General features: G+C 49.3%; 41 protein-coding genes. 18 read left to right on the top strand and 23 right to left on the bottom strand.

What is annotated here, in order from left to right:
* The 4 genes from tuf to rpsL all read right to left on the bottom strand — a co-directional run.
* The coding region (gene tuf / locus NSMM_RS12340; protein WP_090287872.1) for an elongation factor Tu at positions 1–989 on the bottom strand (989 nt) is incomplete at its 3' end.
* Between the two features lie 31 nt (positions 990–1020).
* Entirely contained in the window at positions 1021–3069 is a 2049-nt protein-coding gene (gene fusA, locus NSMM_RS12335) for an elongation factor G (RefSeq protein WP_425412376.1), read from the bottom strand.
* A 134-nt stretch (positions 3070–3203) separates the two neighbouring features.
* Complete coding sequence (gene rpsG, locus NSMM_RS12330; protein WP_090287868.1) at positions 3204–3674, bottom strand: 30S ribosomal protein S7; 471 nt, start codon at positions 3672–3674, stop codon at positions 3204–3206.
* A 73-nt stretch (positions 3675–3747) separates the two neighbouring features.
* Positions 3748–4125, bottom strand: coding sequence for a 30S ribosomal protein S12 (rpsL, locus tag NSMM_RS12325; protein WP_090287866.1), 378 nt, complete (start codon positions 4123–4125; stop codon positions 3748–3750).
* 359 nt (positions 4126–4484) lie between these two features.
* On the opposite strand from rpsL, the gene NSMM_RS12320 reads away from it, so the two are divergent.
* Entirely contained in the window at positions 4485–5036 is a 552-nt protein-coding gene (locus NSMM_RS12320) for a L,D-transpeptidase (protein ID WP_245654799.1), read from the top strand.
* A gap of 155 nt (positions 5037–5191) precedes the next feature.
* Here NSMM_RS12320 and NSMM_RS12315 read toward each other — a convergent pair whose 3' ends face one another.
* Positions 5192–5629 (bottom strand): Hsp20/alpha crystallin family protein, encoded by a 438-nt coding sequence (locus NSMM_RS12315; RefSeq protein ID WP_090287862.1) that lies wholly within the window; start codon positions 5627–5629, stop codon positions 5192–5194.
* Positions 5630–5853: 224 nt separating this feature from the next.
* A complete protein-coding gene (gene hemF, locus NSMM_RS12310; RefSeq protein WP_090287861.1) occupies positions 5854–6759 on the bottom strand; it encodes an oxygen-dependent coproporphyrinogen oxidase in 906 nt (301 codons plus the stop codon).
* Between the two features lie 145 nt (positions 6760–6904).
* Here hemF and aroC point away from each other — a divergent pair, with 145 nt between their 5' ends.
* Positions 6905–8077: a chorismate synthase gene (gene aroC / locus NSMM_RS12305; protein ID WP_090287859.1), complete on the top strand. Its 1173-nt coding sequence runs from the start codon at positions 6905–6907 to the stop codon at positions 8075–8077.
* Positions 8078–8102: 25 nt separating this feature from the next.
* Here aroC and NSMM_RS12300 read toward each other — a convergent pair whose 3' ends face one another.
* The 4 genes from NSMM_RS12300 to NSMM_RS12285 all read right to left on the bottom strand — a co-directional run bounded on the left by NSMM_RS12300 (position 8103) and on the right by NSMM_RS12285 (position 13377).
* Complete coding sequence (locus NSMM_RS12300) at positions 8103–9542, bottom strand: sensor histidine kinase (RefSeq protein ID WP_090287858.1); 1440 nt, start codon at positions 9540–9542, stop codon at positions 8103–8105.
* A gap of 11 nt (positions 9543–9553) precedes the next feature.
* Positions 9554–9955 (bottom strand): response regulator, encoded by a 402-nt coding sequence (locus tag NSMM_RS12295; RefSeq protein WP_090287856.1) that lies wholly within the window; start codon positions 9953–9955, stop codon positions 9554–9556.
* Positions 9956–10133: 178 nt separating this feature from the next.
* Positions 10134–12647, bottom strand: a complete 2514-nt coding sequence (locus tag NSMM_RS12290) for an ABC transporter permease (RefSeq protein WP_090287854.1) — start codon at positions 12645–12647, stop codon at positions 10134–10136.
* 13 nt (positions 12648–12660) lie between these two features.
* On the bottom strand, positions 12661–13377 hold the full coding sequence (locus NSMM_RS12285; protein ID WP_176753960.1) for an ABC transporter ATP-binding protein: 717 nt from the start codon (positions 13375–13377) through the stop codon (positions 12661–12663).
* On the opposite strand from NSMM_RS12285, the gene NSMM_RS12280 reads away from it, so the two are divergent.
* Positions 13376–14056 (top strand): arylesterase, encoded by a 681-nt coding sequence (locus NSMM_RS12280; protein WP_245654798.1) that lies wholly within the window; start codon positions 13376–13378, stop codon positions 14054–14056. The genes NSMM_RS12285 and NSMM_RS12280 overlap by 2 nt on opposite strands.
* Positions 14057–14171: 115 nt before the next feature.
* Positions 14172–14894, top strand: a complete 723-nt coding sequence (phoB, locus tag NSMM_RS12275) for a phosphate regulon transcriptional regulator PhoB (protein WP_090287850.1) — start codon at positions 14172–14174, stop codon at positions 14892–14894.
* Between the two features lie 24 nt (positions 14895–14918).
* Here the strand turns inward: phoB and ppx are convergent, their stop codons facing one another.
* The 3 genes from ppx to rpiA all read right to left on the bottom strand — a co-directional run bounded on the left by ppx (position 14919) and on the right by rpiA (position 18024).
* Positions 14919–16439, bottom strand: a complete 1521-nt coding sequence (gene ppx, locus NSMM_RS12270) for an exopolyphosphatase (RefSeq protein ID WP_090287848.1) — start codon at positions 16437–16439, stop codon at positions 14919–14921.
* Between the two features lie 44 nt (positions 16440–16483).
* The gene (gene phoU, locus NSMM_RS12265; RefSeq protein WP_090287846.1) at positions 16484–17191 is read right to left on the bottom strand and encodes a phosphate signaling complex protein PhoU; all 708 of its coding nucleotides are present in this window, start codon (positions 17189–17191) and stop codon (positions 16484–16486) included.
* 173 nt (positions 17192–17364) lie between these two features.
* Positions 17365–18024 (bottom strand): ribose-5-phosphate isomerase RpiA, encoded by a 660-nt coding sequence (gene rpiA, locus NSMM_RS12260; RefSeq protein ID WP_090287877.1) that lies wholly within the window; start codon positions 18022–18024, stop codon positions 17365–17367.
* 251 nt (positions 18025–18275) lie between these two features.
* Here rpiA and mutL point away from each other — a divergent pair, with 251 nt between their 5' ends.
* Together mutL and NSMM_RS12250 are read left to right on the top strand one after the other, a co-directional pair.
* Positions 18276–20099: a DNA mismatch repair endonuclease MutL gene (mutL, locus tag NSMM_RS12255; RefSeq protein WP_090287844.1), complete on the top strand. Its 1824-nt coding sequence runs from the start codon at positions 18276–18278 to the stop codon at positions 20097–20099.
* A 36-nt stretch (positions 20100–20135) separates the two neighbouring features.
* Positions 20136–20582, top strand: coding sequence for a universal stress protein (locus tag NSMM_RS12250; protein WP_090287842.1), 447 nt, complete (start codon positions 20136–20138; stop codon positions 20580–20582).
* A gap of 52 nt (positions 20583–20634) precedes the next feature.
* On the opposite strand, the gene secA is transcribed toward NSMM_RS12250, so the two are convergent.
* Entirely contained in the window at positions 20635–23373 is a 2739-nt protein-coding gene (gene secA, locus NSMM_RS12245) for a preprotein translocase subunit SecA (protein WP_090287840.1), read from the bottom strand.
* Between the two features lie 107 nt (positions 23374–23480).
* Positions 23481–24398: a M23 family metallopeptidase gene (locus tag NSMM_RS12240; RefSeq protein ID WP_090287838.1), complete on the bottom strand. Its 918-nt coding sequence runs from the start codon at positions 24396–24398 to the stop codon at positions 23481–23483.
* A gap of 25 nt (positions 24399–24423) precedes the next feature.
* Between NSMM_RS12240 and NSMM_RS12235 the strand changes: the two genes are divergently transcribed.
* On the top strand, positions 24424–24879 hold the full coding sequence (locus tag NSMM_RS12235) for a DciA family protein (protein ID WP_090287837.1): 456 nt from the start codon (positions 24424–24426) through the stop codon (positions 24877–24879).
* A 53-nt stretch (positions 24880–24932) separates the two neighbouring features.
* On the opposite strand, the gene NSMM_RS12230 is transcribed toward NSMM_RS12235, so the two are convergent.
* From NSMM_RS12230 to NSMM_RS12220, 3 genes are read right to left on the bottom strand one after another with little or no spacing between them, the layout of a single operon-like run.
* Complete coding sequence (locus tag NSMM_RS12230) at positions 24933–25580, bottom strand: DUF2959 domain-containing protein (protein ID WP_090287835.1); 648 nt, start codon at positions 25578–25580, stop codon at positions 24933–24935.
* A gap of 30 nt (positions 25581–25610) precedes the next feature.
* Positions 25611–26582 (bottom strand): hypothetical protein, encoded by a 972-nt coding sequence (locus NSMM_RS12225; protein ID WP_090287833.1) that lies wholly within the window; start codon positions 26580–26582, stop codon positions 25611–25613.
* An 11-nt stretch (positions 26583–26593) separates the two neighbouring features.
* A complete protein-coding gene (locus tag NSMM_RS12220; RefSeq protein ID WP_090287831.1) occupies positions 26594–27547 on the bottom strand; it encodes a diacylglycerol/lipid kinase family protein in 954 nt (317 codons plus the stop codon).
* 428 nt (positions 27548–27975) lie between these two features.
* On the opposite strand from NSMM_RS12220, the gene NSMM_RS12215 reads away from it, so the two are divergent.
* From NSMM_RS12215 to NSMM_RS12195, 5 genes are all read left to right on the top strand, one after another.
* Positions 27976–29919 (top strand): ATP-binding cassette domain-containing protein, encoded by a 1944-nt coding sequence (locus NSMM_RS12215; RefSeq protein ID WP_090287829.1) that lies wholly within the window; start codon positions 27976–27978, stop codon positions 29917–29919.
* Positions 29920–30031: 112 nt separating this feature from the next.
* Positions 30032–30358 carry a c-type cytochrome gene (locus NSMM_RS12210; protein WP_245654797.1) on the top strand — a complete coding sequence of 109 codons (327 nt, stop codon included), beginning with the start codon at positions 30032–30034 and terminating at the stop codon, positions 30356–30358.
* 24 nt (positions 30359–30382) lie between these two features.
* Complete coding sequence (locus NSMM_RS12205; RefSeq protein ID WP_090287827.1) at positions 30383–30709, top strand: c-type cytochrome; 327 nt, start codon at positions 30383–30385, stop codon at positions 30707–30709.
* Positions 30710–31076: 367 nt separating this feature from the next.
* Positions 31077–32072, top strand: coding sequence for an efflux RND transporter periplasmic adaptor subunit (locus NSMM_RS12200; RefSeq protein WP_218121115.1), 996 nt, complete (start codon positions 31077–31079; stop codon positions 32070–32072).
* Positions 32069–35185 (top strand): efflux RND transporter permease subunit, encoded by a 3117-nt coding sequence (locus tag NSMM_RS12195; RefSeq protein WP_090287823.1) that lies wholly within the window; start codon positions 32069–32071, stop codon positions 35183–35185. Before NSMM_RS12200 ends, NSMM_RS12195 begins: the two co-directional genes overlap by 4 nt.
* Positions 35186–35261: 76 nt before the next feature.
* Here NSMM_RS12195 and NSMM_RS12190 read toward each other — a convergent pair whose 3' ends face one another.
* The 4 genes from NSMM_RS12190 to NSMM_RS12175 all read right to left on the bottom strand — a co-directional run bounded on the left by NSMM_RS12190 (position 35262) and on the right by NSMM_RS12175 (position 38581).
* Positions 35262–35537, bottom strand: coding sequence for a hypothetical protein (locus NSMM_RS12190; protein ID WP_218121114.1), 276 nt, complete (start codon positions 35535–35537; stop codon positions 35262–35264).
* 252 nt (positions 35538–35789) lie between these two features.
* Positions 35790–36566 (bottom strand): CbbQ/NirQ/NorQ/GpvN family protein, encoded by a 777-nt coding sequence (locus NSMM_RS12185; RefSeq protein WP_090287816.1) that lies wholly within the window; start codon positions 36564–36566, stop codon positions 35790–35792.
* Positions 36567–36573: 7 nt separating this feature from the next.
* A complete protein-coding gene (locus NSMM_RS12180) occupies positions 36574–37932 on the bottom strand; it encodes a cbb3-type cytochrome c oxidase subunit I (protein ID WP_090287814.1) in 1359 nt (452 codons plus the stop codon).
* 196 nt (positions 37933–38128) lie between these two features.
* The gene (locus NSMM_RS12175) at positions 38129–38581 is read right to left on the bottom strand and encodes a c-type cytochrome (RefSeq protein ID WP_090287813.1); all 453 of its coding nucleotides are present in this window, start codon (positions 38579–38581) and stop codon (positions 38129–38131) included.
* Positions 38582–38709: 128 nt separating this feature from the next.
* Between NSMM_RS12175 and NSMM_RS12170 the strand changes: the two genes are divergently transcribed.
* The 5 genes from NSMM_RS12170 to mazF all read left to right on the top strand — a co-directional run bounded on the left by NSMM_RS12170 (position 38710) and on the right by mazF (position 42077).
* Positions 38710–38898 carry a tautomerase family protein gene (locus tag NSMM_RS12170; protein WP_090287812.1) on the top strand — a complete coding sequence of 63 codons (189 nt, stop codon included), beginning with the start codon at positions 38710–38712 and terminating at the stop codon, positions 38896–38898.
* Between the two features lie 9 nt (positions 38899–38907).
* On the top strand, positions 38908–40728 hold the full coding sequence (gene uvrC / locus NSMM_RS12165) for an excinuclease ABC subunit UvrC (protein WP_425412375.1): 1821 nt from the start codon (positions 38908–38910) through the stop codon (positions 40726–40728).
* Positions 40729–40900: 172 nt separating this feature from the next.
* A complete protein-coding gene (locus tag NSMM_RS16200) occupies positions 40901–41197 on the top strand; it encodes a hypothetical protein (RefSeq protein ID WP_218121113.1) in 297 nt (98 codons plus the stop codon).
* 299 nt (positions 41198–41496) lie between these two features.
* Positions 41497–41739 carry an AbrB/MazE/SpoVT family DNA-binding domain-containing protein gene (locus tag NSMM_RS12160; RefSeq protein WP_090287810.1) on the top strand — a complete coding sequence of 81 codons (243 nt, stop codon included), beginning with the start codon at positions 41497–41499 and terminating at the stop codon, positions 41737–41739.
* Positions 41739–42077 carry an endoribonuclease MazF gene (mazF, locus tag NSMM_RS12155; protein ID WP_090287808.1) on the top strand — a complete coding sequence of 113 codons (339 nt, stop codon included), beginning with the start codon at positions 41739–41741 and terminating at the stop codon, positions 42075–42077. Before NSMM_RS12160 ends, mazF begins: the two co-directional genes overlap by 1 nt.
* 264 nt (positions 42078–42341) lie before the next feature.
* Here the strand turns inward: mazF and NSMM_RS15760 are convergent, their stop codons facing one another.
* Positions 42342–42506 (bottom strand): hypothetical protein, encoded by a 165-nt coding sequence (locus NSMM_RS15760; protein WP_176753958.1) that lies wholly within the window; start codon positions 42504–42506, stop codon positions 42342–42344.
* Positions 42507–42711: 205 nt separating this feature from the next.
* Here NSMM_RS15760 and NSMM_RS16195 point away from each other — a divergent pair.
* Positions 42712–42986 (top strand): hypothetical protein (locus tag NSMM_RS16195; protein WP_218121112.1); only part of this gene is annotated, 275 nt, incomplete at its 3' end.

The raw sequence follows: 42986 nt of genomic DNA, 5'->3' as shown, positions 1-42986 counted from the left end.
CGATAGCCAGCAAAGAATGGTGTGTGCCGACCACCCTCTTCCTTACTCAACACATAAATTTCTGCAGCAAATTTGGTATGCGGAAGAATACTGCCCGGCTTAGCCAGCACCTGACCACGCTCAACCTCTTCCCGCTTGGTGCCACGCAATAACACACCAACATTATCTCCCGCTTGCCCCTGATCAAGCAACTTGCGGAACATTTCCACGCCCGTGCAAACAGTTTTGATCGTAGGCCGCAACCCAACAATCTCTATCTCTTCTCCAACCTTTATGACGCCACGCTCTACACGCCCCGTCACCACCGTACCCCGACCAGAGATAGAAAATACGTCTTCAACCGGCATAATAAACGCGCCATCAATTGCACGCTCCGGCTCAGGTATATAGGTATCCAGCGCTTCTGCCAATTTGAATATCGAAGGTTGCCCAATCTCGCTCTGATCCCCCTCCAGCGCCTTTAACGCTGACCCAGTGATAATCGGCGTGTCATCGCCCGGAAAATCATATTTCGAAAGCAACTCGCGTATCTCCATCTCCACCAGTTCCAACAATTCGGCATCGTCCACCATGTCCGCCTTGTTCATGTAGACAATGATGTAAGGTACGCCGACCTGCCGTGCCAGCAAGATATGTTCGCGCGTCTGCGGCATTGGTCCGTCTGCTGAAGATACGACCAGAATCGCCCCATCCATCTGCGCCGCGCCAGTAATCATATTTTTTACATAATCAGCGTGCCCCGGGCAATCGACGTGCGCATAATGCCGATTGGCAGTTTCGTATTCAACATGAGAGGTATTGATGGTGATTCCGCGCGCGCGCTCTTCTGGCGCAGAATCTATCTGCGCATAGGATTTTATCTCTCCACCATATTTGTTCGTCAGCACCGTCGTGATCGCAGCAGTAAGTGTCGTCTTACCATGATCCACGTGTCCAATCGTCCCGACATTTACATGTGGTTTGCTTCGCTCAAATTTACTCTTAGCCATACTTTCCTTCCTCGTTTTATCTAGACAGGGCTTATTTTTTGTTGATAATCGCTTCAGCCACGTTTTTTGGCGCTTCTGTGTAATGCTTAAATTCCATCGAATAAGTAGCTCTTCCCTGAGTTGCCGAACGAAGAGTAGTAGAATATCCAAACATTTCAGCTAACGGCACTTCTGCTCTGATAACCTTAAAACCAGGCGTATCATCCATCCCCTGGATTATCCCTCTTCGAGAAGACAGATCACCAACAACATTACCCATAAAGTCCGCCGGAGTTTCAACCTCCACCGCCATCATCGGCTCTAAAAGTATTGCACTAGCTTTCCGCATTCCTTCTTTAAATGCAATTGAGGCAGCCATTTTGAATGCATTCTCGTTCGAATCAACATCATGATACGAGCCATCAAAGAGGGCAATTTTAACATCAACGACCGGATAGCCAGCCAGCACTCCATTCGTAAGTGAATCGACGAGCCCCTTTTCAACTGCTGGAATATATTCGCGCGGAACGGCACCACCCTTAATTTCATCTATAAATTCAAACCCCTTGCCCGATTCATTTGGCTCCATGCGCAACCACACGTGCCCGTACTGACCACGTCCGCCACTTTGCTTGACAAATTTCCCCTCGACTTCAACTTGCTTCTTGATTGCCTCTCGATATGCTACTTGCGGTGCACCAACATTTGCTTCCACACCAAATTCACGCTTCATGCGATCAACGATAATCTCCAAATGAAGCTCACCCATACCAGATATAATCGTTTGCCCAGACTCTTCATCAGTTCTCACTCTAAATGATGGATCTTCTTGCGCCAATCTATTTAACGCGATCCCCATTTTCTCCTGATCAGCTTTTGTTTTTGGCTCAACGGCCACATGTATCACGGGCTCCGGAAAATCCATTCTTTCCAGCGTTATTATGCTATCCAAAGAACACAATGTGTCCCCAGTTGTTACTTCTTTTAACCCAACTGCTGCTGCAATATCACCCGCGCGAACTTCTTTTAACTCTTCGCGCTGATTAGCGTGCATCTGCAATATTCGACCAATTCTTTCTTTTTTTCCCTTTACTGGATTAAATACCGTATCTCCGGATTTAACTATGCCAGAATACACTCGAAAGAAAATTAATTGCCCAACATATGGATCTGTGGCAATTTTGAATGCCAGTGCCGCAAAAGGCTCTTTTTCTCCCGGTTTACGCTCACTAACCTCACCATTTTCCTCTGTGCCCTGTATTGCACTCACATCCAGCGGTGATGGCAGGTAATCAATCACAGCATCAAGCATGGCTTGCACACCTTTATTTTTGAATGCTGTGCCACATAACATCGGAACAATTTCATTATTAACTGTTCTTGCGCGCAACCCCTGTTTAATTTCAGCTAGAGACAGATCGCCATGCTCAAGATATTTGTTCATCAACTCTTCACTTGCCTCAGCGGCAGTTTCTACCATCTTCTCGCGCCATGAATTTGCCTCTTCCAACAAATTCTCAGGTATTTCCTTTTCCTCGAAGTTAATCCCGTTAGACGCATCATCCCAGTAAACAGCTTTCATTTTTACCAAATCTATAACACCCAAAAAACCATCTTCCGCGCCTATCGGCAACTGTATCGGAACGGGCTGGGCTTTGAGTCGCGTATTTATTTGCTGATAAACACGCATAAAATTAGCCCCAGATCGATCCATTTTATTAACAAAAGCCAATCTAGGCACTTTATACTTATTGGCCTGCCTCCACACGGTCTCCGTCTGCGGCTGAACGCCACCAACCGCGCAGAAAACAGTGCAGGCCCCATCCAGCACTCGAAGTGACCGCTCCACTTCGATTGTAAAATCTACGTGACCAGGCGTATCAATAATATTAATTCGGTGCTCTGGATAGCTTCCTTTTTTCATTCCCGACCAGAAACAAGTAGTTGCAGCGGAAGTGATGGTAATACCGCGCTCCTGCTCCTGCTCCATCCAGTCCATTGTCGCCGCACCATCATGCACCTCGCCGAGTTTATGCGACACCCCGGTATAGAACAATATCCTTTCGGTGGTTGTGGTTTTACCGGCGTCTATGTGCGCCATGATGCCTATATTTCGATACCTATCTAACGGGATATGTTTTGACACAATTAATTCCTGAATATTTGCTTATTGCTACATTACACAGCGTTACTGCTAACTGGCATTAGCCCATAAAGTTCACACGCCACAAAAAATTAAAATCTGAAGTGCGAAAATGCTTTATTTGATTCAGCCATTCTGTGAATCTCTTCACGTTTTTTAAATGCCGCACCCCTATTTTCGGATGCCTCGATTAACTCTCCAGCCAATCTTAATCCCATTGACTTCTCACTTCTTTTTCTTGCTGCATCTCGCAGCCATCTCATCGCCAAAGCATTGCGTCTCACGGAGCGCACTTCCACTGGAACCTGATAATTTGCACCACCTACACGTCGACTCTTCACCTCTACAACTGGTCTTATATTCGACAACGCCTGGGTAAATACCTCCAAGGGATCTTTTCCAGTTTTTTTGCCAACCTGATCTAGAGCGCCATATATAATCCTCTCGGACACGGATTTTTTACCATGCGTCATTAGCACATTAACAAATTTTGCCAATTCGATATTATGATATTTTGGATCTGGCAAGATCTCTCTTTTAGGCACTTCTCTACGTCTTGGCATATTTATGCTCCAAATTTATTTCTTAGTACTAATTAAGTAAAAATTGCTGAATATTTCTTATATAATCAATCAGTTAATTACTTTTTGGTTTTTTTGAGCCATACTTGGAGCGTGCTTTCTTGCGATCTTTAACGCCAACCGTATCCAAACTTCCCCGAACGGTGTGATAGCGAACACCCGGCAAATCTTTCACCCTACCACCGCGAATCAGAACAACCGAGTGCTCCTGTAAATTATGCCCTTCTCCACCAATATAACTGCTTACTTCAAAACCATTAGTCAGCCGCACCCTCGCAACTTTTCTTAAGGCTGAATTCGGTTTTTTAGGAGTCGTTGTATATACCCTGGTACAAACTCCTCTTCTCTGAGGGCAACTTTCCAGTGCCGGAACCTTACTTTTGACTATCTTCGCCTTGCGTGGCTTTCTTACTAATTGATTAATGGTTGGCATTTCACGTCCTATTCAGGAGACCTTATCATGGCTATAATTCATTTTCTGGCTGCATCACGACTACAGGCTAACCACGCGCTAGCATTTATCTCGCGTTACTCTATAATCTACCAAGCGCTTTGACCTACTTTAAATCCAATCATATGCATCTTGTTTAAGCAGACAAATCGTCTAAAAGACTGCGGATTCTAGGGCGTTATTCTTTACATGTCAAGTTATGGCATTTATATTATGGCATTTATATTATGGAATTTATCTTTTAACGCTGCCTACTACCATCACTCCTCCTGATTTTATTTTTGCTTGTGGACATGTATACACATTTAGGACGAATCAATTTTTCCATCACGAGCAGATGTTTGGGGCAAATACTTTTTGCCTTTCTTCTCAACCTGCTTGTGTTCAATTTTGCCGCAGCCAGCAACCAAACCGAAACCTGGATTGAAGTTGACACATCCCGACTACAGTTAACCGTTATGAATGCAGGAAAAGTATCGCTATTAATTAGGGGCATCTCGATTGGTAGATTTGGTGCCAGCCGAATACGAATGCGCGGCAGCAATCTTACTCCAATCGGCACTTTCAGGATATCTTCAATCAGAAATAGTCAACGTTTTTACAAATTCTTTGGTATAGATTATCCCAATCGAAAAACTGCCGATCTCGCATTGCAGGCAAACCGGATCGACCTTGCAACATGGAAAAAAATAATCAAGGCCATCGACAATAACATGTCTGTTCCGCAAGATACTCCGCTAGGAGGGCATCTTGGCATCCATGGTATTGGAAAAGGAGATATTGACGTTCACCGTCGTTATAACTGGACCAACGGTTGTATTGCGCTAACTAATGAACAAATTAATCAACTGAATCGCTGGTTAAAACTCGGGATGCGCGTGACTATTTTTTAGTCATTTACATTATTTTTGGATTTCATAGTGAAGGAAAAAGTTCATGACTATGGGTCCTCAGTCTTAATGTGCCAATCTGCCGGACAAAAATGTATTTTTATCAAAAAAAGAAGATGGGGCTTGCAGGTCCCATCTTCTCGCTTTATCTTGTTAACTCACTCTGAAGCGGTCACGCTAATTTTCTTGGGTTGCACCGACTCCCGTTTGGGGATAGTAATCTCCAACACGCCATGTTTAGATGCTGCCGAGATAGCGTCAGGATTAGCAGTATCCGGGAGGCTGAAGCGGCGATAGAAAGACCCAAAAGTTCTCTCCACACGCTTATAACCTTCTTTTTCAGTTTTCGCTTCAGTCTGCTTTTCACCCTTGATGGTTAATACCCCATTTTCCATGCTGACATCAATTTCCTCCGGCTTAACGCCCGGTAAATCGGCATGTAGCACAAATTTGTCTGCTTCTTCCTTGATATCTACCGCTGGCGCCCACTCTGCAGTTGCCGAGGAACCATTTCCAGCCGCATCATCCCGCACTCTCTCCAGTTCACGTTGCAGCTGTGTCAGCAAACCCCAAGGCTCGTATCTTGTAACTGCCATGTCAACCTCCATATCGAAAAAAATTCATCAACAAGTCGCCCAAAAATTTATATTTCGACAACCTGCACCTAAATATTACCTGAGTATTGACAGAACGAATTCTCTGATTTCTACAAGACAGCTGATATTTTAATCAGGATGTTCAACCAACCTCACTTTAAACATGGGGCTGACCACACTATTTTCAAGTAGGCGCGCAAAACAACTTCTTTGATAGAGATAACTCAGCCTGTCTGCAGCCAATCCTTGCCAATCAGAAAGTCGCTGTATAACCTGGCTTCGGGAGTGTCTGCCTCGGGCGACCAGTTGTATCGCCATTTAACGATTGGTGGCAATGACATCAGAATGGATTCGGTACGTCCTCCAGTCTGCAATCCGAATAGCGTGCCACGGTCCCATACCAGGTTGAATTCAACATAGCGTCCGCGACGATATGCTTGGAAATCGCGTTCACGTTCACCATAAACAATGTCACAACGCTTTTGTACAATAGGCACATAGGCAGCTAAAAAATGATCACCGACATTTCTGGTGAGACGAAAACAGGTCGTAAAATCCGGCTGATTAAAATCATCAAAAAAAATTCCACCGATTCCGCGTGGCTCTTGGCGGTGCTTTAAATAGAAATATTCATCGCACCATTTTTTGAAACGCCGGTAGTAGTCTCCACCAATGGAATCAAGCGCACGCTGGCAGGCCTGATGAAAATGCACAGCATCTTCTTCAAAACCGTAATAAGGGGTCAAATCCATACCCCCACCAAACCACCACACCGGTTCAGCACCTTCTTTGATCGCCTCAAAAAAACGTACGTTCATGTGCACGGTAGGTGCATAAGGATTGCGTGGATGTAGTACAAGTGAGACACCAATAGCCTCAAATGCCCTACCGGCCAGTTCCGGCCGCGCGGCCGTCGCTGATGCAGGCAGACCACTACCATAAACATGCGAAAAATTTACACCGCCACGTTCCAGTATGTTGCCTTCCTCGATCACACAACTGGCACCCCCTCCCCCCTGTGGCCGTTCCCAGCTATCGCGCTGGAATTTCCCACCATCTATTTCTTCCAACCCGGATACGATCCGATTCTGCAAATCCAGCAAATACGCTTTTACCTCGCCACTATTCATATCCCCTCCTTGATGAAATTCTTTGTCATTTTACCTGCAAGCCTTGTCATTTTAGATGATCTTGTCCTGAGCTACGCGCGATTGGCGCAACCCATGACTTTTGCACCCATGATAAACTTCAAGGCTAAATTTTGAAGGAAAAGCAATGTCAGGCAATACAATCGGAAAACTTTTCAGCGTCACATCCTTTGGTGAATCCCACGGACCGGCGATTGGCTGTATCGTCGATGGATGCCCGCCAGGACTTACCTTGTCAGAACAAGATATTCAACAGGAGCTTGATCGGCGCAAGCCAGGCACGTCGCGGCATGTTACCCAACGCCATGAAACCGATCAGATAGAAATTCTCTCCGGAGTATTTGAAGGGCAAACGACGGGTACACCGATCGCTCTGCTGATTCGCAACATAGATCAACGCAGCAAGGATTACAGCAAAATTATGGATGTTTTCCGTCCCGGTCATGCGGACTACACCTACTGGCAGAAGTATGGCATTCGCGACTACCGTGGCGGTGGCAGGTCTTCCGCGCGCGAGACTGCTGTACGCGTAGCCGCCGGGGCCATTGCCAAAAAATGGCTGCACGAGCATCACGCCGTGATTATTCGTGGCTACATGGCACAACTTGGCCCAATTCACCTCTCTTTCAAAGGCTGGGAAGACGTCAATCAAAATCCTTTCTTTGCTGCAGACAATACGCGCGCAGCGGAGCTCGAAGCCTTCATGGACAATCTACGCAAATCAGGTGATTCAGTTGGTGCCAAAATTACGGCGATAGCTGAAGGCGTACCAGTCGGCTGGGGCGAGCCAGTGTATGACCGGCTCGACGCTGAAATCGCCTACGCCATGATGAGCATCAACGCTGTCAAGGGCGTTGAAATTGGGGCAGGGTTCGACTGCGTCGCACAGAAAGGCACCGAACATTCCGACGAAATCACCCCGGATGGGTTTTTAAGCAATCACGCTGGTGGCATATTGGGCGGCATCTCTACCGGGCAATCAATTATCGTCAATGTTGCCATCAAACCCACTTCCAGTATTCGCCTGGAACGGCGTTCCATCGACAAAAATGGGCAGCCTGCTATCGTGCAGACCCATGGTCGCCACGACCCCTGTGTTGGTATTCGCGCCACACCAATCGTGGAAGCCATGCTCGCGCTGGCACTGATGGACCACGCGCTGCGCCATCGTGCACAGAACGCCGATGTCGTCTGTAAAACCCCACGCGTACCTGCAAGTGCTTCCAGTCAGGACCAACCTGCCATCAACCAGCAACAGCCAATCCGAACCGAAGACCCGGAACCAGATGAGGCATCCTGACATTTCACATAACCTGCCACAGCCGTTAATCTGCATTCCCACCGGGAGGCAGTATGTTGTGAAATACGATGGTAAAGGTAGTGCCCAAATTGGGTGTACTGGATACTCGTATCTTAATGTTGTTGTTCCTGGCAGCTATCTTGACCAGAGACAGCCCGATCCCGCTGGATGATTTATTATGCACCACCGCTCTGGGCGAATAAAAATATTCATTAAAAATATTGGGCAGGTCTTTCTCTTCGATTCCAATACCTTGATCAGTAACAGTAATATTTCCTGTGGCGTCCTGGAAATTGACTGCAGATAATATCTCTACAGATGCATTGTCATAAGAATAGGTAAGCGCATTCGAAATGATATTCTCCAAAATAATCTCTAATTGCTCTGGAATGCCCACTACCCAGAAATCCTGGGTGGCGTGATCAAGCTTGATGTTCCTGGCATTCGCAACCGGTTCCAGCTTGTCAATAGCTCTTGCGATTACAGCCGCCACGCTAATCTGTTCCATCGTTTCTGGAGTATGCACAGATGCCTTTAACCGCTCCAGCCGGAGCATATCCAGAATCAGTCTTGACATACCAGCACCACGCTTATCTATTCTTGCCAGCACCTCCCTAATGTCTGAAGATACCTCCCCGCAGTAACCACCATTGATCAGATTAATCTTGCTGCGGATAGCATCCAATGGCGCCTTGAGCTGATGTGTCACCAGCATACCGTACTGGTCTTTGTTATATTGCGCTTGTTTCACCTGCTCCATCGCTTCCTTGAGATGCTGTTCATGCGCACGAACTACAATTGATAAACGCGACACCACATACCAGACAATCAGAAACAGTGAATTCAGTGACACCATCCATAGTAGAACCCGCCCCTTGTTCAGACTTTCATCCGGAACCACCTGCGCGCCAACCATAATAGATTGATAAACATAAATAAACATGCCACTTTCTGAGACAAGAACAATGGTGTACATCACCACTACAATTATCAGAACGATCAGACTCTCGATCGCAGAAAAGAAAATGCACGCCAGTGCAATATGCAGAATATAAAAAAATGGAGCTGGTGTAGCCGTACTGCCAACATAGTGCACAACAATCGACAGACAGATTAGGTCAACAATAATCTGCGCCCACAGATTGGCTGATGGGGAGTTATATCGAGAAGGTTTAACAAAATCAAGCGCATAAATATACGCAAAATTGGTGCCACTCAAAATAATACTGACAGCAAGCGGCCAGGTCTGATTTTCCTTTACTCCCAGCCAGGCAAGCGTTTCTGAGGCGGTTAGGAAGAATACCTGCAGCAAGATAAGCCCGGCAACAACGGTCCACCTGAAAATGATGAACCAGCGAATATTCTCAACCAGAATCTCATTGCTGAGTTTATGGCCTTTCTCTCTGGCGGCAGCAATATCGAACTGATGATTGCGATCGCTCCAGGAAAAATCGATTTCAGCCATTGCCAGTCATGCTAGGCAGAGCTATTCAGTTTACTGGGGTTACGATCGAGCCGATCGCGGATAATCGACAGCAATACGGCGGGCTCTACCGGTTTTTCGATGATACAAACCCATTCCTGCGATTTATCTACAAAATAGGGCAAGATCATGTCACCCAGAGACGTCATAAAAACGGCCTGCATTCCGGGGAACTGCTCATGCAGTTCCACATAGGTTTTCAGGCCAGCATCCATGGACTCGACCATAACGTCCAGAATCGCTAGATCTGGAATGGATTCCGGATTATTCAGTGCATTGATAAAATCAGCCGATGTGTGATAGCTATCGACCTCATATCCATTCATCGTCAGAATCCGTCTGACGGTATCACGAATATCAGGATCATCATCAATGTGCGCTATTTTTTGTGGCATGTCATCCCTCTGATTAACAAAATTCCTTGTGCAGTCTAGATCAACGAAATAAAAACTAGCTTTCCGGCGCCATCTACTCATCGGCACTTCAAAAAATACTAAACCTATCAAACCAGGCTAGCAAGCCTTTTTAACCAACAGACTTTTTAACCACCGGATGCAACTAGACTGAACTCAATTACCCGGCTTTGCGTAATGTCAACAATGGCGGCTGCGACAAGGTCGAACGCGTACCAATCAATCCAGCTGCGGTTACGCTGATCACACCTATCAAAATACCGATCAGCCATAGCCAAGGATTGGGGGTATAGGATAAATGCAGTGTGCGCTCACTGATAACATAACCGAGCACGCCGGAACCTGCCGCCGCAAAAATACCCGCCAGTCCTCCAAGAATCGCGAATTCGACAAGCCAGGCACGGGCAAGCTGGCGTTTTCTGGCGCCGAGTGTGCGGAAGATTGCCGCTTCGTATCTGCGTTCATCCTGAGTAGCGGCAATCGCAGCATACAACACGATGAAACCGGCCAGCAAGGTAAACATAAATACAAATTCAACTGCGCGGGCAACCTGAGCGATCATAGTCTGCACGCGTTCGATCATGCTGGCGACATCGATGATCAGGATATTCGGAAAAGCACGTACCAGATGCTGCATAACACCAACTTGAGATGGTGGCAGATAAAAGCTGGTGACATACGTGGCCGGATAATTATCGAGTGAGCCCGGGCGCAAGACTGCAAAAAAATTGACATGAAACGTATCCCAGTCGATTTTACGCAAACTGGTGATAGTCGCCGTAAAATCCTCACCAGCAATATGAAATGTCATCCGATCGCCTAGCTTTACACCAATAGTTTTGGCAAAATCTTCCTCCATCGACAATTCGTTGAAATCGGCTTCAGTAGACCGCCACCATTCTCCGGCAACGATTTCGTTATCCTGCTGGAGTTTATCCATCCACGACAGATTGAATTCACGCATGATGAACTGCTTAGCGTGAGGATTGTGGTCATAATCCTCGGGGCGCACCGTGCCATCGTTGATTCTGGTCAAGCGACCACGCACCATCGGAAACATCTCCGGCTGCGCAATTTCGTGCTGCTCGAAGAAAGTAAACAATGCTGGCTGCTGGTCGGGTTGAATATTGATCAGGAATCGATTGGGCGTGTCAGGTGGCAAACGGGTTTGCCAATCCTGCAGCAGATCGGTGCGAATCAAGGTGAGCGTCATGAGCGCCATCATCCCCAACCCGAGCGCGACTGCCTGCACCAGACTGGCTAGCGTGCGCCGCTTGACGTTAGCAAGACCGTAATGCCATGCGCCTGATCCTTGCGCACGCATCAACAACATCAGTCGGATGATTACCCAGCCAATCGCGGCAAATGCTGCGACTGCCAGCAGAAATCCCAGCATGATCAACAAACCAAGTTTTAGATCACCCGCTTTCCATATAAAAAGGGTAGACAACATAAGCAGTCCAAACGCATAGCCGGCAAAACCATGCAGACTGGTCATGCCCATATCACGCCGGATAACGCGCAGCGCTGGTACTTGCCGCAAATTCAGCAACGGTGGCAAAGAGAAACCCAGCAACAGCACCATGCCGGTCAACATTCCCTGCACCGCCGGTAACCCCCCTGGCGGCGGCAACACTGTACCCGCTAACTCGGCAAGCCAGCGGGACAGAAATTCCTGCGCAATAACCCCCAGCATACAACCCAATAAACTGGAGAATGCTCCCAACATTAGAAAATGATAGAGATACAATCGCAGCAGTACCGACTGGGTTGCGCCCAGACAGCGCATCACTGCGCATCCATCGAGGTGCCGCTGAATAAAACGGCGTGTCGCCAAAGCAACTGCCACGGCGGCGACAACCACACTCGCCAGCGCAGCCAGCCCCAGAAATTTCCCGGCCCGATCCAGTGCCGCACGAATTTCCGGGCGCGCATCCTGGATGCCTTCGACACTTTGACCTGGCACAAGTTGTGCCTCCAGCCAGCTTCGATAAGCGGCGACATCGGCAATTTCACCGGCGACTAGCAACTGGTAGCTGACACGGCTTCCCGGCTGAATAAGCTCGCTGGCAGCAAGATCCTTCTCATTGATCAACAATCGCGGATTCATATTGATGAATCCCACTGAATGGTCGGGTTCGCTTGCAACCAATTCGGTGACGGTCAGCTCAATCATACCGATTTCAAGCTTATCACCCAATTTAACATCCAGCGCCGCCATTGCTTTCTCATCGATCCAGACAGTTCCGGGAGCAGGAATGCCTTGGGCGACGCGCGCAGGCGACTGGGAGAGTTCGTCACCTTCTGCCAGCGAAGTCAGTTGTAGCTTGCCACGCAATGGATACCCCGGCGTGACTGCCTTGATGGCGCATAACAGGTTATTGTCTGCATAACTGACCATGCTCGGAAACCTGGTCAATGCAGCCGTTTTCAGGCGAAAACGCTTGGCCTGCTGCTCATATCCGGGAGGTAACACCTGACTGGAACTGACCAACAGATCACCGCCCAGTAATTGACTGCTCTCATTTACCAGAGCACGCTGCACCCGGTCGGCAAAAAAACCGACTGTGGTCACGCCGCTTACGGCAATGATCAGAGCCAGAACCAGAATGCGCAGTTCCCCGGCACGCCAGTCACGCAGCAACATTCGCAAAGAAAGCCGTAACAGGTTCATGTCGCCATCTCCTTCATGAGTGACTGACCATCCTGCCGGCCTCCAGTTTCACGATCCGCGCACAACGTTCGGTCAGCTTTTCATCATGCGTAACCAGCACCAGGGTGGTACCTTGTTCGCGATTGAGCTCAAACATTAGATCAATAATCTGCGATCCCGTGGCGGCATCCAGATTGCCGGTTGGTTCATCGGCAAACAGCAGTTTCGGCTGAGTGACAAACGCCCGCGCAATAGCAACACGCTGTTGCTCTCCCCCCGATAACTGCCTGGGATAATGTTTTGCCCGTTTCTCTAGCCCTACTCGCGTCAGCCAGTTGACGGCGGCATCACGCGCCTGACTCTCTCCGGACAACTCCAGCGGAAGCATGACATTCTCCAGCGCAGTTAATGCCGGTAGCAGCTGAAATGACTGAAACATGAATCCCAGTAATCTACCACGCAGCACAGCCCTCTCATCCTCATCAAGTTTAAATATATCCTGCCCATCGAGAAAAACGGTTCCCTGGGTTGGTTCATCCAATCCAGCCAGCAAACCCAGCAAGGTAGACTTTCCCGAACCGGATGCACCGACCACGGCAATGGATTCACCTGCACTTACTTGCAAACTAATCTCCTTCAAGATTGTCAATGTGGTTTCGCCGGTTTCTATCTCTCTCGTCAGTTCTTGAGCTTGTATGATAGGCTGACTTTTTGTTTGCACGGATTGCTCAATCGATAGATTTTTTGCCATGAAAAAATTTTTACTCATCGTAGGTTGGTTATTTATTACTTTAAGTTCTCATCCTGCCTGGTCTGCAACTGGTATCAAAATCATGATACTTGGAGACAGCTTGTCCGTTGGTTACGGTTTATCACCAAATTCCGGTTGGGTGGATTTGCTCCGGCAACGCCTGCAAACTCAGTCATCCAGTTATGAAGTGATCAATATCAGCATCAGTGGAGAAATCACTCTGGGTGGGCGCAAACGCATCGAGCAGGCGCTTACCATACATCAACCCGCTATTGTTGTAATTGCACTTGGCGGCAACGATGGTTTGCAAGGCAAATCAATCCAGTCGATATATGACAATCTGGAAACAATTGTGCTGACCTGTAAACAGCACAATGTCGTACCGTTGCTGGTTGGGATGCAATTGCCGCCCAATTATGGCATAAGTTACATTCGAAAGTTTCGTGATATTTTTCCCCGTCTAGCGCAACATCATCAGTTGCAGCTCGTTCCTTTCATGCTGGAAGGATTTGGTAAAAATCGTGAATTTTTCCTGGCAGACGGCATTCACCCCAATGAACACGCCCAGGAAAAAATCATGGAAAATATCTGGCCTACCCTCGCTTCTCTGCTGGAATCCATGCAGCCCTTGGTTGAGTATAAGGAATCCAGCATACAAACAGGACACATACCAGATTAGCCGGACATCTATTAAATGACTGTATCCGTATCATGGCGACACCGTTACGATGTCATAAATCTGTAAGATCTTCTTTATATAATTTAAATAATTTAACGTAAAGATGAGGCACTAAATGTCCGCGACAGTTCTGATTGTTGAAGATGAACCTGCCATTCAGGAATTGATTTCCTATAACCTGAGAAATACTGGCTATGTTGCGCTAAGCGCTGATACAGCAGAACAGGCCATCGCAATGGTCAATGAAATCCTGCCTGATCTGGTGCTGGTGGACTGGATGTTACCCAATATGAGCGGTATCGATTTTGTTCGTTTGTTACGCGCCAGACCGCGTACGCAACCAATTCCCATCATTATGTTGACGGCCCGTGCTGATGAAGCCGACAAAATTTCCGGACTGGAAATGGGTGCGGATGACTACATTACCAAACCCTTTTCGCCACGTGAATTGAACGCCCGTATCAAAGCAGTTTTACGTCGACGTATTCCAGAAGTATCAGATGAGGTAATCGAAATCGGCGGTTTGCGTCTCGACCCGACCACTCATAGAGTAACCGTCTCGGATATTCAGGAAGAGGCCCGCCCACAAGAAATCATGCTTGGCCCAACCGAATTTCGCCTACTGCATTATCTGATGGCACATATCGAACGCGTTCATTCTCGTGCCCAGTTACTGGATAGAGTTTGGGGAGACCATGTTTTTGTTGAAGATCGCACCGTTGATGTCCATATACGCCGGCTGCGCAAAGCACTGGAAATAGTTGAAAAAGATAATCTAATTCAGACTGTTAGAGGAACAGGCTACCGGTTCTCAGTCAGAAGTGAAGTCAGTTATTGACGTTTTCCCAACGCCGTGATGCAATCAGGAGATTTGCCGACCAGAGTAACTTTCAACATTAAAATCAATATTAACTTTAGCCCAGGCCTCACTTTCACTGACCAGTAGCGTATCGGTTAATGGGTAACATTCCAACCATTCCTGTGGAATAAGTAATCTACATTTGCTGCTTTCTATAGCCATCTCCATGCTCGGCAGTTCAATACTGGTACGGCTGTGATAGAAAATTGCCGCGAGGCGCAAAGCAACCACACGTGCAAAATTGATCGGATCACTAATAAATTCCCTGGTTTTGGTGAGCGAACCTCGCACTGCCAGCGCCAGTTGACCCAACTGCGACTGCTCCATTCTGGAAAAGCCAGGAATATCAGCATTATTCAAAATATAGGCCGAATGTTTGTGGAAGCCGGTATGCGCAACACAGATCCCAATTTCATGCAGGCGTGCTGCCCACGAGAGTATTTTCAAGGCATCCTCTGCCGTCTTCTCATCCGGATAATTTGCCAGCATTTGCCTTCCCAGCACGAGGGCGAGCGATTCAATCCGGTTTGCTTGTGCGGAATCGATGCGATAGCGCTGCATGAATTGCTGCACGGAAACTTCGCGCATATCTTCCTGGTGGAATCTTCCCAGCAAATCGTATAGAACACCTTCACGCAAGGCGCCAGTAGTGACAGCCATACGCGTAATTTTCAATTCGGTAAAAATAGCTGCCATGATGGCAAAACCGCCAACAATGACTTTCTCACGATCTGGTTGCAAACCAGCTAACCCAAGATTGCGACTGTCCCCCACTTTGATAAGGTGGTCGCGTAATCTGTCTAGCCCCATCGACGTGATGACTTCAGATTCGTCACCATCATTAAATTGATTCAGGCTGAGTATGCGCGCCAATGCGCGCGCGGTTCCTGATGCTCCATATGCTTCCTGCCAATGATCAAAGGAAAAATCTGTAGAAATTGCCTGTATTTCAGTTCTGGCGGCAAACTCTGCGCGCTTCATCGCACCCTTGCTGATTTTCCCATCCGAAAAAAAACGTTGGCTATAGTTGATGCACCCCATATAAAGGCTCTCAAGCTTACTGGATTCAAGACGGTTGCCGATGATAAATTCGGTTGACCCTCCACCAATGTCTATGACGAGCCGATTGTTGTCTGAAGCAGGAAGACTGTGCGCCACTCCCAGGTAGATCAATCTGGCTTCTTCATGTCCGGCAATAACCTCAATCGGGAAGCCTAGGGCTTGTTCTGCTTTTTCCAAAAAATCAGCTGCGTTCCTGGCGACACGCAAAGAATTTGTACCAACGACACGTACCGCGTGCTGTGATAGTCCACGTAACCTTTCGCCAAATTTTTCCAGACAGATCAATGCTCGTTGCTGGGAGGCCTCATGCAGAAACTCGTCTTCAGACAGGTCTGCTGCAAGTTGCACCATCTCTTTTAGGCTATCCAGCGGGTAGAGCTGTTTGTCTACGACTCTTGCTACCTGTAGATGAAAACTATTGGAACCCAGGTCAACTGCCGCCAAAGTCGAATACTCATGCATGAATCAGACGGCTGGAGTTTTTTGTGATTTGAGATGCGAAGGCATTACTCGTTGACCTCACGCTCGATTTCATCAGCAGAGATATGCCGCACATCCTTACCTTTGACCATATAGACCACATATTCAGACATATTTTTTGCGTGATCCCCTATTCGCTCTATCGCCTTGGCGACAAACAGAATTTCAATGGCAGTCGAAATCTTGCGAGGATCTTCCATCATAAAGGTAATCAACTGCCGAATAATTGAGCGAAATTCCTCGTCCACCTCGTCATCCTGACGCACAATTTTGGCTGACACGCTGGGATCCAAGCGGGCAAAGGCATCCAGGGCCTTATTTACCATGTCGATCGTAAGATTGGCGATATGCTTGATTTCAATAAAACGGGGGACTTTCAGGCGACCGGTATCGTAGATCAACTTGGCCATCCGGGCGATTTTGGCCGCCTCATCGCCAATTCTTTCCAAATCGGTGATGGTATTGATGACGGTCATGATCATACGCAGATCACCGGCCGTTGGCTGACGGCGAGCAATAATCTGGCAGCTGAGCTCATCAATTTTCACCTGCATGGCATTGACTCGGTGATCATTTTTTATGATCTGCTCAATAGCCTGTTCATCACCAGTGGATAGCGCCTCAACAGCCTGCTCGATTTGCTGTACGACAAATCCCCCCATTTGCAATACGCTGGTACGGACTTCTTCAAGATCGGCATCAAATTTTTTGGAAACATGCTCTTTTGTAATCATGCGAATCGCTCTGGATAGTCTAAATTATCAATAATAGGTAAGATTGATGACAAACTGATTGCAATTATCTTTCAACTGGTAGACCACTCATTCATGAAAAAATGGAATCAATCTGACAATGTCTTCCAGGAACTCAGGGCTTCAAACAAACCAGTTTGCTGGGAGCAAATATTTTATAGCTTGATGGTTTCAACACCTTGTTGCGTTCCCAGCAACAATAAATCCGCGCCTCTTCTGGCGAATAAACCATTAGTGACGACGCCGGCAATCTGATTCAAGGTGGTTTCGAGTTCAACTGGATTCGCTATATTCAGATTATGAACATCAAGAATTAAATTCCCATTATCAGTTGTAAAGCCAACGCGCAGCGCCGGCTGTCCGCCAAGCAGTGCAATTTCACGCGCCACATAGCTGCGCGCCATGGGAATAACCTCAACCGGCAGCGGAAAGTTCCCCAGCACATCAACCAGCTTGCTCTGGTCGGCAATACAAATAAATTTGCGCGCTACCGCAGCCACGATTTTCTCGCGGGTTAACGCACCACCGCCACCTTTAATCATATGCAGATGACGGGTAACTTCATCAGCACCATCCACATAAACCGGTAGATTATCAGCATTGTTCAGCTCAACCACCTCAATTCCGTGTTTTTTTAACCGTTCAGCTGTTGCTTGTGAACTTGCCACCGCGCCTTCAATCTGGTGTTTGATCGTAGCAAGCGCATCAATAAAATAATTTGCCGTGGAGCCCGTTCCCACACCAACCAGGCTGCCTTTTGGTACATATTGAATTGCAGCCTGCGCGGCCGCCTGTTTTTGTTCGTCTTGAGTCATATTGATTTGTAAGTTATGCTGAAGCATGCTTCTAAAGGACAGCTCCAAAAATTCAGATTTGTAAACATTCCTTTTCGGGATTGCCTGTTTATTGGTTTCGATATCTGATGTTGCTGCATACCTGCTCTACTGTGAATCCCATCGCCTGATCAGAGCGTATCATAACTTGGTATCAGTTTTGTAATTAATAAGCACGGATTAAGTTAGCGTAACTGAAATAAACATGAATATATCCCATCGACCGAATTTTCATGAGTACTATTAAGCTGCTTCCCGATGGCCTGATCAGTCAAATAGCGGCCGGGGAAGTGGTTGAACGTCCAGCTTCCGTTCTGAAAGAATTGATGGAGAACTCGATCGATGCTGGTGCAACTGAAATCTCTGTGGAAATCCATCAAGGCGGTTTTAAACAGATAAGGGTTACCGATAATGGCACGGGAGTCGCTGCAGAAGAATTACCACTGGCGCTGATGCGGCACGCAACTAGCAAAATTGGCAGCCAGGAAGATTTACAGAATATTACCAGCCTGGGCTTTCGTGGTGAAGGACTGGCCAGTATTGCCTCGGTGTCTAATTTGTCGCTCATCAGCCGCCACCTGACCGGAGAACACGCCTGGCAAATCCGGACAGAAGGAACACGCTTACTGCCCGTCGAGCCAGCTGCTCATACAGTTGGCACCACAGTGGAAGTAAGTGATCTTTTTTTCAATTTACCGGCACGCCGCAAATTTCTCAAAACTGAGTCAACTGAATTTGCGCATTGCGAAGCAGTCTTTCAACGTATCGCGCTATCACACCCCGGCGTAACTTTCCGTCTGCAGCGGAATGGGAAACTACGTGGCCACTATCCAGCGTCGGAAATCCGCTCACGTATCTCGGCCATATTGGGTGAAGAATTCACACAAGCCGCCATATGCTTCGATGAACCCTCCGCCGGCCTCAGCTTATGCGGCATGTTAGCGTTACCCGCTTATTCCCGCGCAACCAGCGACACACAGTACTTTTTCGTCAATGGCCGCTTCATCCGCGACAAACTGGTAACGCATGCCTTACGTGAAGGCTACCGGGACATACTGCATCACGATCGCCACGCCGCTTTCGTGCTGTACTTTGATATTGAACCGGGACAGATTGATGTCAATGTGCATCCAACCAAAATAGAAATCCGCTTTCGCGAAAGTCGAGCGATTCACCAATTCATTTATCATGCTGTCAGCAAGACACTGGCGTCTCAACACGGTCTGGATACCAACGTGCCCATGACGCCTAAACCACTCAGCTCAATCCCGCTCAGCCAGACCGGTGAACAGCAACAGACCGCAGATCACCAACCAGCTCAGCATAGCTTCAAAGGCAGCTACTACCGGCAACAAAGCTTGCCGATCAGAACGATTGCACAATCACCCTCACCATTCTACGAAACCCTATTTGGCAACAAGTCCGAAGCAGCTGCCATTCGTGACGACAACCCACCCGCACAGGAACAAGCTGCCCCGCCTTTGGGTTTTGCCATTGGTCAGCTGCATGGCATTTACCTACTGGCGCAAAATACGAAGGGATTGATCCTTGTAGATATGCATGCAGCACATGAACGTATCGTTTACGAACAGCTGAAAGCCTCGCTGGATCAACATAAGCTGGCCGTGCAGCGTTTATTGATACCCGTAACGTTTCATGCAGACAGTTTAGACATAGCAACCGTTGAAGAAAGTCAGCAGCTTTTGCAGAATCTGGGTTTTGAGATAGCAATGCTATCCGCCACCTCCTTGGTAATCCGCACCATACCTGCTATGCTGCAGGGGGCTAATATTGAGAAACTGACACGGGATGTGCTGCAGGAAATCCGAGAAGGTGATCCCAAACTGCTGCTGACTGCGCAACATAATGAATTGCTGGCCACTATGGCATGCCATAGCGCCGTGCGGGCTAATCGCCAGCTAACTCTGGCCGAAATGAACGCCTTACTGCGACAAATGGAGCAAACTGATCGCGCCGATCAATGCAATCATGGACGTCCTACCTGGTTTGAAATCAGTCTGGCAGAACTTGATAAAATGTTCATGCGCGGCAAGTAATCTCGGTTTCATCAATAACTGTTTTCGGGAGACAACATGTTTCAAAAAATTCTGGTACCAGTCGATGGTAGTCCAACCTCAAAACGCGCCCTGCAGGAAGCAATTGTGTTGGCAAAACTCACCCACGCACAGGTTGCACTCGTTCATATCTACACCGATATTGCTTATCTAGTGGATGAAGGCTACATCAACTACGAAGAATTGCAGAAAACCGTACAACTCGCTGGCGAGAAAATACTGACCGAAGCTGCCGAATCCGTTCGGCAGGCGGGCCTGATAACACAAACAAAATCAATCTCGGCTGGCAATCAGAAGATTGCACAAGCAATCATTGCCGAGGCAGAATGCTGGCAGGCTGACTTAATCGTAATCGGTTCACATGGCCGTTCAGGGCTCACTCGTCTGCTGCTTGGCAGTGTAGCGGAAGGCGTTACAAGAAGTTCATCAATACCAGTATTACTGATTCGCGGCACTGGAAATTGATTTGAGCGATTCGAATGTCGTTTCAAATTTATTAAACAGGCCTACTGTTACACTACTCAAGCTTGCCATGACATTGCTTGTATTTCTTCCCTGACCCACACGGACAGGGATCATTGCGCCCGACCTTGTCATTCTTGCGAACATAAGGTTGTGTCTTGTTTTCCACATCATCCTGTTTTTCTGCTGTCGGCGCATCTTCACCCACTACTTCTTCATAGCTGGCATGATGGTACTGTACATTTCCTGGAGCAGGTGCTTCGGCTACAGCATCCACTTGTTGTTCGCTTCTGATCTGTACTGTCAGCAAGATTCTGGTCACTTCCGCTTTAACGGATTCCAGCATTCCGGTAAATAACTCGAAAGCCTCGCGTTTATATTCCTGCTTGGGATTTTTTTGTGCGTAGCCCCGCAAATGAATACTTTGCCGCAAATGGTCCAACGCTGCCAGATGTTCACGCCAGTGACTATCAAGCGTATGCAACATCACCACTCGTTCATAGTGCTGCATCAACGCCGTGCCTGCCTGCATCACCTTATTCGCATAAAAAGTGTTAACCGCCTCAATAATACGCTGCCGCAAGCTTTCTTCGTGTAAATCATGGTCTTCGTCCAGCCACTGCTGAACAGGCAAATGGAGATTGAATTCAGCTGTCAGCGCTTTCTCCAGTCCGGTAATATCCCACTGTTCTTCAATACTCTGTGACGGCATATACAAACTGACAAGCTCGTCGATGACACTTTCCCGAATGGCGCTGATGGTATCGGAAATATTCTGGTCTGCCTCCAGTAACTCGCTGCGCTGCTGATAAATAACCTTACGCTGGTCATTGGCAACATCATCGTACTCCAGCAATTGTTTACGAATATCGAAATTGCGCGCTTCAACCTTGCGTTGTGCATTTTCAATTGCACGGGTCACCCAGGGATGCTCAATGGCCTCTCCTTCCGGCATGTTGAGTTTGGTCATGATACTGGCGACACGATCCGAGGAAAAAATACGCAGCAGCGAATCTTCCAGTGACAGATAGAAGCGGCTGGAACCAGGATCGCCCTGTCGGCCTGAACGTCCTCGCAACTGGTTATCAATACGGCGAGACTCGTGTCGCTCCGTCCCAATAATATGCAATCCACCCAGCTTGATTACTTCGTCATGCCGGATTTGCCAGGTATCCTGTATAGCCTTGATGCGCTCAGCTTTGGTTTTATCATCGAGCGTTGCATCAGCCTGAATACGATGGATTTCAGGTTCGGGATTCCCTCCCAACACAATATCGGTGCCGCGTCCGGCCATGTTGGTCGCAATCGTGACCATTTTTGGCTGACCCGCCTGAGTAATGATATCCGCTTCACGGGCATGTTGTTTGGCATTCAGAATCTGATGCGGCAGTTTTTCCTGATTCAACAAATCTGACAGCAATTCATTGTTTTCGATGGATGTCGTACCGACCAGAACGGGTTGTCCACGTTCATAACAATCCTTGATATCTGCGAAGATTGCCTGATATTTTTCCTTGGCAGTACGAAATACCTGATCCATGCGATCCTCACGAACCATCGAACGATGTGTCGGAATCACCACGGTTTCCAGCCCGTAAATTTGCTGAAATTCAAATGCTTCTGTATCCGCCGTTCCTGTCATGCCTGCAAGTTTTTTATACATGCGGAAATAATTCTGGAAAGTGATGGAGGCCAGCGTCTGGTTTTCTTTCTGGATGGCAACATTCTCCTTCGCCTCTACCGCCTGATGCAATCCCTCCGACCAACGCCGCCCCGGCATTAACCGACCGGTGAATTCATCAACGATAATGACTTCATTATCCTGCACCACATAATGCTGATCACGATTGTATAAATTATGCGCACGTAATGCTGCATTGAGATGGTGTATCAGATTGATATTTGCCGGATCATACAAACTGGTTCCCGCAGACAACAATCCGGCTTCACTTAGTAATGCCTCAGCATGTTCAAATCCCGCCTCGCTTATCAGCACTTGTTGAGTTTTCTCATCCACACTGAAATCACCCGCACTTTTCTCATTTTCCTGTTTGATCAGCTTCGGAATGAGTCTGTTGATTTTGGTATAAATTTCAGTATCACCTTCCGCCATCCCGGAAATAATCAAGGGTGTGCGCGCTTCATCAATCAGGATTGAATCCACTTCATCGACAATCGCAAAATTAAGGGGTCGCTGCACCCGCTCGACAACATGCCCCACCATGTTGTCGCGCAGATAATCAAAACCATATTCGTTATTGGTGCCATAGGTGATATCCGCTGCATAGGCAGCCTGTTTGTCTTCCTGCGGCATCTGTGACACCACGACGCCAACCGTCAGTCCCAGAAAACGATAGACCTGCCCCATCCACTCGGCATCACGCCTGGCGAGATAGTCATTGACCGTCACAATATGGACACCCTGACCAGATAAGGCATTCAGATAGGTCGGGAGCGTTGCCATCAGCGTTTTACCCTCACCCGTGCGCATCTCGGCTATCTTGCCCTCATGCAGCACCATGCCGCCGATCAGCTGCACATCAAAGTGGCGCATACCCAATACGCGTTTGCTGGTCTCGCGCACCACCGCGAATGCTTCCGTCATCAACTGGTCCAGCGTTTCTCCATTCGCCAGTCTGTTTCTGAACTCATCCGTTTTTTCATGCAACTCGGCATCTGTCAACACGGCAATGGCCGACTCAAGCTCATTAATCTTGCGCACTGTTTGCATGTACTGCTTGACGAGCCGATCATTACGGCTACCAAAAAACTTTTTCAGTAAATTATTCAGCATGGGATGATGGTTTTTTAATGCCTGTCAACAATTGAGAATTGATCAGAAATATTTCCTGATATATTAAATTCTATTCGGATTGTGTCTGCTGGCAGCAGACAACCTGGCTAGTCAGCTTTTTTCAAGAATCTGGAGGGATTGAGCGGTATGTCATTATGTCTGATTTCAAAATGCAAGTGCGGCCCGGTAGAACGTCCACTGCTACCAATTTCCGCAATTTTTTGTCCTTTTAATACGACTTGACCTACGTTAACCAACAACCTGGATGCATGTGCATAGCGACTAACCAGCTCATTGCCGTGGTCAATGGCCACCATGTTACCATAACCAGGATGACGGGCAGAAAAGACAACTACTCCGCCAGCTGCAGCCTTGATTGGTGTGCCCATTTTGGCAGGAAAATCTACGCCTTCATGAAAACTTTTTTTGCCGGTAAAAGGATCGATCCGAACACCAAAGTCTGAAGAAAACCAGTCTGTCTCCAACGGCATTGCGCTTGGTAGCATCTCTTGCTCAATTCGATCACCCAATAACAAACTGTCCAGTACTGCTAATTTGTCTGCTCTGTCTCTCAGAGACCTGGCGACCGAATGTAATGTCTGATTGAGTTCATCTAATGATAGATCCTGTTCCCGGATCTCCCTGTCAATCCCACCTTGCCCCGGCAGTTGATCAAAGGAGAGTTCCTGTGGATCAATGCCGTATAAATCCACTAGCCGCCGTCCTAATTCATTCAAGCGAAACAGCTGCACCTGCATTTTTCCCACTTTAGCCGCCATAAAATCCAGATTTTTATTCAAATGCGCCTGAATTTTATGATTTCTTTTGGCCTCCGGGTTCTGCAGAACATTACGCAGTATCGGATAATTAATTTTATCCGCAACCTCCCCGGCAAAATGATTCAGGGTAACGGCTAAAAGTATTACCATCATCAGCAATAACAGCAACCCCATTAACAAGTGGGAGCGTGTCAAAGTTAGTGATTTTGCTTGCCCAAACCGGTCAGAAATAAGAATAATATTCATCTGTTCTTCCTTGGATTAATTTGCCATGTCGATCTTTAATTTAAGAAACTACTTAACCATTCTTGGCAACCAGCCTGATTATGAACCTATAATCAATCAGGCAAAACAATTAATTGAAATACAAAACAGGTTTTTGCAAATAATTCCATCGTCTATCGGAAGTCGCTGCGCGGTGGGAAAATATTCGAATGGCGTAATTCTAATCTATACCGATAACGGCGTGATAGCCAGCAGATTACGCCAATTGGCGCCCGCCATCCTGCGGCATTTCAGCAATAATAATCTTACAATCAATGAGATAAAAATAGCAGTACAACCCAACCCTTCTCAGGGTCATCCACCCGATTCACGCAAACGCACTCAGCGACTCAATTCATCCGCTACCCGTCACCTGAACGACCTGATCGCTACGTTGCCCGACGAATCACCGCTTAGACAGGCGCTGGTAAAGCTCCTGTCTAACAACAAGCAACAAGTATAAAAAACAGCTCTTATGTTATCAAAATACCCGCTGCACCAACAGGGAAATATCCGCTAGTTTTTCTCCATATTAGAGAGAAAGCGATTAGCCTCATTGATGGAATTTTCCATTGAAACAATCAGCGTAGAAACATCGGATTGCAGGTTACCCAGCTCGCTCTTCAAGGAGGTAATCGCCTGCGCATTAAGATTATGCTTGAGATACATAACCTGATCATTAAACACAGACAATACCGGTTGGATTCTCGTCTCTGCATTTTTCATGGCAATAATCAGTTGCCGGTAATGGTTGCGCGTCGCAACCAGTTTATCCTGACTTTGCCGCTTGAGGGCAGGATTACTGTATTGCGTGATTTCCGTCTCCCACTCCCTGAACAGCGCGACAGATACGCTTTCAATGTCAGCGATACGCTCTTTCACTTCGTTTGCCTTATCGACACTGGCTTCGTATTCGCTATTCAGTTTTTTATAAAGTTTCTCAAGATTGCCTCCATCAAAACGTGTCACTGCCGTGAACTGCTCCAATGCAGATTTGAACTGCTGTTTGGTCTCTCTCTGAGTATCGCGCGCCTTCTCGACCCGATACACCAGCACATCCCGCTTGGGAATCCCGATTTTCTCAAGCCCGCTGTAGTACATGCTGGAACAAGCCGTCAGCAAAACTACCAGCATAAACAGGGGCAACAGCACCAGTCTTACCATGATTAATTTTTCGCCTCCTTTAAATTTTCTTCACCGCAGAACACCACGTCGCAATAATTGCCACATGACCTTGTAGCCCCATAGCACGGGATGACGCCTGAGCACCGGCGTAATCTCGACCCGCACACCGGTATGCCGTTCGATTTTCCAGGCCGCATAATCCAGGCAATCCCGGAAGGTCAGCGTCGCCTTACTTAGACGCAGAATCGACAGCACTCTACCCTGCCAGCGCCGCAACCGCCAGTTCACTCTGGCCCTGAATTTTTGTGCTGGCGTTACGCTCACCACATATTGGCGCTCCGCATTCAACGTCAACACCGGATTCAGCGCAGGCAGTGCCGCAGCCGTCAGACGCCGATAGACCGGCAAATTAATCTCCATTAGCAAATTGGAACGCGATTGACGTTCGGCGCGCAATTCCGAGGCGTAAGTCAGCCGCAACCCTGAAGCCCATATCTGCTCGACAGTCACTTGTCCCGCTGGGAGCATTGGCAGCGTGGTTTCAAGAAACCTGATGATCGCCCACGCCTGAACAATCCGGATGCGTCGCACAATAGTTTCATCCCGGCCAAAAAGCAACTCGAAGGGCTGGGCAAAACGCGCCCAGATGTAAGGATGAAACCAGTGACTCGCGGCTTTCTCAAAATGCGCGGTTGATATAACAGCATATTTAGCGCGCAGCATGCCGCCACCATTTGGAGCAGGCACCTCCAGAAAAAAAACATTTGGCGCCAACCAAATATTCAAATAACGCAAAACCTTTTTGTCATAGGCACGGCAGTAATCATCAACCAGCACGTAGAAATCGATAACACCTTCGCCCAGCGTTGGCCCACGCAGGCTGGAGCCATACAGAAGAATTGCGTCCAGCGCTACGCCAAAACGCTGCTGTAACTGATCGGTCAGTGGCAATAATTCCGTTGGTATTGCTGGTATCGACTGTGGCGTGATTGCAGCAATGAGTGATGCTGGCGGTGCGGGAAAATCTGTTTTACCTTGCATGCTATAACACACTAAAGGACACGAAAATGCAGTGGACCATCCTCATAGATCCGCAACGGTCCATGCTGACTCGAAGCCTGATAAACCTCTCCATCGACGATATAGTCATCATCCAGCAATAACTCGAGCCGAGAAGTGTTATAGCTAATATATCCATCTGCTTGCCGTAAATGGTGACCACGCCCGACCATCAGCAGCCATATCCGGATCCAGAATTTTTTGCTGCACTGCGTAACGAAAGTAGCATGCAACGCTGCCGATTCCCGTCCCCAATACGGACGCATTCCCAGCAGCAGGCGTTCCAGCGCGCTCACCAGGGCAAACAGATAAACCTTTTTCCGAACATTCCCAGCTTCGTCCTTTTCTGTGATACATACTGGCGCCCACTGCGCTTGTGGGTGCCCCAGAAATGTGCCAAAAATCGAGCGCAAAACAATCATGATGGTGAAGATACTACCGGTTATCCCAAGCTGCTTGACTCTACTTCGTGAAAACTTGACGCCACGCGCGATCATACCCAGACCAAACAGCATTCCATAGACATTTTTAATACCGGTCTGCTCAATACGTAATACCGGTCGCTTGATGATTTCCTGCCCGACAGGCTGCTGCATGACCTGCCTGATCTTACGCAACACCGTCTCCGGCTTGCCGCGCATGCCCAGATCCAGCGCGGTCATGTTGGTCGTGCCTGCCGGCACAATCGTCAGCATAGGCCATTGTGCTGGCGGCAATTGTGCAAACAAACAATTGATGACACCCTGCAGCGTTCCATCGCCGCCTGCCACGATCAGCCACGTTACATTTTTTTCCAGCAGTACACGTACTGCCTGATCAAATTCTTCCGCATTAGTAGCCTGAAGTTGTTCCACCTCAGGCATATTTGCAAGTATTTTGTGAATCTGCGTATTGCGCTTGCGAAACTGACCGCCCAGCGGATTAAAGATCAAACCGGTTTTTATCATATTTTTTTAGAAGTGCCATCAAAAGGTGCCCGCCCAAATGCCTTATTTTACACAAACAATTGTGTGTTTTTTTCAGGTAGCATGAGCAAAGCCCGTACAGTAATGAGCGCGAACAGACATATGGAAGCATTTCCAACGTTTCTTTAATGGGCTCTTAGCTCCGAGAAGCTTCAATATAAATTGGTTGCTAAATGAAAATAGCTGAAAGCAATCATTGAAATGACGAGTAAAATGCATGCCCGCTAACCTGTCTGTTGTCAGAGCACCTCTAAAAATCCAGAGCTCCAAACAAGATCAGGCGCGAATAAAAAATGTTAGCGCAGCATATAACTGATATGCAAAGAAAAATATTTTTTAAACGACATAATATCGCGATGAATGTAGATTCTTAGAGATATTCATCAATCATGATTTAAATAATACCTGCTATGCCACATATTACCCTTGAAAATGCCTGTCTTGCTTTTGGTCATCATGCGCTGCTGGATCATGCTGCGTTCCAGCTCGATCCCGGGGAGCGGGTCGGGCTGATTGGGCGTAATGGTACCGGCAAATCCAGTCTGTTACGCGTCCTTGCCGGAGAAATTAATCTCGATGATGGCGTGCTGCGCATTGAGCCGGGCATCAGTGTGGCCTACGTTCCTCAGGAACCGGAGCTGGATGAAACCAGATCGGTTTTCAGTGAAGTCGCACGAGGGCTGGGTGAGCTATCACAGGTCTTGCTGGATTATCACCAGGTTTCGCATGATCTGGGAGCAGCCGATGCCGATATCGAAGCTTTACTGGAACGCATGCAGCAATTGCAGAGTATTCTGGAGTCCCAGGATGGCTGGCGGATACATAACAAAGTGCAAACAGCCATTAACAAACTGGAACTGGATGAAGATGCCATTGTTGGCACGTTGTCGGGTGGCGCCAGAAAAAGGGTGGCGCTTGCGCGTGCCATGGTGCTGTCACCGGATGTGTTGCTCCTGGATGAGCCGACTAACCATCTGGACTTTGTGTCCATTGAATGGCTGGAGGAGACCCTGCGGGAAATTAACGCCAGCATCATTTTTATTACCCATGACCGACGTTTTCTCGACAATGTCGCCACGCGCATCATCGAGCTGGACCGAGGAGAACTCGTCAGTTTCCCCGGTAATTTCTCTGCTTACCAGATCAAAAAAGCGGAAATACTCGAAACCGAAGCAACGCACAACAAAAAATTCGACAAGGTGCTCACACAGGAAGAAGTCTGGATCCGCAAAGGTATCCAGGCAAGGCGCACGCGCAATGAAGGCAGGGTCAGACGGCTGGAAGCCCTGCGGCGTGAGCGTGCAGCACGGCGTGAGCGCATGGGCAAGGTTAACTTCAAAGTGGAGTTAGGGGAGCGTTCCGGGCAACTGGTTGCAGAGCTGGAAAATGTGGTCAAGCAATACGATGAAAAAATCATTATCAGCAATTTCTCTTGCCGGATCATGCGTGGCGATCGCATCGGCCTATTGGGACCAAACGGCGCCGGCAAATCAACCTTGCTAAAACTGATTCTCGGAGAAGTGCAACCCGATGCCGGTACAGTGCGACTCGGCACGAAACTGTCCGTTGCCTATTTTGACCAGATGCGCAAGCAGCTGGATGAAAATTTGACACTGGTTGAATCCATCAGCCAGGGATCGGATTTCATCGAAATTGGTGGCGTGCGCAAACATGTGATCAGCTATTTGGAAGATTTCCTGTTTTCTCCGTTGCGGGCGCGTTCACCGGTCAAAACACTTTCCGGTGGCGAACGCAACCGTCTGCTGCTGGCACGGCTGTTTACCCAGCCAGCCAATGTGCTGGTGCTGGATGAACCGACCAACGATCTCGATATTGAGACACTCGAATTGCTCGAATCTCTGTTGCAGGATTACAGCGGTACCTTATTTCTGGTCAGTCATGATCGCGCTTTTCTGGATAACGTCGTTACCCAGGTGATTGCGTTTGAAGGCAACGGTCAGCTACGCGAATATGCCGGTGGTTTTGAAGACTGGTTACGCGTCGCAAACGCAGCCAAATCGGTTGAAAAAGACGCTCAGAAGCCGACCAGCATTCCGGCAGCTTCGGCGGTTACTTCATCCCGTAACTCAAAAAACGTATCTGTCAAATCCGTCAACTCAGCCAAACTCAGTTATCAGGAAAAACAGGAGCTGGAAAAACTGCCGGAAAAGATCGATAACCTGGAGCAAGAACGCGAAAGTATCAGTGCGCGGCTAAGCGACCCGACTCTCTATCAAGGCAACCCTGATGAGATCAAGGTATTACAAGCCCGCACCACTGTGCTGGAAAAGGAGCTCTCTGCGCTTTTTTCTCGTTGGGAAGTCCTTGAAAGCAAGTTTATCAAGGCAAAATAGAGGTAATTTCCCTATAAACAACAGGGAGATAGCGCCGAAGCTTTCACCAGGATTCATTGACTAAACCCCATCCTTCGTTTAAAGTTCAAACTTTTGAGAGGAGGATGCGTAAGTGAAAAAATCAGCGGTCGTTAAACTACTCGTTGCGTCTGGCATGGTCATGTCATTTTCTGGCATGGCTACTGCTGCTGGAGAAACCGATTCATTCAAAAGCAAACTGGTGATGTGCCAAGGTTGTCATGGTATTGAGGATTACCGTACCGCCTACCCGGTAGTCTATCATGTACCCAAACTTGGTGGCCAGCACGAACAATACCTTGCAAAAGCGTTGAATGATTATAAAACCGGTGCGCGTAACCACCCTACCATGGTTGGTATTGCTGGTCTTTTATCCGATGAGGACATCAAGGCATTAGCCGCCTATTACGCTGGTAATTAATTTTCTAACGCGAGGACAACTAATATGAAACATTTGATGATTGCTGCTGTAAGCGGATTGGCATTCCTTTTATCAAGCCAAGTAATCGCTGCCGATAGCGAAGCTGGCAAGAAAAAAGCGCAGGAAGTATGTGCTTCCTGTCATGGGCTGGACGGCAACAGTCCTGCTCCCAATTTTCCAAAAATTGGTGGCCAGGCTAGAACTTATATCGAAAAAGTACTGAATGACTATAAATCTGGCGAACGCAAAGATCCGATCATGGCCGGTATGACGGCGAATCTGAGTAAGGAAGACATTGAAAATCTAGCCTTTTATTACTCGGGCCAAAAGGGCTTGGTTAACAAGAGATAGATCGCACCAGCAAAGCTGGCAATTAGGAGTCTGTCGCACTTAAGCCTAATCTACCGCGAATGGAATAACGACCCAAATTTCCTCAAGTTTTCGTTGCATGGTCTCACTATGTGCCTAAAATTTGAGGAAATCTGCTCTCGTTCTTTCACTCGGTTCGCTACGATTGCTTAAGTCCGGCAGACTCCTGCTCATGAACGAAGCGGAATCTACCAGTGTCTCTGGTACGTTCCGCTTTTTTCTTGGCATTAAAAATCAGTGTGCTCAAAAAATGTATAAACCGAAGTTTCGCCTTTACCTGTCTATACTGGGAGCTTGCATCGTAACAGCCGCCTGTTCGGATGCCAGGGAGAAAAGCGTTTCTGCGAATATGCAACCAGATACATCTGCGAGCCGCACCGGTGCATCCGTGGATTCAAACAAAACCGTCATCTGGCGCCCATTCACCGAGCTTGCTCAGTACCCGCAACGACGCGCAACCGCACGCGTGGTTGCGCTGGATGAAGCCACTGTGGCCGCGCAGGTTTCCGGGCAGATCAAACAAGTATTTGTGCGCGAAGGAGACGCAGTCAAAAGCGGGCAACCAATCGCGCAGCTCAATGACCCTCCCCTGCGTCTGGCGCGCGAACGCGCACAAGCCACACTGGCGGCAGCCAACGCAAAAATGGGTCAGGCACAACGCCAGCTCACTCAACAGCAAGGGCTACGAGCACGCGGATTTGTTTCGGAAGAAGCGGAGGCCGCCGCACGTGATACGCTGGAGGTCACGCGCCGGGAGCGCGATGCACAGCGTGCCGCACTCGCCGAGGCCAGCTGGTACTGGGAGCAGCGTATTATCATCTCGCCTTTTGATGGAATCATGACCGAGCGCCTAGTAAGTGTCGGCGACTGGGTAACACCCGGACAAGCAGTTGCCGTGATCACAGCCACCGCGCGCGAAGTGCATGCTTTCATTGCGCATGAAGATATTGCCGCATTACAACAGGTGGCTGAGATTATTTTTGAAACGCTGGGTGGTCATCAGCATCCCCTTAGCATCGCGGCCGTTTCCCCGCGTCGCGATGATCGCGCACAGGATGTGCGTATCCGCCTGACATTCACGACAGACACGCCGCCGCCCATCGGCACTGCCGGTGTGCTGGTATGGCGCGATCCAAGACCGCACCTATCGGCTAGTACCCTGGCGACAGTGCGTGGTATACCCGGCACATGGATAAAGGATAATGCAGCGACTACACCGCGTTTTGTACCGCTGCCACAAGCCGCATCAGGCCGCGATGTAGTGGTCTCATTTCCCCCTGATACCATGATTGCCATCCGTGGACAAGGCACACTGGCGTGGCAAGCCATACGGGAAACGCAATGACCTCGGGCTCCTGGTATGGCCGACTTATCGCCAATACTCCGCTAGCCAATCTTTTTTTTCTGATTGTCATCATCGTGGGCATCGTAGCGTATCTGTCCATGCCGCGCGCGCGCGATCCCGAAATCAACTTTAACTGGGTCAATATCCTGACAGCTTATCCCGGCGCGACTGCCGAGGATGTCGAACGTGAAATTACCGCACCACTGGAAGATGCACTACGTACCGTACCCGATATTCGTTTCGTTACATCAAGCTCACGCGAAGGGACATCTTCGATTCTGATCCGCTTTGAGAGAATCGACAGTCGCACCTTTGATAAGCGCGTGACGGATGTGCGCCGTGAAGTACTCAACAAAGCTGCCGCTGAATTACCTACTGAAGCATTGACGCCCAGATTCACGGAAATCACGACTTCAAACGGCTTTCCGACAGGAATGATTGCACTCTACGGGCCCGTTGCAGGTGAAGTCATGCGGGCACAGGCATTCGCCATCAAACGTGACATGGAGCGGGTGCGCGGCATCGATCGCCTGCTGACATTCGGTTTCCAGGAACCGGAAATTCATATCGACTTCGATCCGTTTGCCCTGGCGACACGTGGAATTGCAGCGAGCTCGCTGGCGGATCAAATCAGCGCCTGGTTTCGCGATGTCGTGGCAGGGCGATTCACAGTAAACGAGCGGGAATGGCTGGCACGTGCGCGTGGGCGCACGGATGATCCGGAAACAGTCGCACATTTGCCCGTAGTAATCGAGGGGCGCGCAGTAACACTGCAGGAACTGGCGACGGTATCGCTCAGCGCCGAGCGCCCTGATCATCTGGTCCGCTACCGTGGCCAGCCGGCGATATTACTATCGATCACCAAAAAAGCAGATGCCAATACGCTGGACCTGATGGCACAGCTACAGGCATTCGCTGACGAGCGTAACTCGATCCTGGCCCCTCTTGGGCTGCAGCTTGCGCTAACGGATAACCAGACTCACGAAACCCGGCAAACGATCAGCGTGATGGAAACCAATGCATTACTTGGTTTCGCCTTGGTTTTAGTGCTGGTGGGGCTATTCCTGGGTTGGCGATTAGGGATACTGGTCGCGCTGGGGTTACCCTTTGCGCTCTCCGGCGCATTTGCGATTATTGCTGCGGGAGATTCGACACTCAATCTGACGGTATTACTCGGTGTGGTGATCGCGTTGGGAATGCTGGTCGATGATGCCGTGGTCATTGTTGAAGCGATACACGACAAAATCGTGCAGGGGCTATCGACCCAGGAAGCCATTTTCTCCGGTGTGCAAGAAGTTGGTGCGCCGGTATTTACGGCAGTACTAACGACGGTAGCAGCATTTCTGCCTCTCATGCTCCTGCCTGGGATACTGGGTGAGTTTCTCAAGATTGTGCCCGCGGTAGTAACTGCCGCATTGGCAGTCAGTCTGCTGGAAGCTTACTGGTTGTTACCCGCCCATATTTTAGCGCTGCGTCATACGTTTGATGCGCCGCGTTCCCGTCTGGCACAGCGGCGAGAACGCATGTCCATGCGGCTACGCAATCAATATGGTCGACTGCTGGTACGTGTATTGCGGCGGCCGTGGCGCTGGGCATTGCTGGTAGCAGCCACTTTCATACTTGCAGGAGCGCTGGTCGCCTCGGGCGCGGTACGTACGCAGTTTTTCGCGTTTGACAGCATTCGGCTTTTTTATATTCACCTGGACATGCCGGTAGGTTCGTCATTACAACAAACCCTGCACGAAGCCGAACGTGCCACAGCCATCGTCGAGCGTCTGCTTCCACCGAAAGAACTCCGATCAGCTGTCGCAACAGCGGGCATTAAATTTACCGACACCGAACCGCTCTATGGTGACCATTATGGGCAAGTAAGCATTTCACTGCATCCGCGTGCCGCAAACGGCCGCGATGTGGAAGCCATCATCGACAGCCTGCGTGCGGAAATTATGTCATTGAGTGGGCCGGCAAAACCGGCGTTTCTGGCCATCAAGGGCGGCCCGCCAGCGCAACGGCCAATCAATGTCAAAGTAAAGTCGGAAGATCAGACACAGCTGGATGCCGCAGTGACTGCCGTCCGCGGCCTGCTTCTGGCCATACCGGGAATACGTGATATCACCGATGACCGCAGCGAAGGGCGACCGACCGTAACGTTCCACCTTGACCGCGATGCCATTGCGCGTGCTGGCATGGATGCCGCACAGGTACTACGCACCATCCGGCTGCTGGGTGAGGGTGAACGGGTTGGCAAGACGCGCCGGGAAGGGGAAGCTCTGGATATCATCATCCGGGCACAACCCGCATCGATGACCGATCCGGCCGAATGGCTCCGGTTACCGATGCTGACACCTGATGGACGCACCATTACACTAGGAGAACTCGCCCGTGCAGAGTTCGCGCCATCGCAGGGATTCATCCGTCATTACCAGTTCGTGCGCGCTGTGACGGTAGAAGCAGAAATCGACAACACGGTTACTGAAACCATGCAGGCCAACGCTCAGCTGATGGCAAGCTGGCAACAGATAGCGGCAACATATCCTGCGGTTAAACTTGATTTCACGGGTGAACTGGATGATATTCGCGAAAGCCTCGATGCGATGAAACGTATTTTTGCACTAGGCATCGCCCTGATTTATCTCATTCTCGCCACACAATTCCGCAGCTACCTGCAACCGCTCATTGTGCTGATCACCATGCCGCTGGCGCTCTCCGGCGTTATTTTCGGCCTATTCCTGTCAGGCTTGCCGTTATCGCTTTATACCCTCTACGGCGTAATCGCGCTGACCGGCATCGCCGTCAACTCCGCCATTGTGCTCGTAGCCGCCGCCAATGACCGTATTGCAACCGGCATGAGCGCCCTGCACGCCACACTCTACGCCTCACGCCGTCGGCTGATACCCATCCTGATCACCTCAAGCACGACTATCGCCGGATTGTTTTCCCTCGCCGTCGGATTAGGCGGCAAATCCCTGATCTGGGGACCCGTTGCGTCCAGCATTGTATGGGGGTTGGGATTCTCCACCGTGCTTACCTTGCTTGCAACACCCTTACTACTGAGAATAACGCTCACACAACGTCAGGCACAGCAAATACCAACACGCCTCGAAGCAGAATGACCAGAGTTCTCCATTAAGCACTTTCACGTGGCGATGCGGTGCCTGGCATACAAGACCTCATTGTGCGAGTTGATGATTACGCATCATGCTCAATGATGACCCCGATGACCTCTGTGTCCACCTCCATGACCACGAAAATGTCCCTGCCCGCCACGATGATGTCTATGCCCGCGATACGAGTGTCCCCGCTGAATATGCCTATGACCACCACCGAAGAAAATATTACTTCTAATAGCTGGGCGGTTTCCGTAACGGTAACTGTAGCCGGGGCTTCTTCCATAATAACCAGCACCGCCGCCGCCATAATAAGCAGATCCTCCATAATAACCACTGCTATAGCCAACGCTGCCATGATGCGGTGTGACCACGCACCCGCCGAGAGACAATATTAAAATAACTCCCAGAACTATAACCATTCTTTTCGTATTCATCTGAGCCTCCAGTTCATGCTTAACCAAAACTGACTACATTGTAAGGTGGTCAACATGAACCAAAGCTGAACGAAATGCCCCAGGAGTCTGTCGGGCTTAAGTAATCATAGCGAGCCGAGTGAAAAAACGAAAGCAGATTTTCTCAATTTTGAGGCGTATAGCGTGGTAGCAGCTTAACCCCAGGTTGCGCGAACCAGCTCAAGCAGGCCTTGCTGTACATCCGCCTCATCGCTTAGTGGTTCTATCAGGGCAGCTTGCGCGGCTTGATAAGGATCGAGTCCTTCCATCATTAAAATCGCACAATAAATCAACAAGCGGGTGGAAATATTCTCTTCCAGGTCTACATCTTTCAGTATCCGCAGCTGCGTGGCAAGATTGACCAGTACGCGGCACTTGTCCCGTTCCAGCCCTGTTTCAGTGGCGATAATTTCAAGCTCGGTTTCGGGCGGTGGAAAATCAAATGAAATAGCGATAAAGCGTTGTCTGGTACTGGGTTTGAGTGATTTCAGAATATTCTGATAGCCGGGGTTATAGGAGACAACCAGCATAAATTCATCCGGCGCACGCAAAATTTCGCCCGTACGTTCGAGCGGCATCATCCGCCGGTCATCCGTCAGTGGATGCAATACAACGGTAACATCTTTACGCGCTTCGACAACTTCATCCAGATAACATATACCGCCTTCTCGAATCGCGCGAGTCAACGGCCCATCCACCCATACCGTTTCACCTCCTTTAATCAGGAAACGCCCGGTCAGATCGGCAGCGGTCAGATCATCGTGACAGGCAACCGTAAAAAGTGGACGGCCCAGTTTCGCCGCCATGTGCAAAACAAAGCGGGTCTTTCCGCAGCCAGTAGGCCCCTTTATTAAAAGGGGTAACTGGCGGCGAAAAGCAGTCTCAAAAAGCAAACATTCATTTCCACTCGGTACATAATAAGGAATGCCCATCAAACCATCAATTCATCTGGTTATTAAGTGCAGGCTGCTTGGACTTTGATGTTTCCAGCTGATTTTTGACTGGCCCCAGTGTTGCATAAATATACAACAGCGCACCTGCAACAAAGATGACCCCAGCGAGCAGACGCATCCAGTAGAACAGATCAAGCTGTTGCTGAATCTCCATATAGCCCATGCCTATCACGCGCTGCAGGTGAGTTTGCAACACACCAGCAAAAGTCAGGGTAATCGTCATAAATGTCATGGAGGCAGTCATAATCCAGAAGCTCCACATATTGAGAATCTGGTTATACGGCTGCACCCCACGTAAATGTGGCAGCGCATAGGTAAAGAAAGCCAGATTGAGCATGACATAAGCGCCATAAAAAGCCAGATGTCCATGCGCTGCAGTGATTTGCGTGCCATGGCTATAAAAATTGACGGAGGAGAAACTATGCAGCAATCCCCAGACCCCCGCACCAAAGAATGCCATCACCGGACAACCCAGGCTCCACAGCATGGCAGCTTTGTTCGGATGATTACGTCCGCTACGGTAAACCATATGGAAACTCCACAGCACCATCGCAAAAAATGGCAAAACTTCCAGTATCGAGAACACGCTCCCGATCCAATGCCAGTAGCCAGGCATACCTATCCAGTAATAATGGTGGCCGGTACCCAACAATCCGCTGAATAATGCCAACCCGACCACCACATACAGCCATTTCTCGATAATCTCCCGATCGACCCCCGTCATTTTGATCAGCAAAAAGGCCAGCATCGACGCCATGATCAACTCCCACACCCCTTCGACCCAGATATGAACAACAAACCACCAATACATTTTATCGAGCGCAAGGTTGCCGGGATTGTAAAACGCGAACAGAAACAATAAGGCCGCTGCCCACATGCCCAGCAACAGAATGGACGTTACAACGGTTTTGCGACCTTTGAGTACTGTCATGGACGCGTTGTACAGAAACAACAAAAATCCGATCACCAGTAATATCTTGATCCACAATGGCTGCTCAAGAAATTCACGCCCCTCATGCACACCAAGCAGATAACTGACTACCGCCGCAAGTGCGGCAAAGACAAAAACAAATAATTGCAGCCAGGCAATGGTCGGGCTATGTATATCGCGTTCACTTTCCTCCGGAATCAGATAATAACCCGCACCAAAATAACCCAATAACAACCAGATCAACAAAGCATTGGTATGAATCATCCGGATGACATGAAACGGCAGACTCTCGGTAAATAAATTGGGCATGGCGTAGATACTGCCCGCCACAACGCCTGCAAATATCTGAATCATGAATAACAACAAAGCGGCAACAAAGTAAGGATAAGCAATTTTTTGTGTTGCATATTTCACGAGGCATACTCCATTAATCAAGGTTTGGGGGAAGCGTGTTTCAGGATAAAGGGCATTTCTAAAAATTCAGCGTTCCAGGCAAGACCAGGCGCAAATAAAAAATGTTGACGCAATACACAACTGATATGTAAGGAAACATTCATTTTCAGCAACGAAGTATTGTAACGAAATATGAATTTTTAGAAGTGCCCCAAAATCAGCCTGAAGTATTCGGTGGCCAACCCTGCGTATCAATACGGCTCGTCCATTCAAAAAAATCGACCAGGTCATCCAACTCCTGATCGGTCAGATTGAACTGCGGCATTTGACGACGCCCTGCCGCACCGGTCGGCTGTGCCTGCATCCAGGCTTTCAGGCCCATTCTCGCGCCAACAGGGTGATCGCGGCCACCATAACGCACCCAGACATTCCCCAGCTCTGGCGCAAAGTAAGCGCCCTCCCCCAGAAGCGAATGGCAATTGATGCAGGAATGCCGCTCCCATACATGCTTGCCTCTGACCACCGCCTCGGTAAGCGTTGCCTGATCAGTTGACGTATTAACAATATAAAGATGGCTGTGTACAGCAAGCGCGGCAAACAGAATGACAAAGAAAGCGGTTCCGCCATAAAAAATATTTCGGGCAGCAGATTTGGTAAGTCCTTCACTCATGCTCAACTCCTTTTAGGTTGATGCATATGGTTATAGCATACCATCTGGTTTTGCGAAAGCATGGGATTAATAATTTCGTAGTAATATTTCTCGGGTAAAATTCAACCAAAATTATCAGGAGCAAAACAATGCCTTATATCAATATCCGTCTGGCAGGTTCGCTTAGTCAGGAACAAAAGCGCCAGATTGCTAAAGAATTCACCGACACGCTTGAGCGTATTGCACACAAATCCAAGTCTTATACCTATATCACCTTTGATGAGCTGCCACGCGAGAACTGGGCAGTGGGCGGGGAATTGCTCGGCGGCGACAAATGATGCAGTAAGATGGCTCTGGCGGAAGACCGGTTCGACGGAAAAGCATTTGCACTGAAACTGCCCGCTCAGCCTGGCGTGTATCGCATGCTCAACGCTGCACAAAAGGTCATTTATGTCGGTAAGGCGATCGATTTGCGCAAACGAGTCGTGTCCTACTTTCGCCAGTTCAGCAGCCTGTCGCCCCGCATTCAGCTGATGGTATCGCAAGTAGCCGGGATTGAGACAACCGTCACCCGTTCCGAGGCAGAAGCGTTGATTCTGGAAAACAACCTGATCAAAAGCCTGGCGCCCCGTTACAACATTCTGTTCCGCGACGACAAATCGTATCCTTACCTGAAACTGACCCGGCATGATTATCCCCGGCTGGTCTATTACCGAGGGGCGCTGGATAACGAGAATCAGTATTTTGGACCCTTCCCCAACGCTGGCGTAGTCAAATCCAGCATTCAACTGCTGCAGAAAGTATTTCGCCTGCGTACCTGTCAGGATTCGGTATTCCATCACCGCACACGCCCGTGTCTGCTATACCAGATCAAGCGTTGCAGCGGGCCTTGTGTCGGGCTGGTGACAGCGGAGGATTATCGTGAAGATGTGCGCAATGCAACCCTGTTCCTGCAAGGCAAACAGCATGAAGTGCTGAAAGCGATCGAGGGCAAAATGCTGGCCGCTGCCGATGCGCTCGATTTTGAACAGGCCGCATTGTTTCGCGACCAGATGCAGGCATTACGCAAGATTCAGGAAAAGCAGTTTGTCGACAGTGGCAGGCTGCTGGATGCCGACGTAATCGCATGCGCGACCGGAGAGGATGGCAGTGTTGCCGTCAATCTGGTCATGATTCGCGGCGGGCGGCATCTCGGTGATAAAACTTTTTTTCCGCAAAATGCCCAGGAATATGACCTCAGCGCGATATTGGAAACTTTCGTTGCGCAGCATTACCTGCAGCGCAGCACCCCATCCCTGATTATTCTCGGTGAAAAAATCAACGCAACACTATTGCAGGATTTACTGTCCGAGCAAGCCGGGCACAAGATCACGCTGACCACCAACCCCATCGCTGATCGGCGCAAATGGCTGGACATGGCCACACAAAATGCACAACTGGCATTGCAGCAACGAATCAGCCAGCAGGCCGGTCAGGAAAACCGCCTTCTGGCACTGCAAACCGCACTCAATCTGCCCGGCCTCAAACGTATCGAATGTTTCGATATCAGCCACACCATGGGAGAAGCCACCATGGCATCCTGCGTGGTGTATGACAATCTGGCGATGCGGAATAACGAATACCGTCGCTACAACATTACCGGCAACCAACCCGGAGATGACTACGCCGCCATGCGCGATGTATTGCAGCGGCGTTATGCCAGGACTGCTGCCGGCGAGGGAAAACTGCCGGACCTGATCCTGATCGATGGCGGCAAAGGGCAGGTCAACGTTGCCTATGAAGTAATAACGGAACTCGGTCTGAGTGATACCCCGCTGCTGGGTGTAGCCAAGGGCGAAGCGCGCAAACCCGGACTGGAACAACTTGTTTATCCGCTGCAAGCCCCTGCTTTACGCCTGCCAGGCGATCACCCCGGCTTGCATCTGATCCAGCAAATTCGCGACGAAGCGCACCGCTTTGCCATCCAGGGACACCGAGCCAAACGCGCCAAAGCCCGCAACATTTCTGACCTGGAGCAAATTGGCGGCATCGGCGCAAAACGCCGCCAAAGCCTGTTGACACGCTTTGGCGGGCTAAAAGGAGTGAAAAACGCCAGTATTGATGAACTGCAACAAACAGAAGGCATCAGCCGCTCACTGGCAGAAAAAATTTATCGCGAAATACGCTGATCATCTCCGCACCAACCGCGTGGGCAAAAAATCATTGCCCACCCTACAAATTACACAATCACCACCTCGTAGGGTGGGCACCGTTTTCGTGACCACGCGCAACGCACGCATAACCACCCCATCCCCCCGCACCCATCCGCACCAAAAAAAACCACCGTAGGGTGGGCACCCCGTGCCCACGCGTGACGTACGCACCACCACCACATCCCTCATTCCCGTGCATCATCTTCGCACCAACCGCGTGGGCAAAAAATCGTTGCCCACCCTACAAATTACACAATCACCACCTTGTACGGTGGGCACCCCGTGCCCACGCGTGACGCACGCGCCACCACCACATCCCTCATTCCCGTGCATCATCTTTGCGCCGACCGCGTGGGCAAAAAATCGTTGCCCACCCTACAAATTACACAATCACCACCCCGTAGGGTGGGCACCGCTTTTGTGCCCACGCGCAACGCACGCATAACCACCCCATCCCCCCGCACCCATCCGCACCAAAAAAACCACCGTAGGGTGGGCACCCCGTGCCCACGCGCGACGTACGCATAACCACCCCATCCCTCATTCCCGTGCATCATCTTCGCGCCAACCGCGTGGGCAAAAAAGCGTTGCCCACCCTACAAATTACACAATCACCACCTCGTAGGGTGGGCACCGTTTTGTGCCCACGCGCAACGCTTTTTTATTTTCAGGTCATTTGTTGATACCGGGAAGAGAATCACCTATACTTCATTCGTATCTACATTTGTTTCTACGGAGGCACTCATGGCACTTCAGTTCGTCAAAAAATGGGGCAATAGCCCAGCCATCCGCTTGTCCGCAGCGGTGATGGAAGCGGCGCAATTAACGCTTGAACAAGCCGTGGAAGTTCGCGCCGAAAACGGCCGCATCATCATTGAGCCGGCCGCACCGAGCTACAGCCTGGATGATCTGCTGGCAGGCATCACGCCCAAGAACCGGCACAGCGAGCAAGATTTCGGAATACCACAGGGCCAGGAACTACTCTGATGGCAACGTGCGTACCGGATGAAGGCGACATCGTCTGGTTGAACTTCACGCCACAAAGTGGTCATGAACAGACAGGGCGGCGACCAGCCGTGGTCTTGAGTCCTAAGGCTTATAACCAGCGCTCAGGCCTGTTGGTCTGTGTCCCCATCACCAGCCAGATCAAAGGCTACCCTTTCGAAGTGGTGCTTAGCGGCAGCGGTACGACGGGAGCTGCCCTGGCCGATCAAGTCAAAAGCCTTGACTGGAAAACCCGGCAGGCCGAACGCAAGGGGCAAGCCACGCCGATAGAGATGGCCGAAATCAAAGCGAAGATCAAAGCACTACTCAAACTTGCCTGAACAAACAACTACGAATTACGCAATCACCACCCCGTAGGGTGGGCACCCCGTGCCCACGCGTTATATATGCATAACCACCCCATCCCCGCACCCATCCGTGCCAAAAAAAACCACCGTAGGTTTCCCAAGGGCGGTTTTTTAGTCGGGTTGCGGTTTATCCGGAGAGCACCAACCGCGTGGGCAAAAAATCATTGCCCACCCTACAAATTACACAATCCCCACCCCGTAGGGTGGGCACCGTTTTTGTGCCCACGCGCAACGCTTTTATAAAAATTGCTTAGAGAAATTAGCAATAGAGAGGGCAATAAGCGCCCCCATCATCCACTTGAGCAGATTAAGATCAGCTTTAATCGGCGCAATCTCAATTTGCAAATCCTTTTTAGTGACCAGCTCGGATTCTTCAATCGCCGCTCGCATTGCCTCAGTCAAACCTCCGCCTGCTTTTGATTAAAGCCCGCCTCTTCCAATTTACGAACAAATTTATGTGTATCAAATGTAATCATTGCCATAATGAACTCCAACAATTTTAAGTTGTTTGAAGTATATCAAATAATTAAAGAACCCACCGCGTGGGCAAAAAATCGTTGCCCACGCTACAAATTACACAATCACCACCCCGTAGGGTGGGCACCCCGTGCCCACGCGTGACGTACGCACCACCACCCCATCCCTCATTCCCGTGCATCATCTTTGCGCCGACCGCGTGGGCAAAAAATCATTGCCCACCCTACAAGCGCAATCACCACCCCGTAGGGTGGGCACCGTTTTTGTGCCCACGCGCAACGCACGCATATCACCCAAACCCCGCACCCATCCGTGCCAAAAAAACCACCGTAGGGTGGGCACCCCGTGCCCACCCTACGGTGGTTTTTTTGGCACGGATGGGTGCGGGGGGATGGGGTGGTTATG

Source organism: Nitrosomonas mobilis, from assembly GCF_900103035.1.
In the GTDB taxonomy this organism is placed as follows: domain Bacteria; phylum Pseudomonadota; class Gammaproteobacteria; order Burkholderiales; family Nitrosomonadaceae; genus Nitrosomonas; species Nitrosomonas mobilis.
This window is presented reverse-complemented; position numbering and strand designations above follow the sequence as displayed.

What these genes read in the sequence shown, in the direction of transcription:
- fusA (WP_425412376.1), bottom strand. Translation starts at nt 3,069, where the DNA reads ATGGCGCACATAGACGCCGGTAAAACCACAACCACCGAAAGGATATTG.
- rpsG (WP_090287868.1), bottom strand. Translation starts at nt 3,674, where the DNA reads ATGCCAAGACGTAGAGAAGTGCCTAAAAGAGAGATCTTGCCAGATCCA.
- rpsL (WP_090287866.1), bottom strand. Translation starts at nt 4,125, where the DNA reads ATGCCAACCATTAATCAATTAGTAAGAAAGCCACGCAAGGCGAAGATA.
- NSMM_RS12315 (WP_090287862.1), bottom strand. Translation starts at nt 5,629, where the DNA reads ATGGCAGTTACAAGATACGAGCCTTGGGGTTTGCTGACACAGCTGCAA.
- hemF (WP_090287861.1), bottom strand. Translation starts at nt 6,759, where the DNA reads ATGAATAGTGGCGAGGTAAAAGCGTATTTGCTGGATTTGCAGAATCGG.
- aroC (WP_090287859.1), top strand. Translation starts at nt 6,905, where the DNA reads ATGTCAGGCAATACAATCGGAAAACTTTTCAGCGTCACATCCTTTGGT.
- NSMM_RS12300 (WP_090287858.1), bottom strand. Translation starts at nt 9,542, where the DNA reads ATGGCTGAAATCGATTTTTCCTGGAGCGATCGCAATCATCAGTTCGAT.
- NSMM_RS12295 (WP_090287856.1), bottom strand. Translation starts at nt 9,955, where the DNA reads ATGCCACAAAAAATAGCGCACATTGATGATGATCCTGATATTCGTGAT.
- NSMM_RS12290 (WP_090287854.1), bottom strand. Translation starts at nt 12,647, where the DNA reads ATGAACCTGTTACGGCTTTCTTTGCGAATGTTGCTGCGTGACTGGCGT.
- NSMM_RS12280 (WP_245654798.1), top strand. Translation starts at nt 13,376, where the DNA reads ATGAAAAAATTTTTACTCATCGTAGGTTGGTTATTTATTACTTTAAGT.
- NSMM_RS12285 (WP_176753960.1), bottom strand. Translation starts at nt 13,377, where the DNA reads ATGGCAAAAAATCTATCGATTGAGCAATCCGTGCAAACAAAAAGTCAG.
- phoB (WP_090287850.1), top strand. Translation starts at nt 14,172, where the DNA reads ATGTCCGCGACAGTTCTGATTGTTGAAGATGAACCTGCCATTCAGGAA.
- ppx (WP_090287848.1), bottom strand. Translation starts at nt 16,439, where the DNA reads ATGCATGAGTATTCGACTTTGGCGGCAGTTGACCTGGGTTCCAATAGT.
- phoU (WP_090287846.1), bottom strand. Translation starts at nt 17,191, where the DNA reads ATGATTACAAAAGAGCATGTTTCCAAAAAATTTGATGCCGATCTTGAA.
- rpiA (WP_090287877.1), bottom strand. Translation starts at nt 18,024, where the DNA reads ATGACTCAAGACGAACAAAAACAGGCGGCCGCGCAGGCTGCAATTCAA.
- mutL (WP_090287844.1), top strand. Translation starts at nt 18,276, where the DNA reads ATGAGTACTATTAAGCTGCTTCCCGATGGCCTGATCAGTCAAATAGCG.
- NSMM_RS12250 (WP_090287842.1), top strand. Translation starts at nt 20,136, where the DNA reads ATGTTTCAAAAAATTCTGGTACCAGTCGATGGTAGTCCAACCTCAAAA.
- secA (WP_090287840.1), bottom strand. Translation starts at nt 23,373, where the DNA reads ATGCTGAATAATTTACTGAAAAAGTTTTTTGGTAGCCGTAATGATCGG.
- NSMM_RS12240 (WP_090287838.1), bottom strand. Translation starts at nt 24,398, where the DNA reads ATGAATATTATTCTTATTTCTGACCGGTTTGGGCAAGCAAAATCACTA.
- NSMM_RS12235 (WP_090287837.1), top strand. Translation starts at nt 24,424, where the DNA reads ATGTCGATCTTTAATTTAAGAAACTACTTAACCATTCTTGGCAACCAG.
- NSMM_RS12230 (WP_090287835.1), bottom strand. Translation starts at nt 25,580, where the DNA reads ATGGTAAGACTGGTGCTGTTGCCCCTGTTTATGCTGGTAGTTTTGCTG.
- NSMM_RS12225 (WP_090287833.1), bottom strand. Translation starts at nt 26,582, where the DNA reads ATGCAAGGTAAAACAGATTTTCCCGCACCGCCAGCATCACTCATTGCT.
- NSMM_RS12220 (WP_090287831.1), bottom strand. Translation starts at nt 27,547, where the DNA reads ATGATAAAAACCGGTTTGATCTTTAATCCGCTGGGCGGTCAGTTTCGC.
- NSMM_RS12215 (WP_090287829.1), top strand. Translation starts at nt 27,976, where the DNA reads ATGCCACATATTACCCTTGAAAATGCCTGTCTTGCTTTTGGTCATCAT.
- NSMM_RS12205 (WP_090287827.1), top strand. Translation starts at nt 30,383, where the DNA reads ATGAAACATTTGATGATTGCTGCTGTAAGCGGATTGGCATTCCTTTTA.
- NSMM_RS12200 (WP_218121115.1), top strand. Translation starts at nt 31,077, where the DNA reads ATGCAACCAGATACATCTGCGAGCCGCACCGGTGCATCCGTGGATTCA.
- NSMM_RS12195 (WP_090287823.1), top strand. Translation starts at nt 32,069, where the DNA reads ATGACCTCGGGCTCCTGGTATGGCCGACTTATCGCCAATACTCCGCTA.
- NSMM_RS12190 (WP_218121114.1), bottom strand. Translation starts at nt 35,537, where the DNA reads ATGGCAGCGTTGGCTATAGCAGTGGTTATTATGGAGGATCTGCTTATT.
- NSMM_RS12185 (WP_090287816.1), bottom strand. Translation starts at nt 36,566, where the DNA reads ATGGGCATTCCTTATTATGTACCGAGTGGAAATGAATGTTTGCTTTTT.
- NSMM_RS12175 (WP_090287813.1), bottom strand. Translation starts at nt 38,581, where the DNA reads ATGAGTGAAGGACTTACCAAATCTGCTGCCCGAAATATTTTTTATGGC.
- NSMM_RS12170 (WP_090287812.1), top strand. Translation starts at nt 38,710, where the DNA reads ATGCCTTATATCAATATCCGTCTGGCAGGTTCGCTTAGTCAGGAACAA.
- uvrC (WP_425412375.1), top strand. Translation starts at nt 38,908, where the DNA reads ATGGCTCTGGCGGAAGACCGGTTCGACGGAAAAGCATTTGCACTGAAA.
- NSMM_RS12160 (WP_090287810.1), top strand. Translation starts at nt 41,497, where the DNA reads ATGGCACTTCAGTTCGTCAAAAAATGGGGCAATAGCCCAGCCATCCGC.
- mazF (WP_090287808.1), top strand. Translation starts at nt 41,739, where the DNA reads ATGGCAACGTGCGTACCGGATGAAGGCGACATCGTCTGGTTGAACTTC.